The organism is uncultured Desulfovibrio sp. (assembly GCF_944327235.1).
Taxonomy (GTDB): Bacteria; Desulfobacterota; Desulfovibrionia; order Desulfovibrionales; family Desulfovibrionaceae; genus Desulfovibrio.
This window is the reverse complement of record NZ_CALVHE010000006.1, coordinates 1-57,493: the sequence shown is the minus strand read 5'-3', so window position 1 is coordinate 57,493 and position 57,493 is coordinate 1. Positions and strand designations below refer to the sequence as shown.

The 57,493-nt window shown below is 64.2% G+C and carries 48 protein-coding genes and 2 tRNA genes (1 of these 50 cut by a window edge); 24 read left to right on the top strand and 26 right to left on the bottom strand.

Going from position 1 to position 57,493, the window contains the following annotated elements:
- From Q0K00_RS02045 to amrB, 3 genes are all read left to right on the top strand, one after another.
- Nucleotides 1–1,173, top strand: the 3' portion of a protein-coding gene (locus Q0K00_RS02045) for a dihydroorotase (RefSeq protein ID WP_297226982.1). It extends 90 nt beyond the left edge of the window; only the last 1,173 of its 1,263 coding nucleotides appear in the window; its start codon lies off the left edge, out of view; the stop codon is at nt 1,171–1,173.
- A 325-nt stretch (nt 1,174–1,498) separates the two neighbouring features.
- A complete protein-coding gene (locus Q0K00_RS02040) occupies nt 1,499–2,962 on the top strand; it encodes an NAD-dependent succinate-semialdehyde dehydrogenase (protein WP_297226980.1) in 1,464 nt (487 codons plus the stop codon).
- A gap of 402 nt (nt 2,963–3,364) precedes the next feature.
- Entirely contained in the window at nt 3,365–4,243 is an 879-nt protein-coding gene (gene amrB, locus Q0K00_RS02035) for an AmmeMemoRadiSam system protein B (RefSeq protein WP_297226978.1), read from the top strand.
- 89 nt (nt 4,244–4,332) lie between these two features.
- On the opposite strand, the gene rfaD is transcribed toward amrB, so the two are convergent.
- Nucleotides 4,333–5,304 carry an ADP-glyceromanno-heptose 6-epimerase gene (gene rfaD, locus Q0K00_RS02030; protein ID WP_297226976.1) on the bottom strand — a complete coding sequence of 324 codons (972 nt, stop codon included), beginning with the start codon at nt 5,302–5,304 and terminating at the stop codon, nt 4,333–4,335.
- Nucleotides 5,305–5,609: 305 nt separating this feature from the next.
- On the opposite strand from rfaD, the gene Q0K00_RS02025 reads away from it, so the two are divergent.
- From Q0K00_RS02025 to Q0K00_RS02015, 3 genes are all read left to right on the top strand, one after another.
- Entirely contained in the window at nt 5,610–6,404 is a 795-nt protein-coding gene (locus Q0K00_RS02025) for an ABC transporter ATP-binding protein (RefSeq protein WP_297226975.1), read from the top strand.
- Nucleotides 6,401–7,564 carry a SufD family Fe-S cluster assembly protein gene (locus Q0K00_RS02020; RefSeq protein WP_297226974.1) on the top strand — a complete coding sequence of 388 codons (1,164 nt, stop codon included), beginning with the start codon at nt 6,401–6,403 and terminating at the stop codon, nt 7,562–7,564. Before Q0K00_RS02025 ends, Q0K00_RS02020 begins: the two co-directional genes overlap by 4 nt.
- A 54-nt stretch (nt 7,565–7,618) precedes the next feature.
- Nucleotides 7,619–7,694, top strand: a tRNA-Ile gene (locus Q0K00_RS02015).
- Nucleotides 7,695–7,878: 184 nt separating this feature from the next.
- Here Q0K00_RS02015 and Q0K00_RS02010 read toward each other — a convergent pair.
- The 5 genes from Q0K00_RS02010 to Q0K00_RS01990 all read right to left on the bottom strand — a co-directional run bounded on the left by Q0K00_RS02010 (nt 7,879) and on the right by Q0K00_RS01990 (nt 11,283).
- On the bottom strand, nt 7,879–8,175 hold the full coding sequence (locus Q0K00_RS02010; RefSeq protein WP_297226973.1) for a hypothetical protein: 297 nt from the start codon (nt 8,173–8,175) through the stop codon (nt 7,879–7,881).
- Nucleotides 8,176–8,222: 47 nt separating this feature from the next.
- Nucleotides 8,223–8,462 (bottom strand): hypothetical protein, encoded by a 240-nt coding sequence (locus Q0K00_RS02005; protein WP_297226971.1) that lies wholly within the window; start codon nt 8,460–8,462, stop codon nt 8,223–8,225.
- 70 nt (nt 8,463–8,532) lie between these two features.
- Nucleotides 8,533–10,038: a fused MFS/spermidine synthase gene (locus Q0K00_RS02000; RefSeq protein ID WP_297226970.1), complete on the bottom strand. Its 1,506-nt coding sequence runs from the start codon at nt 10,036–10,038 to the stop codon at nt 8,533–8,535.
- Complete coding sequence (gene tadA, locus Q0K00_RS01995) at nt 10,031–10,636, bottom strand: tRNA adenosine(34) deaminase TadA (RefSeq protein ID WP_366937596.1); 606 nt, start codon at nt 10,634–10,636, stop codon at nt 10,031–10,033. Before tadA ends, Q0K00_RS02000 begins: the two co-directional genes overlap by 8 nt.
- The gene (locus tag Q0K00_RS01990) at nt 10,615–11,283 is read right to left on the bottom strand and encodes a TIGR00730 family Rossman fold protein (RefSeq protein ID WP_297226969.1); all 669 of its coding nucleotides are present in this window, start codon (nt 11,281–11,283) and stop codon (nt 10,615–10,617) included. The genes tadA and Q0K00_RS01990 overlap by 22 nt, the downstream gene beginning before the upstream one ends.
- 183 nt (nt 11,284–11,466) lie before the next feature.
- Here Q0K00_RS01990 and Q0K00_RS01985 point away from each other — a divergent pair, with 183 nt between their 5' ends.
- The 9 genes from Q0K00_RS01985 to Q0K00_RS01945 all read left to right on the top strand — a co-directional run bounded on the left by Q0K00_RS01985 (nt 11,467) and on the right by Q0K00_RS01945 (nt 19,427).
- Nucleotides 11,467–13,077, top strand: coding sequence for an MBL fold metallo-hydrolase (locus Q0K00_RS01985; RefSeq protein ID WP_297226968.1), 1,611 nt, complete (start codon nt 11,467–11,469; stop codon nt 13,075–13,077).
- 11 nt (nt 13,078–13,088) lie between these two features.
- Nucleotides 13,089–13,928, top strand: coding sequence for a 16S rRNA (guanine(966)-N(2))-methyltransferase RsmD (gene rsmD / locus Q0K00_RS01980; RefSeq protein WP_366141122.1), 840 nt, complete (start codon nt 13,089–13,091; stop codon nt 13,926–13,928).
- Entirely contained in the window at nt 13,925–14,473 is a 549-nt protein-coding gene (gene coaD, locus Q0K00_RS01975) for a pantetheine-phosphate adenylyltransferase (protein WP_297226965.1), read from the top strand. The genes rsmD and coaD overlap by 4 nt, the downstream gene beginning before the upstream one ends.
- Entirely contained in the window at nt 14,470–15,387 is a 918-nt protein-coding gene (gene miaA / locus Q0K00_RS01970; protein ID WP_297226964.1) for a tRNA (adenosine(37)-N6)-dimethylallyltransferase MiaA, read from the top strand. The genes coaD and miaA overlap by 4 nt, the downstream gene beginning before the upstream one ends.
- 258 nt (nt 15,388–15,645) lie before the next feature.
- Entirely contained in the window at nt 15,646–16,617 is a 972-nt protein-coding gene (locus Q0K00_RS01965) for a cytochrome c3 family protein (protein ID WP_297226962.1), read from the top strand.
- A 12-nt stretch (nt 16,618–16,629) separates the two neighbouring features.
- Nucleotides 16,630–17,745 (top strand): sulfate respiration complex iron-sulfur protein HmcB, encoded by a 1,116-nt coding sequence (hmcB, locus tag Q0K00_RS01960; RefSeq protein ID WP_297226961.1) that lies wholly within the window; start codon nt 16,630–16,632, stop codon nt 17,743–17,745.
- A 41-nt stretch (nt 17,746–17,786) separates the two neighbouring features.
- Complete coding sequence (gene hmcC / locus Q0K00_RS01955) at nt 17,787–18,962, top strand: sulfate respiration complex protein HmcC (protein WP_297226990.1); 1,176 nt, start codon at nt 17,787–17,789, stop codon at nt 18,960–18,962.
- An 8-nt stretch (nt 18,963–18,970) separates the two neighbouring features.
- On the top strand, nt 18,971–19,120 hold the full coding sequence (locus tag Q0K00_RS01950) for a hypothetical protein (protein WP_297226960.1): 150 nt from the start codon (nt 18,971–18,973) through the stop codon (nt 19,118–19,120).
- Between the two features lie 55 nt (nt 19,121–19,175).
- Nucleotides 19,176–19,427 (top strand): HypC/HybG/HupF family hydrogenase formation chaperone, encoded by a 252-nt coding sequence (locus tag Q0K00_RS01945; protein ID WP_297226959.1) that lies wholly within the window; start codon nt 19,176–19,178, stop codon nt 19,425–19,427.
- 620 nt (nt 19,428–20,047) lie between these two features.
- Here Q0K00_RS01945 and Q0K00_RS01940 read toward each other — a convergent pair.
- Nucleotides 20,048–22,183: a small ribosomal subunit Rsm22 family protein gene (locus Q0K00_RS01940; RefSeq protein ID WP_297226958.1), complete on the bottom strand. Its 2,136-nt coding sequence runs from the start codon at nt 22,181–22,183 to the stop codon at nt 20,048–20,050.
- A 1-nt stretch (nt 22,184) separates the two neighbouring features.
- Nucleotides 22,185–23,759 carry an ASKHA domain-containing protein gene (locus Q0K00_RS01935; protein ID WP_297226956.1) on the bottom strand — a complete coding sequence of 525 codons (1,575 nt, stop codon included), beginning with the start codon at nt 23,757–23,759 and terminating at the stop codon, nt 22,185–22,187.
- 152 nt (nt 23,760–23,911) lie between these two features.
- Here Q0K00_RS01935 and fliM point away from each other — a divergent pair, with 152 nt between their 5' ends.
- A complete protein-coding gene (gene fliM, locus Q0K00_RS01930; RefSeq protein ID WP_297226954.1) occupies nt 23,912–24,895 on the top strand; it encodes a flagellar motor switch protein FliM in 984 nt (327 codons plus the stop codon).
- Between the two features lie 569 nt (nt 24,896–25,464).
- On the opposite strand, the gene Q0K00_RS01925 is transcribed toward fliM, so the two are convergent.
- From Q0K00_RS01925 to Q0K00_RS01850, 16 genes are all read right to left on the bottom strand, one after another.
- Nucleotides 25,465–27,531, bottom strand: a complete 2,067-nt coding sequence (locus Q0K00_RS01925; RefSeq protein ID WP_297226953.1) for a methyl-accepting chemotaxis protein — start codon at nt 27,529–27,531, stop codon at nt 25,465–25,467.
- 836 nt (nt 27,532–28,367) lie between these two features.
- The gene (locus tag Q0K00_RS01920; protein ID WP_297226951.1) at nt 28,368–28,847 is read right to left on the bottom strand and encodes a pyridoxamine 5'-phosphate oxidase family protein; all 480 of its coding nucleotides are present in this window, start codon (nt 28,845–28,847) and stop codon (nt 28,368–28,370) included.
- A gap of 23 nt (nt 28,848–28,870) precedes the next feature.
- Nucleotides 28,871–29,641, bottom strand: a complete 771-nt coding sequence (locus Q0K00_RS01915; RefSeq protein WP_297226950.1) for a hypothetical protein — start codon at nt 29,639–29,641, stop codon at nt 28,871–28,873.
- Between the two features lie 274 nt (nt 29,642–29,915).
- Complete coding sequence (locus Q0K00_RS01910) at nt 29,916–31,082, bottom strand: phosphoglycerate kinase (protein WP_297226949.1); 1,167 nt, start codon at nt 31,080–31,082, stop codon at nt 29,916–29,918.
- Between the two features lie 33 nt (nt 31,083–31,115).
- Entirely contained in the window at nt 31,116–33,137 is a 2,022-nt protein-coding gene (gene tkt / locus Q0K00_RS01905) for a transketolase (protein WP_297226948.1), read from the bottom strand.
- Between the two features lie 18 nt (nt 33,138–33,155).
- Nucleotides 33,156–33,875: a ribulose-phosphate 3-epimerase gene (rpe, locus tag Q0K00_RS01900; RefSeq protein ID WP_297226947.1), complete on the bottom strand. Its 720-nt coding sequence runs from the start codon at nt 33,873–33,875 to the stop codon at nt 33,156–33,158.
- Nucleotides 33,876–33,889: 14 nt separating this feature from the next.
- Nucleotides 33,890–34,228 (bottom strand): MerR family transcriptional regulator, encoded by a 339-nt coding sequence (locus Q0K00_RS01895; RefSeq protein WP_297226946.1) that lies wholly within the window; start codon nt 34,226–34,228, stop codon nt 33,890–33,892.
- Nucleotides 34,229–34,289: 61 nt separating this feature from the next.
- The gene (pheT, locus tag Q0K00_RS01890; protein WP_297226945.1) at nt 34,290–36,701 is read right to left on the bottom strand and encodes a phenylalanine--tRNA ligase subunit beta; all 2,412 of its coding nucleotides are present in this window, start codon (nt 36,699–36,701) and stop codon (nt 34,290–34,292) included.
- A gap of 30 nt (nt 36,702–36,731) precedes the next feature.
- On the bottom strand, nt 36,732–37,085 hold the full coding sequence (locus Q0K00_RS01885) for a translation initiation factor IF-2 (protein WP_297226944.1): 354 nt from the start codon (nt 37,083–37,085) through the stop codon (nt 36,732–36,734).
- A 7-nt stretch (nt 37,086–37,092) separates the two neighbouring features.
- Entirely contained in the window at nt 37,093–38,127 is a 1,035-nt protein-coding gene (pheS, locus tag Q0K00_RS01880; protein ID WP_297226943.1) for a phenylalanine--tRNA ligase subunit alpha, read from the bottom strand.
- 280 nt (nt 38,128–38,407) lie between these two features.
- Nucleotides 38,408–38,761: a 50S ribosomal protein L20 gene (rplT, locus tag Q0K00_RS01875; RefSeq protein ID WP_297226941.1), complete on the bottom strand. Its 354-nt coding sequence runs from the start codon at nt 38,759–38,761 to the stop codon at nt 38,408–38,410.
- Nucleotides 38,762–38,960: 199 nt separating this feature from the next.
- Nucleotides 38,961–39,158, bottom strand: coding sequence for a 50S ribosomal protein L35 (rpmI, locus tag Q0K00_RS01870; RefSeq protein WP_296303940.1), 198 nt, complete (start codon nt 39,156–39,158; stop codon nt 38,961–38,963).
- A 102-nt stretch (nt 39,159–39,260) separates the two neighbouring features.
- Entirely contained in the window at nt 39,261–39,791 is a 531-nt protein-coding gene (infC, locus tag Q0K00_RS01865; RefSeq protein WP_297226939.1) for a translation initiation factor IF-3, read from the bottom strand.
- A gap of 1 nt (nt 39,792) precedes the next feature.
- Nucleotides 39,793–41,748, bottom strand: a complete 1,956-nt coding sequence (gene thrS, locus Q0K00_RS01860) for a threonine--tRNA ligase (RefSeq protein WP_297226938.1) — start codon at nt 41,746–41,748, stop codon at nt 39,793–39,795.
- A gap of 158 nt (nt 41,749–41,906) precedes the next feature.
- Nucleotides 41,907–41,983, bottom strand: a tRNA-Val gene (locus tag Q0K00_RS01855).
- A gap of 618 nt (nt 41,984–42,601) precedes the next feature.
- Entirely contained in the window at nt 42,602–43,720 is a 1,119-nt protein-coding gene (locus Q0K00_RS01850) for a transglycosylase SLT domain-containing protein (RefSeq protein WP_297226937.1), read from the bottom strand.
- Between the two features lie 381 nt (nt 43,721–44,101).
- Here Q0K00_RS01850 and Q0K00_RS01845 point away from each other — a divergent pair, with 381 nt between their 5' ends.
- The 4 genes from Q0K00_RS01845 (at nt 44,102) to Q0K00_RS01830 (ending at nt 49,197) form a co-directional block, all read left to right on the top strand.
- Nucleotides 44,102–45,886 (top strand): SulP family inorganic anion transporter, encoded by a 1,785-nt coding sequence (locus Q0K00_RS01845; RefSeq protein ID WP_297226935.1) that lies wholly within the window; start codon nt 44,102–44,104, stop codon nt 45,884–45,886.
- Complete coding sequence (locus Q0K00_RS01840; protein WP_297226933.1) at nt 45,883–46,890, top strand: tRNA-dihydrouridine synthase family protein; 1,008 nt, start codon at nt 45,883–45,885, stop codon at nt 46,888–46,890. Before Q0K00_RS01845 ends, Q0K00_RS01840 begins: the two co-directional genes overlap by 4 nt.
- Nucleotides 46,891–47,145: 255 nt before the next feature.
- Complete coding sequence (ispH, locus tag Q0K00_RS01835; RefSeq protein WP_297226932.1) at nt 47,146–47,994, top strand: 4-hydroxy-3-methylbut-2-enyl diphosphate reductase; 849 nt, start codon at nt 47,146–47,148, stop codon at nt 47,992–47,994.
- Between the two features lie 171 nt (nt 47,995–48,165).
- Nucleotides 48,166–49,197 carry a chemotaxis protein gene (locus tag Q0K00_RS01830; protein WP_297226931.1) on the top strand — a complete coding sequence of 344 codons (1,032 nt, stop codon included), beginning with the start codon at nt 48,166–48,168 and terminating at the stop codon, nt 49,195–49,197.
- Nucleotides 49,198–49,566: 369 nt separating this feature from the next.
- Here the strand turns inward: Q0K00_RS01830 and Q0K00_RS01825 are convergent, their stop codons facing one another.
- Entirely contained in the window at nt 49,567–50,952 is a 1,386-nt protein-coding gene (locus Q0K00_RS01825) for a cytochrome c peroxidase (protein ID WP_297226930.1), read from the bottom strand.
- 440 nt (nt 50,953–51,392) lie between these two features.
- Between Q0K00_RS01825 and Q0K00_RS01820 the strand changes: the two genes are divergently transcribed.
- Together Q0K00_RS01820 and Q0K00_RS01815 are read left to right on the top strand one after the other, a co-directional pair.
- The gene (locus tag Q0K00_RS01820) at nt 51,393–53,144 is read left to right on the top strand and encodes a methyl-accepting chemotaxis protein (protein WP_297226929.1); all 1,752 of its coding nucleotides are present in this window, start codon (nt 51,393–51,395) and stop codon (nt 53,142–53,144) included.
- A gap of 11 nt (nt 53,145–53,155) precedes the next feature.
- On the top strand, nt 53,156–53,848 hold the full coding sequence (locus Q0K00_RS01815; RefSeq protein ID WP_297226928.1) for a carbonic anhydrase: 693 nt from the start codon (nt 53,156–53,158) through the stop codon (nt 53,846–53,848).
- On the opposite strand, the gene Q0K00_RS01810 is transcribed toward Q0K00_RS01815, so the two are convergent.
- Nucleotides 53,845–54,696: a hypothetical protein gene (locus tag Q0K00_RS01810; RefSeq protein WP_297226926.1), complete on the bottom strand. Its 852-nt coding sequence runs from the start codon at nt 54,694–54,696 to the stop codon at nt 53,845–53,847. The genes Q0K00_RS01815 and Q0K00_RS01810 overlap by 4 nt on opposite strands.
- 208 nt (nt 54,697–54,904) lie before the next feature.
- Between Q0K00_RS01810 and Q0K00_RS01805 the strand changes: the two genes are divergently transcribed.
- On the top strand, nt 54,905–55,900 hold the full coding sequence (locus tag Q0K00_RS01805) for an OmpA family protein (protein ID WP_297226924.1): 996 nt from the start codon (nt 54,905–54,907) through the stop codon (nt 55,898–55,900).
- Between the two features lie 74 nt (nt 55,901–55,974).
- A complete protein-coding gene (locus Q0K00_RS01800) occupies nt 55,975–56,505 on the top strand; it encodes a translation initiation factor 2 (RefSeq protein ID WP_297226922.1) in 531 nt (176 codons plus the stop codon).
- Nucleotides 56,506–57,493 lie beyond the last annotated feature (988 nt).

Here is a 57,493-nt window from a genome sequence, read left to right as displayed (position 1 = left end):
GGACACCAGCCCCTGCCGGAAGGTTGTGAGGTCTTCGAGGCCGACGGTCTGCTGCTCATGCCGAGTTTCATCGACGTGCACGCCCATTTCCGGGACCCCGGTTACGAATACAAGGAAGACGTGGTCACCGGCCTTGCCGCCGCCGCTCACGGCGGCTTCGGCGCGGTCATGTGCATGGCCAATACCCGTCCCGTCAACGACACGGCCGCCGTTACCCGCTACATGCTGGAAAAGGCCCGCACCGCCTGGCCCCACGGGCCGCGCCTCTATCCCGTGGCCGCCGCCACCGTGGGGCTTGCCGGGCAGGAGCTGGCTCCGCTCGGAGAACTGAAGGACGCCGGCTGCGTGGCCGTCTCCAATGACGGTTGTCCGGTGAGCAGCGCCGAGATGATGCGCCGCGTCATGGAATACGCCGCCGATCTCGGCATGGTGGTCATGGACCATTGCGAAGACCCGGATCTGGCCCGGGGCTGGGTCATGAACGAAGGCGAACTCAGCGGCGAGCTCGGCGTCAAGGGACAGCCCGCCGCCGGTGAGGCCGTACAAGTGGCCCGTGATGCCATGCTGTCGGAATATCTGGATATCCCCATCCACATCTCTCATGTCTCCTCGGCGCTTTCCGTGGACGTGCTCCGCTGGGCCAGAGCGCGTGGCGTCAAGGTGACGGCCGAGACCTGCCCGCATTATCTCATGCTCGATGAAAGCGCCCTGCGCGGCTACAACGCCAATGCCAAGGTCAGCCCGCCGCTGCGCCGTCCCGAGGACCGGGAGGCCCTGCGCCAGGCCGTACGAGACGGCATCCTCGGCGTGCTCAGCACCGACCACGCCCCTCATGCCCTGCATGAAAAGGAACGCACGCTCGACGAGGCCCCCAAGGGCTTCACCGGCCTCGATCTTGCCCTGCCGCTGACCTGGCGGCTGGTGCGCGAGGGCATCTGGGACGAGGCCCTCCTGCATCAGCGCTGGTGCTACGGCCCGGCCGAAATTTTCGGCCTGCCCTGCAACCGCTTCGAGCCCGGCGATCCGGCGGACTTCTTCCTCTTCGATCCCGAAACGGAATGGACGGTCAGCCCGGAGACCCTGTACTCCAAGAGCGCCAATACGCCCTTCCTCGGAGAGACGATGCGGGGCCGCGTGCGGCACCACTGGTGCGACGGCGTACAGTTGTTTTAGAGCAATCCCACATTGAAAATGTGGATCGCTCTGGTAGTCGCGAGAGCGACTACCCGCAACCGAACACACGGAAAAACCACGCTTTTTCCGTAGTGTGAGGGCAGCGTCAGCATGGAAATTGGACACGATTTCAATGCGAATCCGCTCTAGGGGACTGTTGACGCTCTTCGCTGTTTGTTTGGGGGGAAGGGGAACCCCTCCGCCAAGCCCCCACCCTTCCCAAGCGCGCTTTTATCGGGGAGGACAGCCGCGCGGCCGGAACAGGACTCGGAAGGCCGTACAGAATTTTCGCCGCACAGGCGGCACAACACATAAAGGAGGCCATATGCCCAAACATCTGAAGGACCCCGATCTGTTGCGCCACCAGGCCTACATCAACGGCCAGTGGCAGGATGCCGAAAACGGCGCCACGCTGCCGGTCATCAATCCCGCCACGGGTGAAGATCTGGGCAGCGTGCCGCGCTGTACGGCCAACGACGCCCGCGCCGCCATCGCCGCGGCGGAAGCCGCCTTCGCCGTCTGGCGCAAGGTCCCCCTGCAGGAGCGCGGGGCAAAGCTGCGCCGCTGGGGCGAACTCATCGAGGAACATATCGACGACCTCTGCCGCATCCTGACGCTGGAACAGGGCAAGCCGCTGGCAGAAGCCCGTGGGGAGATCCTGCAGGGCGCCAGCTATTTCCCGTGGTTCGCGGAGGAGATCCGCCGCGCTTACGGCGACGTCGTCCCCGCGCCGCGCGCCGGTGTGCGTCCGCTGACGCAAAAGCAGCCCATCGGCGTGGTGGGCGTCATCACCCCCTGGAACTTCCCCTCCTCCATGCTGCCCCGCAAGGCTGCCCCGGCCATTGCCGCCGGTTGCACACTGGTGGTCAAGCCCGCCAGCGCCACGCCCTACTGCGCGCTGGCTCTGGCCGAACTTTCCCGCCGTGCGGGCATCCCGGCCGGGGTCATCAACGTCCTCACCGGCGACTCCGGCACCATCGGCCGGGAGATCACGCAGAGCCCGGTGGTGCGCAAGCTGAGCTTCACGGGGTCCACCGAAGTGGGCAAGCAGCTCGCCGCGGACTGCGCCCCCACCCTCAAGCGCCTTTCGCTGGAACTGGGCGGCAACGCGCCCTTCATCGTCTTTGACGACGCTCAGCTGGACGCCGCCGTGGCCGGCGCTGTGGGCAGCAAGTTCCGCAATGCGGGCCAGACCTGCATCTGCGCCAATCGCTTTCTGGTGCAACGCGGCATCCATGACGCCTTCGTGCGGGGCCTCAAGGAAAAGGTGGACGCCTTCCGCGTGGGGAACGGTCTGGACGCGGGCGTGACCATCGGTCCCCTGATCAATGAGGAAGCCGTCCGCCGCGTGGACGGACTGGTACAGGACGCCCTGAGCAAGGGGGCCACCCTGCTGGCCGGCGGCAAGCCGCACAGCATGGGCCCGCGCTTCTACGAGCCGACCCTGCTCACCGGTCTGACCCGTGAGATGCGCATCTTCCGGGAAGAGATCTTCGGCCCCGTGGCCGCCATCATGCCCTTCGACACCGAAGAGGAAGCGGTCTCTCTGGCCAACGATACCTGCTTCGGTCTGGCCTCCTACCTCTTCTCGCGCGATCTGGGGCGCATCTGGCGCGTGTCCGAGGCCCTGCAGTACGGCATGGTCGGCATCAACGACGTGACCCTTGCCGCCGCGGAAACGCCCTTCGGCGGCGTGAAATTCAGCGGCATGGGCCGCGAAGGCAGCCGCGAGGGCCTCAACGACTACATGGAGACCCACCTCTTCCTCATGGGCGGCATCGACAACTAGAGCGTTTTGCCCTTGAGGTTGGGAACGGGAAGCGTCCCAAACTGAAAATGCTCTAACGAACAGGATACTTGCGCCCGGACGGGGGAGCACCCCGCGTTCCCCGTCCGGGCGGATCTTCCGGCCAACATCCAGCCCGGCCGCCTGCCCCGGCTCCGTCGCCGCAGTGGAGCATGTTGCCTTTGAAAAAGGCAACATCCGAGGCGGCAGTACAGCGCCGCCCGGCCCAAGCCAAGCGGAATGGCCGCGTTTTTTTTCCACGCAACGACAGGTCGTATGGTTTGGAGCGGGGAGCGTTCCAAGCTGAAGATGCTCGAAAGGGATGCGCCCGCGTCCGCCGCGGGGCGTATCGTTCGTGGACAGCCACGGGCACGACGGCCGTCACTTTTCCCGCAGGGAGGTCTCATGCTTATCCGTCAGCCGGTGGTCGCCGGCCGCTTTTATCCCGATGCTCCGGAGGATCTGCGGCAGGAAGTGCGGCACTTCCTGGACGCCGGGGCACATGCCCTGCCCGCCCCTCGCCACACCGCGCCCGTCGCCCTCATGCTGCCGCACGCCGGACACGTTTTCTGCGGGCATGTCATCGGCGCAACGCTGGCGGGTATGCGGCTGCCGCGTACCCTCATCCTCCTGTGCCCCAACCATACGGGCTTGGGGCGTCCCCTGTCCGTCTGGCCGGACGGCGCCTGGCTCACGCCGCTGGGTCCGGTCACCGTGGATACCGGTCTGGCCGCCGCGCTCTGCGAGGGGCCGACCGTCTTTGAAGCCGATACCCACGCCCATCTGCGCGAACACGCGCTGGAGGTCATCCTGCCCTTCCTGCAGGCGCACCAGCCGGAACCCTTCCGCATCGTGCCGATCTGTGTGGGGATACGGCAGCGGGACGTGCTCCATCAGGCCGGGCGCGATCTGGCCCGCCTGCTTGCCGGGCGTCTGCTGCCGAACGCCTCCGGGAGTGCGGAGGGGGACATGCCGCAGGTCGCCCTTGTGGTGAGTTCGGACATGAACCACTACGAGGATCAGCACCGCACCCTGCAAAAGGACGAGATGGCCCTGCGCCATGCCCTTGCCTGCGACGCCGACGGCCTGCTGCACGTCACGCAGCGGGAGGGGATCAGCATGTGCGGCGCGGCCCCGCTGGCGCTGGCGCTCTATGCCCTGCGCCAGCTGACGGGCAAGACGCCGCCGCTGGCGGAACAGACGCTGCACGATACGTCCGGCAGCATTTCCGGCGACATGGCCCATGTGGTGGGCTATGCCGGGCTGCGTTTCTTCCTGCCCTGAAAAAAAGACGGGGGAAACGTCTACGTCTCCCCCGTCCCGATCCCTTTGCGGCGGCGTGCCTCCGCGCCGTCCGCCGAAAGGAGGCTTCCCTACAGATATGGGTCGGGCTGCGAAAGGTAGTTCTGCACAAAATCCGTCACGCCGTCCTCAAGGCTGGTCATCTTGAGGGGGCAGCCCACCTTGTCCAGCCAGTTCATGTCCGCCTGCGTGAAATTCTGATATTTGCCGTGCAGCATACGCGGCATGTCCACATAGGTGATGCGGCAGGAGCGCTGCATGGCGCTGAAGACCGCCCGGCCCAGATCGTTGAAGCTGCGGGCGCGCCCGGTGCCCACATTGTGGATGCCGTTGACGTTGCGGTTTTCCAGCAGCCAGCTCATGAGCGCCGTACAGTCCTTGACGTAGACGAAGTCCCGTTTCTGTTCGCCGTCGGATATCTCCGGGCTGGTGGAGCGGAAAAGCTCCAGATCGCCGTGCTTGGTGATCTGCTTGTACGCCTTGCAGACGACGCTGCGCATCTCGCCCTTGTGGTATTCGTTGGGGCCGTAGACATTGAAGAACTTGAGGCTCGCCACCTCCTTGTCCAGCCCGTGCCGCACCAGCCAGAGATCGAGGAGGTGCTTGGAATAGGCGTAGAGGTTGAGCGGCCGCAGTTTCGGCAGCAGGTCGGGATCGTCGCTGAAGCCCAGCGAACCGTCGCCGTAGGTGGCGGCGGAACTGGCCTGGATGAAGCGGGCCCCCTTGTCCAGCGCATAACGGCAGATGTCCCGGCTGAACTGGAAGTTGTTCTCCATGAGGAAGTCGCCGTCCGCCTCCGTGGTGTCTGAGCAGGCCCCAAGGTGGATGATGGCCTCCACCTTCCACGGCAGGGCGTCGCGCTGGAGAAGATCGCGGAAGCGCTCCCGGTGGATGTAGTCGGCGTAGGTCAGCTTGACCAGATTGCGCCATTTGTCGTCCGTGCCCAGATGATCCACCAGCACCACGTCGTCGATGCCCTGCTGATTGAGCTGCCACAGCATGGCGCTGCCGATGAAGCCCGCGCCCCCGGTAATGATGTACATGCCAAACCTCCTCATGCGCCGTGGCGCGTTCTCTTGCTGGGGGATACTAGCCGCTTGCCCTGCCCGGCGCAAGCTCCGGACGCTGGAAATCCGTCCGGCGGGCTGGACAGCGCGGAACAAGTCTGCGATTATGCGCGGGCCCGATGGCCGTCTGTGGCGCATCGGCCTCCCTCATGGTCCGGTTTCCGGCGGCAGCCGTCACCGGCCCGGGGCCTTTCGTTTCTCAGGCGCGTCCCGGCTCTGCCGCCGGGTCTGCCGCCAGCCAACAGCGCCTGCGGGCGCTCGTCTCAAGCTTGAGGATGAACATGCTCGAAATACGAGATCTGCATGTTTCGGTGCACGGCACGCCCGTCCTGCGAGGCATCGACCTGACCATCGAATCCGGCGAAACCTTTATCCTGTTCGGCCCCAACGGCTCGGGAAAGACCACTCTGCTCATGACGCTCATGGGCTTTTCCGGCTACGAAGTCACGCGGGGCAGCATCATCTTTGACGGCAAGGACATCACCCATGCGCCCATGCATGAGCGGGCGCGTCTGGGCATCGGCATGTCCTTCCAGCGGCCGCCCACCATCCACGGCCTGCCCACCCGCCGCATGGTGGAGCTTTGCGGTCGCGGACGGGACATGGACATCACGGCCATGGCCAAGCGCGTCCACTTCGATACCTTCCTCGACCGCGACGTCAACGCGGGCTTTTCCGGCGGCGAGATCAAGCGCTCCGAGCTGCTCCAGCTCATGGCCCAGCAGCCGCGCCTCCTGCTCTTCGACGAGCCGGAGTCCGGCGTGGACCTCGAGAACATGGCCCTGGTCGGCCATACCGTCCGGGAGCTGCTGGACGGCGTGCCCGCCTGCTGTAGCGCCACCCTGCGCGAGCGCAGCCGCAACCGCACCACCAGCGGGCTCATCATCACCCACACCGGCCACATCCTGGAGTACGTCAATGCCGACCGGGGGCAGGTCATGTATCACGGCAAGCTCTGCTGTGAGGCCCGGCCGCGCGTCATCCTCGACCACATCGCCAATCACGGCTATCAGGAATGCCTGCGCTGCCTGGCCGGAGACAGCTACGGCAAGATCATGGAGGCCCCGCTGGTATGAGCACAGTCGATCTTTCCCGTTTCAACTTCTCCGGCGGCGAACATGCCGCCCCCATCCAGGATCTGACCGCTCTGCCCGCACAGGACCGCGAGCGCCTCGTCCTCGCGGGCATCGACGTGCAGGACAAGCACGTCAGCGGCACCTTCATGCAGCTCAACCATGCGGACGTGCACTGCGGCACGCGCCATGAGGGCCTCGAACTCATGGACATCCGCGCCGCGCTCGCCAAGTATGACGGTCTGCCCCAGCACTACTGGCGGCTGCTCGATCCCGAGAAGGACGAATTCACCCGCCTCACCCGCGAGCACTGCAACGGCGGCTACTTCATGCGTGTGGCCAAGGGCGTCAAGCTCACCGAGCCTGTGCAGTCCTGCATGTTCATCAAGGGACACGGCGCGGGCCAGAGCATCCACAATATCGTCATCGTGGAAGAAGGCGCGGAGCTGCACGTGCTGGGCGGCTGCGCCACCGCCCATGACGCGGAGCATTCCGCACACCTCGGCATCACGGAGTATTATGTGGAGAAGGGCGGCAAGCTGACCTTCACCATGATCCACAACTGGGGCGAAAGCACCACCGTGCGGCCGCGTTCCGCCGGGCGCGTGGAAGCGGGGGGCGTTTTCCAGAACAATTACATCCTGCTCAAGCCCGTGGGGGACCTGCAGATGTATCCCGGCATCACGCTGGCCGGTGAAGGCGCGGTGGCCCGCTTCGACTCGGTCATCGTGGCCCCGGAAGGCTCCCATGTGGACAGCGGCAACCGCATCGAACTCAATGCGCCCCACACGCGCGGCGAGATCATCTCCCGCGCGGTGACCACGGGCGGCACCATCATCAACCGCGGTTTCATCGGCGCGGGAGCCACGCCCGTCAAGGGGCACCTGGAATGCAAGGGCCTCATCCTCGGCAACGGACGTATGCACGCCATCCCGGAACTGGACAGCAATCAGGACGGCGTGGAGCTCTCCCACGAGGCGGCTGTGGGCAAGATCGCCCAGGAAGAGATCGAGTATCTCATGGCGCGCGGTCTGGATGAGGACGAGGCGGCGGCCACCATCGTGCGCGGCTTCCTCAATGTGAACATCATGGGCCTGCCGGCGCCCCTCAGGAAGGCCATGGATGACCAGATCCGCCTGCTGCAGTGCGGCAACGCCATGTAGCGCGGCATTACGCGCTTGACCCGCGGCCCTGCTTGCGGCTATAGTGCGCGTCTCGGGCCTATAGCTCAGTTGGTAGAGCCTCCGGCTCATAACCGGCAGGTCCCAGGTTCGAAGCCTGGTGGGCCCACCATGCAAGGAAGCGGCAGTCGTCACCTCTGACGGCTGCCGTCTTTTTCATCCCTGTCAGGGGAGCGAGCCTCCCCGATCCGCATACAAGAAAAGGGGGGATTTTCCCCCCTTTCCGAAACCGGCGGTCCCAGACCGCGTCTCGTCATGACCGGCACGTGCTTGGGGCCGGTCACAGGCCGGGAGTCTCAATCGTCCTCCCTTTCCCCCATCCACCTTTCGAGCGCGTCAATGATCTTGCGGGCCTGATCGGCACTGGAGATGGTGAACTTGGACTGCATACGATACTCTCCGCCGACTTTCTTGTAACGGCGGATAGTGTACTTGTCCGGGCCGAAGTCGTCCACCTGCGGCCGCCACTCCTGATAGCGAAAGAGGATGGTCGTCCATGCCCCCTTGCTCAGGATCACCTTATCCAGTTCCTTGAGGACGGTCTTGCCGTCTTCTTCATACTGAACGGTCAATTCATCGATAGATTCGTTCAAAGTCATACTCCCCGTCAGGCGGCATCATCCGCGCGCAGGTTGAGGATTCAGATCCCGGCGTAATTGGCCAGGACGCCCTTGACCGTCTCCGGCAGTTCGGGACGCTCAAGCTGCATCTCGGCCGGAGTGGGACCATAGTCCTGACGCAGCTCCTTGGCCGAAGCCGTCATGGCCATGAAATTCTCAGACATGGTCAGCTCCTGCCCGTTCCCGAGCTTGCGCCCCAAAAAGCTCAGCACGACCTGATTGGCATCCATTACCGGTATGGACAGTTCAGGAATAGCCATAATCCCCTCCTTTTTTTCTCCTCTATAGCCTTTTCGCGAATGGTCTGCAAGCAAGGGAAATCCCGGGGGATCAGTGCCGCCGCTGGGCCTCCAGCAGCATGAGGGCGTACCGTTCCACCGGGGCATAGTCATCCCGCAGGGGCGGGACGCTCGGATCGGGCTCCACTTCCATACGGGCGGACAGCAGGGCCGCCATTTCGGGCGAGGGAGCGGCGTGCGCGTCCCGCCAGTCCGACGAACGCGCCTCCGGGAAAGCCAGCAGCATGAGGTTCTGCAGGATCTCCGGCCGGTAGGGATTGCCCACGCCGAACACATGCACTTCGGCAAAGGCCGTGCGCAGCGCCTTGTAGATGCTCTGGAACAGGGCCGCGTCCCTGCCCTGTGCCGCGCCGATGACGTTCATGATCAATGCCCCTCCCGGCGCCACAGCAGCCCGCATACGGGCCGCCGCTTCGCACGTTCCCATATGGAAGGGGACGGAATAACAGGAATTGAAGACATCCACAAAGACCAGATCGTACTGTTCCCGCTGCCGTTCCAGAAAGGCGCGGGCATCGGCATGGACGATGCGCAGACGCGGGTCGTCCACAGGCAGGGCGAAGTAGTCGCGGGCGACCTGCGTCATGGCCGGATCAAGTTCCACCACCGTACACTGCAGCCCGTCGCCCGTCAGACCCGACCGGCCGGACAGCAGCCACTTGGGCACGGAATAGCCGCCGCCACCCAGCATGAGGACGCGGCGCGCCCGCGGCACGACCAGCGCGCCCAACGCATAGTAGCGAGTATACGGCGCGTACAGCTCGGCCGGATCATCCCGGTACATGCCCGACTGATGGAACCCGGGGTCTGTGGCCACCAGACGCACGGGACGCACGCCGTCCTCGCCGTCCATGACGCGGATGCTGTTGTAAGGGCTTTCCACCAGCCGCCACGGGGCCTGCTGCGCCCGGCCGGTGCTCCAGAGAGCCAGCGCCGCCAGCAGGAGGAGCAGCAACAGACGCTTCCACGGGCGCGTCCAGTCCGCCAACAGGGAGAGCGCCCCCATTCCCAGCGCCACCCCCCAGAGGATCACGCTGCCCGGCCACCAGGAAATGAGGATGAAGCCCCCCAGGAAGGTCCCCGCGATGCTGCCCGCTGTGGACAGCGCATAGAGCCGCCCCACCGTCGCTCCGGCCGTTTCCAGCGTGGCCATGCGCAAGCGGATGATATAGGGGCTCACCATGCCGAGACACAGGCCGGGCAGGGCGAACACCCCCAGCGCGGCGACCACGGCGGCCCACTGGAGACTATGGATACGGCTGCCGGCGACCTCGCCCACCGTCTGATGGAAAAGGGCCGTCAGGGCGCAGCTCACGGCGCAGCAGGCCAGCAGACCGGCCAGCGTCCGCCGGGAGAGACGCCTGTCCGCCAGCCGTCCGCCCAGATAGCCCCCCACGGCCAGACAGGCCAGCACCACGCCGATGAGGCTCGTCCAGACCACGGCCGACGTGCCCACATGGGGCGCCAGCACGCGGGCGCCCACCATCTCCAGCACCATGACCAGCGCGCCGGAACAGAAAATGACGATCTCAAGCATGGCTGCCCTCCTCTTCCCGCCGCGCTCCGGCGCCTTCGCCGCCGCCCGGACGCCGACAGCCGAAAAAGTCGCGTAAGACGGCGGCGCAGTCCGCCGAACAGATGCCGCCCATATGCCATACACGATGGTTGAAGAACGGCGCGTCCAGCAGCTCCGCACAGGAGGACACCGCCCCGGCCAGATGGTCGGCCGCCCCGTAGACCACTCCGGCCAGCCGGGCATGGACCAGCGCGGCGGCGCACATGGCGCAGGGTTCCAGCGTCACCACCAGCACGCAGCCGCCCAGCCGATAGTTGCCCAGCGCGGCCCCTGCCTGCCGCAGGGCCAGCACTTCCGCATGGGCCGTGGGGTCATGCCGCCTGAGAGGCGCATTATGGACTTCGGCCAGCAGTCGCCCGTCGGGCGCGGCCAGCACCGCCCCCACGGGGACCTCTCCCGCGGCCGCCGCCGATCGCGCCTGCCGCAAGGCCCGTTCCATGAGCGACTCCCACGTCCAGCCGGACGGCGGACCGGGCCGGGGACCAAGACAGGGCATGGGCCTCGGATCGAGACCGGAGGCCCATGCCGCATCACGTTCTAGAGGATGACGATCTTGCACAGATGCTCAACGACTTCTTCCGGCGTGTCGCAGACGGTCACCAGTCTGTCCACCTCCTCGGCCTTGATGTAGCCGCCCTCGGTCATGGAGCCGCGCAACCAGTCCAGCAGGCCGCCCCAGTACTTCCCGTCATAGAGGATCATGGGGAAGGGCCGGATGCGCCCGGTCTGGGCCAGCACGAAGGCTTCGGAAAGTTCGTCGATGGTGCCCATGCCGCCGGGCATGACCACATAGGCCATGGCGTACTTCACGAACATGAGCTTGCGGATGAAGAAATAATTGAAATTGCAGCGCGTCTTCACATAGGCGTTGCAGCCCTGCTCGTGCGGCAGTTCGATATGCAGGCCCACGGATTCCCCGCCCGCCTCGCTGGCGCCCTTGTTGGCCGCCTCCATGATGCCCGGCCCGCCGCCGGTGATGATGCCGAAGCCTTTCTTGACCAGCATGGCGGCGATCTGTTCCGCATCCTTGTAGACTTGCATATCCGGCGTGGCGCGAGCCGAACCGAAGATGGAGATGCAGTTCATGGAAAGATGGTTGAGCTTGTCCAGCGCCTCCACCATCTCGGCCATGATGCGGAAGGTCCGCCAGGATTCCGACGTGACGGAGGTCATGTCGTCCAGGATATTCTGTCGCACTTCAGGCATGAGGTTCTCCTTTGTCCGGCGGTATGGACGCGCCGGGTTTGCGGACAGTATACGTCGCAAGCGCCGTTGCGTCAAAGCGGCATTTTTTGCCGAGCCTTGCGCTTGCGGCGGAAGCGGGGCATAGTAAGAAATGACTTCATGCGGCGGCGAGCCGCCGTGTCCATCCTTACCAAGGAGCTCTTCATGAAGGTACAATTTCTGGGGGCGGCGCAGACCGTCACCGGTTCCTGCTATGTCATCGAGGCTTGCGGCAAGCGCTTCTGCGTGGACTGCGGTATGCATCAGGGCAACAAGGCCATCGAGGAACGCAACCGGGACGCTTCGGTCTACCGCCCCGAAGCGCTGGACTTCATCCTCGTGACACATGCCCACATCGACCACTCGGGCCTTTTGCCGCTCATGGTCAAGGAGGGCTACGCAAAACCCATCTATTGCACCCGCGCCACCGGCGAACTGCTGGAACTCATGCTGCAGGACAGCGCCCACATCCAGGAGATGGAAGCCCAGTGGGAAGCCAAGAAATTCAGCCGTCGCGGACTCAGCAATCCGCCGGAGGCCCTCTACACCACCGAGGACGCCCTCAAGACCAACGAGCTCCTGCATACCGTGGAGTATCACAGCGAATTCGAGCCCGCCCCCGGCATCAAGGTCACCTACTATGACGCCGGGCACATCCTCGGCTCCGGCACCCTGCGCATCGAGGCCCACGAGGACGGCAAGACCACGAGTCTCATCTTCTCCGGGGATATCGGCCGCCCGCAGGCGCTCATCGTGCGTGACCCCGAAACGCCGCCCCAGGCCGACTACATCTTCATGGAATCGACCTACGGCGACCGCAACCACAAGAACGAGAGCACCAGCGATGCGGAACTGGCCGACGCCATCGCCTACAGCTACGGCAAGGGCGAAAAGGTCATCATCCCCGCCTTTGCCGTGGAACGGACGCAGGAGATCCTCTATTGCCTGCATGTGCTCCGCACCCAGGGCAAACTGCCCGACGACATGCCGGTCTTCGTGGACAGCCCGCTGGCCATCCGCGCCACCGAGGTCTTCAAACGCAACCGCGATCTTTTCGACGAGGACGCCACCCGCCTGCTGAGCAAGGGCGAGGACCCCTTCGAGCTGCCCAATCTGCGGTATACGCTCAACGTGGCGGAATCCCAGGCCATCAATGATTACAAGGGCCCGGCCGTGGTCATCTCCGCCAGCGGCATGTGCAACGCCGGACGCATCAAGCATCACCTCAAGCACAACATCTGGCGGCCGGGCGCGAGCATCGTTTTCGTGGGCTATCAGGCCGTGGGCACGCCGGGCCGCAAGATCGTGGACAAGGCCAAGACCATCACCCTCTTCGGAGAGGACATGGAAGTGGCGGCCCGCATCTACACCATCGGCGGCTTTTCCGCCCATGCCGGACAGTCCCAGCTGCTGGACTGGCTCAAGCCGCTGGCGGCGCAGGGCAGTCAGGTCGTGCTGGTGCACGGCGAAGAAAAGGCGCAGAGCATCCTTGCCGGTCTCATCAAGGATCAGTTCGGCATCACGCCGCTCATCCCCGCCTACCTCGAAGAGATGATGCTGGAAGGCAGCGAGGTGCGCCAGACCGTGCTGCACGAGGCCAAGGCCCATCCCCGGGTGGACTGGGACTTCCTCACCAGCGAGGTGGAACGCAAGTGGGGCATGTTCAAGGACCGGCTGGCCGATCTGGAACAGCGGCCGTGGGTGGAACAGACCGACCTGCAGGACGCGCTGGAAAAGATGGACTACGCCCTCACGCGCCTTATCTCGCGCATGTAGGCAAACGCCAAATGTACGCGGCCGCGCGGGAGGCGGCCCCGTTCCCCCACGGGACGGACCGCCCTCCCGTCTGCCGTTTGGACCGGTCACTAGAGCATTTTCAGTTTGAAACGCTTTGCGTTTCAAACCATACGGCCTGGCGTTTCGCGGAAAAAACGCGGTTTTTCCGCTCACTTTTGGCCGGGCGGCGCTGTGCCGCCGCCTCGCATTTCGCCTTTTTCAAAGGCAAAATGCTCTATCCATGCCGCCTCCATCGTGCGGCGCACAAACAGCATCCCCTCGGAGCAGGATCCTTCACCATGCGAATCATTGCCGGAACCCTGGGCGGACGCCGCCTGAAAACCGTGGAAGGCGAAGGCTACCGCCCGGCCATGGGCAAGACGCGCGAGGCGCTTTTTTCCATGCTGGAAGCGCGCGGCCTCGTCTGGGACGGTCTGCGCGTGCTGGACCTTTTTGCCGGCAGCGGCAGCCTGGCCTTTGAAAGCCTGAGCCGCGGCGCGCAGGAGGCCCTGCTGGTGGAGCAGTCCGCCGTCGCCGTCCGCTGCCTTGTCCGCAACATCGAAGAGCTCGGCCTTGGCGAACGCGCCCGCCTCGTGAAGGAAGATGTGCGCAAGGCCCTGTTGCGGCCGCCGCGCTTCCCCTTCGGTCTGGTGTTCCTGGACCCTCCCTACCACAAGAACCTGTGCAACATGGCGCTGACCGGCCTGATGGAACGCGGCTGGCTGACGCCCGAGGCCTTCGTTACCGCCGAAGTGGAGCTGGATGCCGAGGTCAGGACGCCTGACGGGCTGGAACTGCTGACGGAACGCCACTTCGGCCAGACCCGTATCCTCATCTGGACAAACGCATGAAGATCGCCCTCTATCCCGGAACCTTCGATCCCCTGACCAACGGTCACATGGGACTCATCCGTCGCGGCCTGGAAGTCTTTGATCAGATCATCGTCGCCGTGGCCGATAATACGCCCAAGAGACCGCTCTTTTCGCAGGAAGAGCGCGTGGAGATGGCCCGTGAGGCCCTTGCCGACGAGGAAAGGGTCCTTGTGGAGCCCTTTTCCGGCCTTACGGTGGAATACGCCTTCCGACGCGGGGCCTGCGCCATCCTGCGGGGCCTGCGGGCGGTCAGCGATTTCGAGTACGAGTTCCAGCTCGCGCTCATGAATCGCCGCCTGCAACGGCACATCCAGACGGTCTTCCTCATGACGGATTACCAGTGGCTGTTCATCAGCTCCACCATCGTCAAGGCCGCCGCCAGCCACGGGGCGGACATCCAGGGGCTCGTACCGGAAAACGTCCGCCTGCGCCTTGAGGAAAAGAGCGCCCGCGGCGAGGTGCGGCAGGGGACGCCCTGCCTTTCCGCCCCCTTTGGCGGTTTCCGCCTGCCGGACAAGGCATGAGCGCGCCCCTGCCCGTCATCTGTCTTGCCGGACCCACGGGCTGCGGCAAGACGGCGGCCGCCATCGAGCTGGCCCACGCTCTGGATGCGGAGATCGTCAACGCCGACTCCCGACAGGTCTATGCCGACTTCCCGTGCATCACCGCCCAGCCCTCGGCGGAGGAGCGCGCGGCCTGTCCGCACCATCTGTACGGCTTCCTTGCCACGGATGCCAGGATCAGCGCCGGACGCTGGGCCGAGATGGCCGCCGAGACCGTACGTCGTCTGCGCGACAGCGGCAAACGCGCCCTGCTGGTGGGCGGCACGGGGCTGTATTTCCAGACCCTGCTGCGCGGCATCGCGGACATCCCGCCCGTCGCGCCGGAGATCAGCGCCCGCTGGACGGAACGCCTTGCCGCGGAAGGGCCAGAGCGCCTGCATGAGGAGCTGGGCCGCCGTGACCCGTCTTACGCGGCCCGCATCCATCCCCATGACCGGCAACGCATCGTGCGGGCCCTCGAGGTGCTGGACGCCACGGGGAGACCATTCAGCTGGTGGCATGAACACGCCATGAGCGCCCCCCTCTGCGCCGGTCCCCTGTTCTATCTGGCTCCCACACTGGATTGGCTGGAGCCGCGCCTTGCCCGCCGCATCGACCAGATGCTGGCCGAAGGCGCACTGGAGGAGGCCCGCGCCGCCCGCCGCCGCAATGACGATCCCGCCGCCCCCGGCTGGTCCGGCATCGGCTGCGCCGAAGTGCTCGCCCATCTGCGCGGCGAGCTGTCGCTTGAGGACTGCCGCGCCCTCTGGCTGCGTCATACGCGCGCCTATGCCAAGCGTCAGCTCACCTGGTTCCGCGGACGGCGGGAGGCCGTCGCCGTGCCTCCCGGCGAGACGGCGACCCTCCTGCGCCGTGTGCGGGACGCCCTTGCCTGACGGACTTGCCGACACAGTTCCGCATGTCGTCCTCTCTCTTGCCTTGACGCCCTCGCTGCCTGCGCGTACCCTAGTCATGCGTTATGCCGTAACACGCGTGACGCAGCGGCCCCGGGCAAAGCATCCGCCCGTCTTTTGCCTCCGATCGCGGCGGCGAAATGGCTTTCCTTCCGCCGATGCGGCAGATCCGGGAGCAACCCATATCGCAAGGTCGTCGTCGAATATGCTGACACCCGGCACGGCCACAAGGAAACGCTTATGAGGCACACCCTTTTCTCCCTGACAGGTCTGCTGCTCCTGCTGAGCTTCACCTGTCTCCCGCCTGCCGGAGCGCAGGCGGCCGCCGTCGATGAGCTGGAAGCGACGGACAGCGGCGCACCAACGGCCATCATGATGCTGCCCAACGGCGACAAGAAGGCCGTAGGCAGCATGAAGCCCGTGGTCTTCAATCACCTGATCCACGAACGCAAGATCGAGGACTGCACCGTCTGTCATCATACGGGCGACCCGCAGAAATGCAGCGACTGCCATACTCTCAAGGGCTCGGAGGCGGGCAAGTACATCACGCTCGAGCGCGCCATGCACGCCACCGATATCGCGCCCCGTACCGACGGTCCCACGCCGCAAAGCTGCGTGAGCTGTCATGAACAGCAGCTCAAGCGGCGGGAATGCGCGGGCTGTCACAGCATCGCCAAGCCCGCCCGCGATGACCGCTGGTGCGGCGTCTGCCACAGCGTGACGCCCTCCATGAGCGCACAGCAGCTGCGACAGGCGGCATCCGGGACCCTGCCGGACGACGAGCGGGACGAACTGGCAGCCCGCACCGTCCTGGAAAAGCGGTACGCCACCCCGCTGCGTCCGGAACTGCTGCCCAGCCGTATCAGCCTCGACAGCCTGTCCGACAAGTTCGGCCCCAACTATTTCAATCACCGGCGGCATGTGGCCTCGCTCATGCGCCGTATCCAGGACGACAAGCTGGCCGCCGCCTTCCACAAGGATCCGGCCTCTCTTTGCACGGCCTGTCATCACAACAGCCCGGCATCGGCCACCCCGCCGTCCTGCGCCAACTGTCACGCCGCGCGCATCGATCCGGCCGATCCCGGTACCCCCACCCTCAAGGCCGCCTATCACCTGCAGTGCATGGGCTGCCATGACGGCATGAAGGTCGCCCGGCCGCTCAAGACATCCTGCGCCAGCTGCCACAAGCCGCGTACCCAAGAAGGGCAATAGGAGGACGTACGCATGAACCGCAGAAAATTCCTTGCCCTGCTGGGAACGGCCGGCGTCGGCGGCGCTCTGGCCGCGCCGGGCATGGCCGCGGCCAAGGCCCATGTCTTTCCGGGCTATGAGAACAGCTACGGCGTCCTGCATGACGTGACGCGCTGCATCGGCTGCCGCCAGTGCGAAGAGGCCTGCAATGCCGTCAACTCGCTGCCCCAGCCCAGGGAGCCCTTTGACGATCTTGACGTGCTGGGCGTCCGTCGGCGGACCTCGGCGTATCAGTGGACGGTCGTCAATCAGTACACCATCGACGACAAGCCCTATTTCCGCAAGCTGCAGTGCTTCCACTGCAACGAACCCGCTTGCGCCTCGGCCTGCTTTGCCAAGTGTTTCACCAAGAATCCCGACGGCAGCGTCACCTATAACGGCGAACAGTGCGTCGGCTGCCGCTATTGCATGATCGCCTGTCCCTTCTACATCCCAGGATTCCAGTACGACGAGCCGTTCGATCCGCTGGTGCAGAAGTGCACCTTCTGCAAGCCTCGCCTTGACAAGGGGCAGCTGCCCGGCTGTGTGGAAGCCTGCCCCATGGACGCCCTGACCTTCGGCCGCCGCAGCGACCTCATCCGTCTGGCACGGAAACGCATCGAGGAGAATCCCGGCCGCTACACGGATTACATCTATGGCGAATGGGATGCCGGGGGCACGGCCTGGATGGTGCTCGCGCCTGCCTCGAAGGAGACCGTCGGCAAGTCCGACGTGGGCCCGGCCGGTGCCACGGAGGTGATGCACGCCATCGGGCTGGATACGCACCTCGGCTCGCAGCCCATGGGCGAGCTGACGTACGGCGCGCTGGGGACGGTGCCGCTCATCGTCGCTTTCTGGCCCATCCTCTTCGGCGGGCTCTACGGCATCAGCAAGAGCCGCGAAGCCCGCAACGAAATGCGCAACAAGATCATGCGTGCCGCCGTGCGGCAGGATATGGCCGCCGCCATGGATGACGCCGTACGCCGCATCGAACGCCAGCAGGGCCCCGAAGCCGCTGAAGTGGCCCGCCAGGCCCTCGAAGACGCCGTGGAAGAACGCCGCCAGGCCGCGCTGGACGCCAGCCGCTTTGCCCGCAAGGAGGATCACTAATGGCCGAACATTACGACATCCCCATGCCCACGCGGGATCAGATGCTCAATCTGACCCCGTTCTTCCGGCTGACTCCGGGGAACATCATCACCTACATCATCCTTGCCGTGGGGCTGGTGGTGACGGTCATGCGCTTCACTCTGGGCATCGGCGCGGTCTCCAACCTTGACGACAACTACCCGTGGGGCATCTGGATCGGTTTCGACCTGCTCTGCGGCGTGGCGCTGGCCGCGGGCGGCTATTTCACCACGGTCGCATGCTATGTGCTCGGACTCAAACGCTTCCACTCGGCCGTGCGTCCGGCGGTCACCACGGCCTTTCTGGGCTATTTCTTCGTGGTGGTGGCCCTGCATTACGACCTTGGCCACCCCCTGCGCCTGCCCTATGCCTTCTTCTATCCCGGCACGACCTCCGTGCTCTTTGAAGTGGGCTTGTGCGTGGCCACCTATGTGACGGTGCTCTTCTGCGAGTTCTCCGTCATGCCCATCGAATGGCTGGCCCACCGCTTCCCCATCCTGCGGATCTTCCACAAGCTCATCACCAAGACCGTCATCCTGCTGACCATCTTCGGGGTGACGCTCTCCACCCTGCACCAGTCCTCGCTGGGCTCGCTCTTCCTCATCGCGCCCGGCAAGCTGCATCCGCTCTGGTACTCGCCCTTCATGCCCATGTTCTTCTTCGTCAGCTCCATGGCTGCCGGGGCGTCCATGGTCATTTTTGAAGGTATGCTGACCCACAAGGGCCTGCAATTCTACATGGACACCAACCATGCCAAGGATTCCAAGCTCGTCACGCTGAGCTTCAGCCGGGCAGCCTCCTTCATCCTCATGGGCTATTTCATGCTCAAGCTCATCGACATGATCGTCCAGAACAACATGGGCTATCTCTTCTCGGGCTACGGCGTGCTCTGGCTGGTGGAGATGTTCGGTTTCGTCCTGCTGCCCGCCCTCATCTATGCCAAGGGCGCCCGCGACGGCAACGAACACATCTGCCAGATCGGCTCCATCATCACGGTGCTGGGCATCATCTTCAACCGTTTCAACGTGAGCATCATCGCCTTCAACTGGCATCTGCCCGCCGCGGAACGCTACTTCCCGAGCTGGCATGAGATCACGGTCTCGGTCTTCATCGTCACTCTGATCATCACGGTCTACCGCTTCATCGTCTACCACATGCCGGTGCTGTACGAACATCCGAACTTCCGGCACCACGGCTAGGGGGCTCTATGGAATATCAGACCTTCTACCAATACTTCCTCCAGACCAAGGAATGGGCCTACCTGCTCATGTTCGTGACCCTGCCCTTGTACGTCCTGTTCTGGAACCTCGTCCTCTACCGCCCCGGCGACGGCGACCGGCGGCGGAGGAAGAAGTAGCACCCATTCCGGAGGGCGCGGCCGTCCGCGCCCTCCTTTGCTGGGAGGACATGCCATGTGCCTTGCCATTCCGGCCCAGATAGTCGAACTGCAGGATGCGGGTATGGCCCGCGTCCGGGTCGGCTCCAGTGAGACCTATCTCACGGCCTCCATGATGCTGCTGCCCGAAGAACCACGGGTGGGAGACTACGTCATCGTCCATGCGGGCTTTGCCCTGCATTCCCTGACGCCCGAAGAGGCGCAAGAGAACCTCCGCGCCCTGCGCGAACTGGTGGAAGCCGACGAGGGCCGCCCAGCTCCGTTCTAGGGTCAGGACTCATTACGCTTTTTTTGAGGGAGAAGAACCCCCTTTGCTTTGCTGTCGATGCCCGTAAGGCTCCTTTGTCGCCTAACAGGCACGGCCTGCGGCCGCCTTTCGGTCGCCGCCTGCGTTGTGGGTGTTGTAGGTGTTCCCCAAGCCCCTCATCCCTTGCCCAGCGCGCTTTTGCAAAGAGAAGATAAGATATATATGAGGCAGCGCCGCCCGACCCAAAGTGTACGGAAACACCTCGTTTTTTTTCGCGAAACGCCAAGCTGTGTGGTCTGAAACGCAACGCGTTTCAAACCGAAAAGGCTCCAGGGCCTGTTAACACAAATTTTTCAAACAATTTCAACAGACAAGCCAAACAGACTGTATACACGCCGCTTGCTTTTGGGGCGAGAGTGTCTCGTGCCTCTGCCTGTTCCCCCGGTAAAAGCGCGCTGGGGAAGGGATGAGGGGCTTGGGGGGAAGGGAAACCCGCTCCCGCGCTGGCGGAGGGGTTTCCCTTCCCCCCAAACAGACAACGAATAGTATTAACAGACCCTAAAAGAGAACGCCCGCCGGGAGCACCGACGGGCGTTTGCTGTTCTTTCCGCGCTGACAGATGGCGGCGCGCCACCGGCAGGTCATGACGGCTTACGGCGTGGCGGGCGGCCTGGGGCGTCACGATCCGTGCGGCGTCCATGCTCCTGCCGCTCATCCCGGGAGGCGTGCGGCGTTTGTCGTGACGGAGGGGAGGGACGGCCTTCGCGCCCTTTGCGCGGTATGGGCTTGTCCGGCTTGTCCTGCGAAAAACGCTTACCCTCCCCCGATCCACGCGGACTCCGCTCCTGTCGTCCGGCAGGCTTTTCGGACGGACGGGGTGCGCGGGCAGACGCATCCTTTGCAAAAGTTTCCCCTTCAGGCAACAAGAGCAACGCGCCGCTGCGCCGGTCAAAGCGTGGCTGTTCCGGGATGTCCGCTTCCACAAGGCCCCCCGAAGGCAGGGATTCCGCATCCCCCAACAAAGCCAGTCCCCCCACGCCGCAGGCATACCGCGCCCTGCCCGGCAGGCCCGGCACCGCAAAGGGAGCCGAGAGCACCCGCAGGGCCGCCCGCGACAACACGCCGTCATCATCGGCCGTCTCGGCCTCGCGCGCATCCAAGCCATCCTGCACCGTCTCCGCAGCCGTGGAAAGAAGGAGCGGGGCAAGGCTGAGGCTGTCCTTGGCCAGCCCGGCCGCGTCGGAAAGCTGGGCAAGCCAGTCAGGTACTCCGGCGCAGTCGAAAGTCATATGACACCAGCCGCGCCCGCTGCGTCCCCGCTCCAACGGGCAGTCCGCTCCATGCGTGCAGGGAGCCAGCGGCACGAGTCCGCGCTCCAGCGCAGCCCCGCGCAAGCGCATGACGGTCGTCCCACCCAGACGGGTCCCCGGTTCCACCACCAGCAACGACGCCGGGAGGGAGGGATCGCCCCCTTCCAGCACCTCCTCGAGACTGTCCAGCACGCTTTCCAGCCGCTGGCCGAAAAGGCTGTCCTCGCGCGACTCGCCCGGCATGGCCGCATCGTCATCTGGCTCCCAGGAAGCCGCGCCGTCACGTCGGCCCGTGCGCCCGGCTCCGCCCCCGGAGAGCATCTCATTCAGCACATTGGCCGCCGAGGCCAGCCAGAGCGCCGGGGCGTCTCCCTCCGCAGCAGTACGGGAACGCGACCCGGAAGCACGGGAAAGCTGCCGTGCCGCCTGACCCAGCGGGGCCCTCACCGTACGCACCTCCCAGGAAGGCTGACGCAGCTCGTCGGCCAGGGCACGCAACAGATCACGCCCCAGCTCCAGCGGCTGCGATGAGGCATCCAGCGCCAGCACGGTAAGCGGCAATCCCCGCCATTGCGGTCTGGCCAGCCAGAGCGCGATAGGCAGACTGAGCGGCCCGGAGCCCATATCCAGCAATAGCGGACGACGCCCCTGCTCCACCCAAATACGGGGATCGGGCAACGGCAGGGCGGACAGCAGTCGCGCCTGCCGCAGCACGTTCCACGGCAAGAAGTAATAGAGATAGGCGCTGGTCAGAGCCGGTGACGCCCAGTAGGGTTGATGCAGATGCGCCCGCTCCACGGTCAGCAGACGGGAAAGCTCCGCCACATCCTGCGGCAGGCTGCGAGCATGGGCCGGGGCCAGGGGACGCACCCGCGCCAATGCCGCCCCGAGCATATCAAGACCGTCGCGCAAGGCGGCGTCCGGTCCCGGCAGCAGAGCGGAGAGCAACGACCAGCGTTCCCGGTCCGGGACGTTGCGCGGGACGGGTCGCCGTCCCTCGCGGCGCGCTCCATCCGCAGGGCGCGTCTCGCTGAACCGATCCTGCCGCCTTGAGGACGCTTCCCTATCATGGGCGGTGTTCCGGCCGTTTTCCTGACGACGTCCGTCGGATCGCGGCCGCTCTTCGCGGGCTTCACCGGCACGGCGCCCCCCCTCATACGGAGGTTTGCCTCGTCCACCCCTGCCTCGCTCAACCCGCTCGCGGAAGGAGCCTGACGAAGATCCGCTCCGCTCGCGAGCCTGAGCCTCACCAGCGGCGGGACGGACGCTCTCCGGCGGTACATCCTCCCGGCCCTGCCGTCTGCCGCGCCGCTGTCTGGCGGGGGCTTCCGGCTCCAGCAGGAGCAGGTCGCCGTCCAGAACGGGGAAATCCTCTTCTTCCAGCCAGTCTTCGCGCTTGCGCGCCTTCTTGTCCGCTCCGCCGCGCGGTTTTCCTCCCGGCGTACGGCGCTCCGCATGTCGTGTCATATCAGGCTACTCCAAAGCTCATATGGCGCAAATACTGCTGATGGAAATCCGGCGCATCGGCCAGCGGGATCAGGCGCGCGCTCGCACAGCAACGCGCCAGCGCCTCGCGTCGCTCAGGCTGACGGGCCAGCAGCACGGCCCCGTCCAGCGAAGCGTTGCCCACGGCGCGTATCCGCGCTCCCAGCCCCTGCGGCACAAAGCCCAGCCGTTCCAGATGCTCTACCGGGACATGTTCCCCCAGCGCGCCTGCCAGACAAAGACAGGCCAGATCGGCGGGCCGCAGGGAGGCGGCCTCCAGCAGGCTGTGCAGGGCAAGGGAAAAGGCCGCCTTGACCTTGAGCAGCTCTTCCACATCCTGAGCCGTCAGGTGCAGGCCGTACGGCAATTGCAGACAGGGGTGGCCATGACGCCGGGTCAGATCCCCGGCCAGCCGCCGGGCCAGCGGCATGGTGACGGAATCCGGCGTGAAATGCCCTTCCGCATCCATGAGGCCCGTCTGCCGGAGCAGAGAAAGCAGCGACAGATATCCCGTGGCGCTGATGCCTTCAAAATCTGTCGTGGGCGTGGAGGCCAGCGAGCTTGCGCCCACAAGGCCCCGCGGTGAGAGACGGAATTCCGTGATGCTCCGTGGCCCGGCCTGCAGGCCGCATTCCGGCCCGATGCCTTCCAGCGCGGGACCTAGCGGCACACTGACCAGATAGAGGCGATCCTCTCCGTCCAGCAAGGCCAGTTCGCCATTGGTGCCCAGATCGGCCAGCGCAAAGGGCCGAGGCGTCCCCGCCGCCATGAGCGCGGCCAGTCCCGCCGAGATATCGCCTCCCACAAAGGGCGCCATGAGCGGCGGGACGTACACGGGCGGCAGATCCGGCAGACGGACCGTGTCATGCCCCGCATAGTCCAGCCGGTAAGGCGCGGCGCATAATCCTTCCACGGAACGCTCCAGCAGGATATCCGTCATGGCCGTATTGCCCGCCACGCACAACGCCTCCACCCGTCCCCCGGCGGCACATGTTGCCGTCAGGCCCTCGCGTATCGCTTCGCGCGCTAGGGCGGCAAGTTTTTCCGCCATGCCTTCCTGCCGGGCCGTCGCCAGCCGGGACATGACATCCGCACCGGCCCCCGCCTGCGGGTTGAGGAAATGCCCCTCGGCCAGCAAAGCGCCGTCATCCTGACGGACGGCGCGGTAATATATGGATGTGGTCCCCAGATCCACCCCAAGAGCCGCCGCCACGCCCGCCGTTCCCCCGGAACGAACGGCCGGCGCCGGGTCGGGGGCCAAGGGGACAGGGACTTCCAGCCGCAGGCAGGCCACGTCAGGGACTTGACGGCGGCAGGCCAGCCGCCAGCCCTTTTCCACGGCCGGGCCGCCGAGTATCTCTTCCTCATCCGGCAGAGACGGCGGACGATCCGCGGCCTCGCAAAAGCGCACCCGGCAACGTCCGCAGCGCCCCAGCCCGGAACACATGGCCTGTGCGGGCAGTAGCCCGGACAGCCAGAGCGCGCGGGACAGCGGCGTCCCGGGCACGGCCTCCAGACTGCGGGCCGCGGAGCCGCCATCCGCAAGACTTGTGAGCATGATCTTCATGCGGGCAGAGTGCCGCAAGACGGGCGGCAAGGCAAGCGCGGCCGTATGCGTCCAGACGTGCCCAAAAGGGGGCTTGCTTTTTGGCCCCGATTTTGCAACATTTGAGCCGCATTTCGTCAAGATTCTGCCGTTACGGGGGAGACATGAACAAGGTACTGGCACAAGATGAAGTGGATGCCCTGCTGCGCGGCCTTTCCGGCGGCGACATCGAAAGCGAAATGGACATGCCCGACGAGGACGCTGACGGCGTCGTCGCCTTTGACCTCGCCAATCAGGACCGCATCATCCGCGGGCGTATGCCCGTTCTGGAAATCGTCAACGACCGCTTTGCCCGCCTGTGCACCAACGGCTTGTCCAATGCCGTGCGCAAGCGCGTGGAGCTGAACCCCATCTCCATCGACATGACCAAGTTCGGGGAATTCATGCGTTCCCTGCCCGTGCCGACTTCCATCAACATCTTCAAGATGGATCCTCTGCGCGGCAACGCCATCATGGTGGTGGACTCCCGTCTGGTCTTCGCGCTGGTGGAGAACATCTTTGGCGGGGCCGGTTCCCAGCCCAAGATCGAAGGGCGCGAATTCACCCGCATCGAGCAGGCGGTGGTGGACCGCATCGTCAAGATCGCGCTGGAAAACATGGAAGAGTCCTGGCGACCGGTGCATGACGTGAAGCTGGAGCTGGTCCGTAGCGAGATCAATCCCCAGTTCGCGGCCATCGTGCCGCCCAGCGACGTGGTGGTGGTCATCACCTTTGAAGTGGAACTGGACACGGCGCTCGGTTCCATGATCATCTGTCTGCCGTATGCCACCATCGAACCCATCCGCTCCAAGCTGCACGCCAGCTTCCAGACGGAACGTCTGGAGATCGACCACGCCTGGGTGGCGCGCCTCAAGGAACGGCTCATGGAGACGCCGGTGGATCTCAAGATCCATTTCGGCAGTACCACCATCACCGGCAACCAGCTCCTGCGTATGCAGGTGGGCGACGTGCTCGTACTGGACACGGACGTGGAGGACCTGCTCCCCTGTACCGTGGCCGGAGTCAAGAAGTACGAAGGCATCGCCGGTACGGTCAAGGCCATGAAGGGCTTCCAGATCATCAAGGAGATCGAGCCGCAGTATACCTAGCGGTCTCCGATACCTGCGTGTCCGCGCCTGCACAGGGGCGGGAAGCGGACATGCGTGCCCGGCACACAGGAAACCGTCATTTCCTTGTGCCGGGCTGCTTTTTTGTCCGCGCTGCGTCTGGCTGCGAGAGCGTTTGCCGTCGAAAGAGGCAAAACGCGAGGCGGCGGCACAGCGCCGCACGCCCCAAATCAGGCGGAACGACCGCGTTTTTTTCCGCGAAATATCAGGCCGTATGGTTTGGAACGCAAAACGTTTCAAACTGAAAATATCTTAGAGCGGATTCGCATTGAAAGCGTGTCCAATTTCCATGCTGACGCTGCCCTCACACTACGGAAAAAGCGTGGTTTTTCCGTGTGTTCGGTTGCGGGTAGTCGCTCTCGCGACTACCAGAGCGATCCACATTTTCAATGTGGAATTGCTCTATGGACTTGAGCGCGCTTGCCGACGGTCTTGCCCGCGCGCCTGTTCAGACGTTTAGCCTTGTCCGTGGATGCTGTCCGCCATGAAAAACGGGCCCCTTTCTCAGAGGAAAAGGGCCCGTTCTCGGTCATCAACGTCGTCGAAAGGACCTATGCCTGCTTCATCTGCTCGATGAGCGCGGAAAGCTCCTGCGCCTGCCGGGCAAGATCGGCCACCGCCTGCGCCGCCTCGCTCATGGCCTGCGCTGACTGGGAAGACATGTCGTTGACCTCGAGGATGGAGCGGTTGATCTCCTCGCTGGCCGCGGACTGCTCTTCGCTGGCCGCGGCGATGGCGCTGACCTGATCCGCCGTCTTGTCCGCATCCTGCACGATGCCTTCCAGAGCGCTGCCCGACTCATTGGCGAATTCCGTGGCCTGTTCCACTTCCTTCACGGCACGCTCCACAGCATCGGAACTCTTGCTCGTGCTCTCCTGGATGGCGCGGATGGCATTGCCTACGTCCGCAGTGGAGGACATGGTCTTTTCCGCCAGCTTGCGGACTTCGTCGGCCACCACGGCAAAGCCGCGTCCGGCTTCCCCGGCGCGCGCCGCCTCGATGGCCGCATTGAGCGCCAGCAGGTTGGTCTGATCGGCTATATCGGAGATGACGCCCATGATCTGGTCGATGGCCTGGGCGTGCGTGTTGAGCTGGGACATGTCCGTCTTGAGCGCCAGAGAGACCTCATGCACCCGCTGGATGCTCTCCAGCGCATTGCGCACGATATCCGCTCCCGCGCTGGCCTTGTGGCGCGTCTCGCCGGACATCTGCGAAGCGCTGCCGGCGTTCTTGGCCACTTCCTGCACGGTGGCGTTCATCTCGTTCATGGCTGTCGCGGCTTCAGAAAGTCGCGTGGAGGATTCCGTGGCCGAATGGTTGGACTGTTCGATCTGCGTCGAAAGCTGCGTGGCCGCGGAGGAGATGACGTTGACGATATGTTCCAGCTGATCGGCAGCGGCAAGCATACCTTCACGCTTGGCGTTGCGGGCCTCTTCAGCGGCGGCCTCGGCCCGCTGCATGGCCTCCTGTGAGACTTTGGAGGCCGCTTCGGCTTCCTCGGTGCGCTTGCGCACATCGTCGAACATCTTCTTGAGGTTCGCCACGGTTTCCGTGATGCCCTTGGCCAGCATCGAGACCTCATCGCCCCGACCGGCAATGTGCCGCATGTAGTTCTGCTCTTCCGCAGAAAACTCCAGACAGCCCTCGCCCACCTTGGCCACATGCAGGGCGGCCTTGCGCACCGGCACAGCCACGCTGCGCGCCATGAAACAGATGATGCCGCCGATGATCAGGATGGCCACTATGGCAGCCACGACATTGCTCAGCAGCAACGTGCGTCCGCCGCCGAGGATATCCTGCTTTTCCACCGAAGCCAGCACATACCAGTCAAGATCCGGCAGATGGCGGAAGGCGGTGATCTTCTCCACGCCGTTCCATGTATAATCCAACATGCCGTTCTTGCGTGCGAGCACTTCCTGCACCCACGAGAGCTTGCCGTCCTCGTCGCCCACGTAATCACGGTTGGGGTGCATGTGCAAGAGGCCCGTCCCGTCATAGATCATGCTGATGCCGGTGCTGGAAAGCGTGATCTTGTCCGTGCACTGCCGGCCGATGGCTTCCATGTTGAGCGTGGCGACAAGCACGCCGATGCGCTTTCCCTGTGCGCCCTCAACGGCCACGGCCATGAGCGTCTGCGGCTTTCCGTCGCTATCCTTGCCGTTTTCCGCTCCGAAGCCGTCCTGCATGGCCTTGCGGAAAAAGGCGCTCCCGGCGAGCGACTTCCCCACATGTTCCGTATCGCTCCCGGAACGGATCACCCCGCGGGAATCCAGCAGCTCCACGTCAGTCACATAACCGTAGACTGTGACGAATTCTTTCAGCTCTTTCTGGATCTCTCCCACGGCGGCCTGGTCCGCTTTGCTGCCGTCGATGTCCGCCGAAAGGAAATTGACGATGCTGGCAAAGCCGCTCTCATTGCGCAGACCGGCACGCAGCAGGCTGATCATGGTGGTCAGCTCGCGCTGCTGCGAATCCACGGCAAGATACATTTCCTCATCGACACGCTGTCGCAAAAAATGATCGGCCAGCGTGGAACTTATGCCCGTAAGGCACAGCAGGCCCAGCATAGCCGGAGCCAGTATGCCCAGGAGCATTTTAGGAAACAAACCCAGTTTCATGTCGCCTCCCTGTCGATATAGCTATGCATCTGCTGGGGAACGGGCGTTCCCGTCCCGCCATGTTACTCTCGTCCAGCCCAATCTATGATACGTCTCCAGAAGCATGTCACTGAGCGGCATACATCAGTCCTTGGAGACTTATCGACTGATCTTCCGATTTTTCAAGGCATGAAGCAAAGTTTTTTCACACAGACGGCAAAAAAAACCGCCATACAGGCGATTTTCCGGGACAGTAAAAGATCGTCCCCATATTTTTTGCACGGGCAGGATGCATCATCAGACAGCCTATCCCGAGGATTTATTTTCCATAACTTTCTGTAAAATAAAGCACTCTTGCCCGCAAAAGAATCTTTCGCATCCCACTTCCCCCACACAAAAGGAGGTTTGGGGAAAAATGGGGAAGTGTGAGAGGGAAGGAAGTCCATTTTGTCGCGAGCACTGCCCAGGGCGGACGGTCCCGCAGGGCCGCTGTCAGACGACGCAAACGCCTTACGGGCATCGACAGCAGGGCAACGTGAGCTTTCCCCTTCCAAAAAACGTGAAGCTTGCGTCTAGAGCGTTTCACCTTTGAAAAAGGTGAAACGCGAGGCGGCGGCACCGCGCCGCCCGGCCAAAAGTGAGCGGAAAAACCGCGCTTTTTCCGCGAAACGACAGGCCGTATGGTTTGAAGCGCAACGCGTTTCAAACCGAAATTGCTCTAGGCTCAGGACTCATTACGTTTTCTGAGGGGGAAGCCCCCCTTTTGCTCGCGGCAAAAAGGGTTTCTTCCCCCTCAAGCTCCCCCATCTTCCCCAAAACCCGCTATTTGCGTAGCGGTCTGATAATGAGTCCTGACCCTAGGCATCCTCCCGCAGTCGCTTGCCGCTCATGCTCTCCACATCCAGGCGGAGGACGCGCGTCGCCTTTCCGGCGGCGTCGGCATAGCCCGGCCCATCGTAAGCGGCGGCATACTTGTGGGCGATGCACACCAGACCGCGACGCTTTTCCGCCTCGTCGGTCACTTCGGCCAGTCGCCCTTCCAGCATGACGCTCTCATACTCGATGGTGAATTTCTGCGGCACCACGCGCGTCGCGCCGACCACCACGAAGTGGGCCGCCACGCTGTCGCCGTGCAGGCATCCCAGCTTGCGTCCCTCTCGCGCACAATGGATATAGAGCGAAAGCCCCTGGCCGTTCTCCACGGCGTAGGTCAGGGGGATGCCGTAGGGCGTCCCCTCCGGCGTCACCAGCGACAATACGCCGAAAACCCCTTCCCGCAGCACTCGCAGCGTATCTTCTTCAGACAGCTGCCTCTCCTTGCGACGCATGGGATGCATAGCCATTCTCCCTTCGGCAGCCACTATCTGCCGCGTATCCAATAGGTCTCGAAACCGTCATCCAGCCAGCCGTCAGCTATCCCGGCAAAACCCGCCGCCGTGAAAAGCTGCTGGTACTCCCGGCGCGTCCTGCGCCAGCCCCAGAACTGCTGCCGCCGGATACCGAGAAAATGCAATGCGCCGCGAATGACGATCTTGAGCGCGTTGACGAAGCCGCCCACTGCGGAGTCTTCTTCCAGCAAAGATGCGGAAAGGCAGATGAGTTCGCCACCCGGCGCGAGCTGGGCGCGCAATTCTTCCAGCAGATGCTCCAGTTCCCGCTGCGGTATGCCGTAATCCACCGTGGACAGATAGATCATGTCGTACTGCACGTCGGCAGGCAGGCAGGCGGGCGGCAGGCCGATATAGATGCGTTCGCCGGGGATGATGCGGCGCAGCCAGCGCAAGCTGACGGTACTGGGCTCGTTGACGTGCAGCTCCAGTTCCGGCATCTCCTCGAGCAGGATCTTTTCCATGAAGCCGACACCGCTGCCGATGGAAAGCACACGCATGGGCCCCGTCCGCTCCACCGGCCAGGCAGCCATCTGGGCACGCAACTCGCCCATAAGCCAGCTGGCATCCTTGCGTTTGTTCTCGCACCAGGCGGCGGGCAGATCGTCCCAACTCTGGTAGCGGCGGAACAGCTCTTCGTAGAACGTGGCGTAGAACTTGGGTTCCGCCAGATGAAAAAAGGAAATGTGGGAAAAGGACGTAAAGGGTATCCCCTGCCAGCTTTCCTGATAAAATCGCCGCACGTTGCCTCCGGGAGCCGGGCTTGACCGGCGCTGCATATTCCCTTTCAGTGTACTCCATCTCCCCGGCAGGCGCAACGTCTTGCGGCACGCTGCGCCGCGCATCGACACCGGATCGTGACGAGGGATCCCCTTTCTTCTTCGCGGGGACGGTCTGGGACCAGGCGATCCGCTGCCGTAGCGGGAAAGCTGCCCTTTTCCCACAGCTCGAGGCGCGGAAAAGGGCAGCTTTCGCGAATGGAGTTATAATTGTCGTGTCGGAGAGGGGCAGCCAGAGCTAGCGGCTTTCCAGCGCCGCCACCGAAGGCAGCTTGATGCCTTCCAGCAGCTCCAGCGATGCGCCGCCGCCGGTGGAGATATAGCCCATCCGGTCGGCAAGACCGTAACTCTCCACAGCGGCGACGGTATCCCCGCCGCCCACCACCACAAAAGCCTTGTCGGAGGCCAGCGCCTCGGCCAGCGCCCGCGTCCCCTTGTGGAAGGGCTCGAATTCAAAAGCGCCCACGGGGCCGTTCCAGACCACCGTCGCCGCATCGGCCAGCAGCTTTTCATAGGCGGCTTCGGTCTTGGGGCCGATGTCCAGGATCATGGCATCCGCCGGTACGGCGTCCACGTCGCTGATCGTCGCCTGCTGTCCGGCAGCCAGTTCGGGCGCGGTGGCCACGTCCACGGGCAGGGGCAGCATCTTGCCGAGATCCTCGGCCTTCTTCATGATGCGGCGCGCATCGTCGAGCAGTTCCGGCTCATAGAGCGATTTCTGCACGTTGTGTCCGTTGGCCGCAAGGAAAGTATTGGCGATGCCGCCGCCCACGATGAGGCAGTCCACCTTGTCCAGCAGGTTCTCCAGCAGGGAGAGCTTGGTGGACACCTTGGAACCGCCGATGACCGCCACCAGCGGACGGGAAGGATGATCCAGCACTTTGGCAAAGGCATTGAGCTCGGCCATCATGAGCGGCCCGGCGCAGGCGACTTTCGCCTTGCGGATGGCGCCCTCGGTGGACGAATGGGCGCGGTGCGCCGCCCCGAAGGCGTCCATCACATAGATGTCGCCCAGAGCGGCCAGCCGGGCGGCAAGATCGGGATCGTTCTTCTTTTCGCCCTTGAAAAAGCGGACGTTCTCCAGCAGCACCACCTCACCGGGGGCCACCTTGACGCTCTCGATGTCGGCCGCCAGCGGCACCGCCCTGCCCAGCAGCGCGGAAAGGTGCTCGGCCACAGGGGCCAGCGAGAATTTGGGGTCGAATTCCCCTTCGGTGGGACGGCCCAGATGGGAGAGCAGGACGACGCCCGCGCCCTTTTCCAGCGCCAGCCGGATGCCGGGCAGCGCGGCACGGATGCGCTTGTCGTTGGTGATGTGTCCGTCCTTCATGGGCACGTTGAGATCCTGACGGATGACAACGATCTTGCCCGCACAGTCCATATCCTTGAGTTCCTTGATGGCCATGCTCGATCTCCTTGTGGAATGGCGTCCTGTCCGTTACTTCGCGGCGGTGCCGCGCAAAACTTCTTCCGCCAGCGCAACGAGATGCTCGACCGTGAAGCCGAACTGCTGCGCCAGCACCTTGCCCGGTGCGGAAGCGCCGAAGCCGTCCATGCCCAGCACCGCCCCGTCGAGGCCCACATATTTGCGCCAGTAATCCGCCGACGCCGCTTCAACGGCCACACGGGCGCGCACCGACGACGGGAGCACCGCTTCGCGGTAGGCGGCTTCCTGGGCGTCGAAACGCTCGCAGCAGGGCAGGGACACCACACGGACACGCCGCCCCGCGGCGTTGAGCCGGGCAGCCGCCTCCAGCGCAAGGCCCACCTCGGACCCCGTGGCCAGCAGGATGACGTCCGGCGTCCCGCCGTCATCGTGCAGCACATAGCCGCCGCGGGCAATGGCCGCAAGGCGGGCGGCATCGCGCGCCACGAAAGGCACGTTCTGGCGGGAAAGGGAAAGCACGCTGGGCGTCTGCGCGTTTTCGAGCGCGCACTGCCAAGCCACCGCGGTCTCCACGGTGTCGCAAGGACGCCAGACCTCCACGTTGGGCGTCAGCCGCAGACCGGGGATCTGTTCGATGGGCTGATGCGTGGGGCCGTCTTCTCCCACGCCGATGGAGTCGTGCGTGAACACCCAGACGGCGCGGATCTTCATGAGGGCCGCCAGACGGACGGCATTCTTGGCGTAATCGGAGAACACCATGAACGTGCCCGCATACGGGATGAAACCGCCGTGCAGGGCCAGACCGTTCATGATGGCGCTCATGCCGAATTCCCGCACGCCGTAGGAAAGATAATTGGCCTCGGCCCAGTTGCCCGCGGCGACATCCAGCCGTACGGACGCGGCGGTCTTGGTCCCCACGGAGCCGGTCAGGTCGGCGGAGCCGCCCAGCAGTTCCGGCAGACGGGGCACGAGGCTCTCCAGAGCACGCTGCCCGGCCACGCGGGTGGCGATGCTCTCACCTGCCTCCACGGCGCCCCGCACGGTCGCGGCGGCGATCTCCGTCCAGTCGGCCGGGAGTTCGCCCCGCATACGGCGGGAAAACTCGGCGGCCAGGTCGGGATAGGCTTCGGTATAGGCGGCAAACTTCTCTTCCCAGACTTTCTGGGCGGCCGCGCCTTTTTCCCGGCAATCCCAGGCGGCAGCGATGTCGGCCGGGATCTCGAAGGGAGCGGCGGTCCACTCCAGCGCCGCACGGGTGGCGGCGGCCTCTTCCGGCCCGAGGGGCGCACCGTGGCAGGAAGCCGAATCGACCTTGTGCGGCGAACCGAAGCCGATATGCGTACGGCAGATGATGAGACTGGGATGCGCGGCATCGGCCCTGGCCTCGGCAAGGGCGGCATCCAGCGCCGCGGCGTCGTGCCCGTCCACAGGGCCGACGACCTGCCAGCCATACGCGCGGAAGCGCGCCGCCACATCCTCGGTGAACCAACCGGAGACCTTGCCGTCGATGGAGATGCCGTTATCGTCGTACAGGGCGATGAGCTTGCCCAGTCCCCAGACGCCCGCCAGCGAACAGGCTTCATGGGAAATGCCTTCCATCAGGCAGCCGTCCCCCAGAAAGACGTACGTGTGGTGATCGACGATCTCGTGTCCGGGACGGTTGAAGCGCGCCGCCAGCAGCTTTTCGGCCAGCGCCATGCCCACGGCCGAGGAGATCCCCTGCCCCAGCGGCCCGGTCGTCATCTCCACGCCCGGCGTGTGCCGGTATTCAGGATGGCCGGGCGTCAGCGAGCCCCATTGCCGGAACTGACGGATGGCCTCCATGTCCAGCGCGTAGCCGGACAGGTGCAGCAAGCCGTACAGCAGCATGGAAGCGTGCCCGTTGGAGAGCACGAAGCGGTCCCTGTCCGGCCAGTGCGGATCGGCGGGATTATGGCGGAGCTGATGACGCCAGAGAGCTTCGGCCATATCGGCCATGCCCATCGGCGCGCCGGGATGGCCGGAACGGGATTGTTCGATGGCGTCTATGGCCAGAGCACGGAGGGCATTGGCGCATTGCCTGCGGGTCGGCATGGAGAGTTCCTTCTCTGATTAGCGGTTACAGGGTTGCCACTGCGCGGCGCTGGCGCAGCGGGATCCTCCGGCGGCGGTCCCGGCGTGACGCACGGCCTCCTGGAAGGCCTCGTGACGCGCCGCATAGGGCGGACAGGCGAAAAAGGCCGAGCCGGACACCAGCACATCGGCCCCCGCGTCCACCAGCGCGGCGGCATTTTCCGGGCAGGCCCCGCCATCCACCTGCAGGAGCACATGCTCGCCCCCGGAAGCGTCCAGCAGTTCCCGCACCGCGCGGATCTTGGCAAAACTTTGCGGAATGAATTTCTGCCCGGAGAAGCCGGGATTGACGCTCATGACCAGCACCATGTCGCAGTCCGGCGCAAGCCAGCGCAAGGCCCCGATGTCCGTCCCCGGATTGAGGGCCACGCCCGCCCGGCAGCCCAGACGCCGGATCTCGCTCAACGTCCGCTGCGGATGACGGTCGGCTTCCAGATGGATGACCAGCATGTCCGCCCCGGCCTCGCGGAAGGCCGCCAGATGACGCGCGGGCTGCTCGATCATGAGGTGCACGTCGAAGAACAGACGGCTGCGGGACCGCAGGCTGCGGAGGAGCGGCGGTCCGAAGGTGATGTTGGGCACGAAGCACCCGTCCATCACGTCGAGGTGCAGCCAGGGGATACCGGCCTGTTCGAGGGCCGTCAGTTCCTCGCCCAGACGAGCAAAATCAGCGGAAAGCAGGGACGGGGAGAGAATCATGCGGCTCCTCCGTATTACCGGTCAAGAAGATGACGAATGGCCAGCAGTTCGCTGTGCAGCTGCCGCAGAAAGGCCGGGTCGGTTGCGGGAGCTGTGCGCTCCGGCGCGCTCTCTTCGACGGCAGCGCCGCCCTCCAGCAGGCGACGCGCCCCTTCGATGGTCATGCCCTGCTCGTGCAGCAGCTGCTTGATGCGCCGCAACAGGGCAACATGCTCCTCCGTGTAGAGGCGCTGTCCCTTTTCCGTCCGAAGGGGGGCAAGCTGGGGGAATTCCGTTTCCCAAAAGCGCAATACATGCGTCTTGAGCTGCAGCAGTTCAGCCGCTTCTCCGATGCGATAGGTATGTGCGCTCATGGCCGCCCGTCACAGGATTTGCAACGGCCGCGCCCCGGCGGCGCGGCCGTCAGGATTGTTGCTATACGCGCACGCCGAGGTGCTTCACGAGGGATTGTGCCACCTTTTCCCGTTCCTTGTCCACTTCCGCATCCTTGAGCGTGCGCTCCGCATGACGGAAGGTGAGGCGGAAGGTCAGATTGCGTTCGTCGCTTCCCTCAGGCTCGAAGCAGTCCTGCAGCACGACGTCCTCCAGCAGCGGCAGACGCAGGCCCCGCACATGCTCCATGATCTGCGCCACCTGCACCTGCGGCGCGGCCATGACCGTGATGTCGCGACGCACCGGCGGATAGACCGGCAGCGGACGGAAGCGCACGCGCGCCGCGTCATGCAGACGGCGCAGCACCTCCAGATCCAGTTCCGCCAGCCAGATGGCCTTGCGGGCATGGAAGGCGTCGGCCATGTCCGGACGCACCCGGCCCAGCACGCCCGCCCGGACCTCGCCCGTGCCGTCAGGGAGGATCAGCTCCACGCAGGGCAGCAGGAACGGATGCTCTTCCGTCTGGCGGTATTGCCCGGCGGGCAGATGCAGGAAAGCCAGCAGATGCTCCACCACACCCTTGAGATCGGTATAGTCCATGTCTCCTTCGGGCTGCGGCCAGGCGCTGTCATAGCGCGCCCCGTAAAGCAGGATGCCGATCTTGCCGGTCTCGGTGGCCCCCGTATCGTGCGCGTCCGTCAGCGGGCGCGCATGGAAGACGTGGGCCAGCTCAAAGAGCCGCAGGCCCGCCGCCCCCTGCGCCAAGTTGTTGCGCAGACTGTTGAGCAGGCCGGGCGCGAGCCAGGTACGCAAGGCGTCCTGCTCGGCGGAGAGCGGATTCATGATGGCGATGCGCCCTTCCTGCGGCAGCCCCAGATGGTCGAGGTCCTTGTGCCCCACAAAGCTGTAGTTGATGGCTTCGTTGAGTCCGAGCCCGGCGCCCCAGCGCTTGATGCGGGACCAGAAGGCAAAGCGCGATTCCGGCTCGCCCGCGCGCGCCAGATCCCGCGCGATGGGCGGCAGGACCGGAGCGATGGTATCCAGACCGTGCACACGGCCCACTTCCTCGATGAGGTCGGCCTCGCGGGTCAGGTCGGGCCGCCAGCTCGGCTGGGCCACCTGCCAGCTCTCGCCCTTCTGGCGGATCTCGCAGCCAAGCCCGCTCAGCACGCGCTCGCAGAAGTCCGCGCCCAGCTCCACGCCCAGCAGGGCATTGGCGCGGGCGGGACGGAAGTCCATGAGCACCGGCGCGAAGGGACGCGGCTCGGCCACGGCCACGCCGGGGCAGACCTTGCCGCCGGACAGCTCGGCCATCATGGCGCAAGCGCGGTCCAGCGCCCAGCGGGTGCGCTGCTGGTCTATGCCGCGCTCGAAACGGTAGGACGCCTCGGACGAGAGGCCCAGACGGCGGGAGGTCTTGCGGATGGTGCCGGGACGGAACACCGCGCTTTCCAGAAAGACATTGCGGCTGTTCTCGTCGATCTCCGTATTGAGGCCGCCCATGACCCCGGCCAGGCCCACGGCGCGCCCGGCATCACGGATGCAGAGATCGCGGGCATCCAGCGTGCGTTCCTGGCCGTCCAGGGTCACGAACTTCTCGCCTTCCTCGGCGCGGGAGACGACGATGCGCCCGCCCTGGAGCTTGTCGAGATCGAAGGAATGCAGGGGCTGTCCGCACTCCATGAGGATATAGTTGGTCACGTCCACGATGTTGGAGATGGGACGCACGCCCACGGCGTGCAGCCGGTGCCGGATACGCATGGGCGACGGGGCGATCTTGCTGCCCGTGATGACGCGGCCCGTGTAGAGCCAGCAGAGGTCGGGATCCCGGATGTCGATGGGCGGCAGCTCCACGGCAGGCCCGTCCTCAACGCATTCCCGCTCGGGGATGTGGAACGGCAGCCCGAAGGCCTGCGCCGTCTCGCGGGCGAGACCGATGACCGAAAGGCAGTCGGCGCGGTTGGGCGTGATGGAGATGTCCAGCACTTCGCGGTCCAGCTCCAGCGTGTCCACCAGCAGCGCACCGGGGACGGCCGACTCCGGCAGCACCATGATGCCGGAATGGTCTTCCGTGAGGCCCAGCTCACGCTCGGAGCAGATCATGCCGCAGCTCGGCGCGCCGCGCAGCTTGGCCTTCTTGATGACCAGCCCGCCCGGCATGGTGGTGCCCACCAGCGCCACGGGCACCTTCTGCCCGGCAGCCACGTTGGGGGCCCCGCAGACGATGTCCAGCAGCTCGCCCTGTCCGGCATCCACCTTGCAGATATGCAGATGATCGGATTCGGGATGATCGACGCATTCCACCACATGCCCCACCACGATGGAGGCAATGCCGTCGTAGGGGCGGACGATCTCTTCCAGTTCCAGCCCCAACATGGTCAGGCGGTCGCCAAGTTCCTGCGCCGTACCTTCGTAGGGGACAAATTCACGCAACCAAGACAGGGAAAGCAGCATACGTCATCTCACTGGCCGCAAGGCCGATTATCAGTTGAAATTCCAGGCGGGTTTCGGTTTTTCCACCTCAGGCAGGGGGCGCACGGCCTCTTCCTGTCGGCCATAGCCGCCGTACGCGCCCGGACTGGGCCGATTGCGGACCTTGCGCTCCGGCGGCTTGTTCTCCAGCCGGCGGCCGTAAGCGTCCGTATAGCCCATGCCGCCGTCATCCGTCCTTCCGGCGGAACGCCCGCCCGGCAAGGATTCGAGGGAACGCGGCCCTCCCGGCGGCTCCAGTCCGGAATGCCGGGGGCTGTAGACGGAACCGGCCAGCGCGGCGTCGGCCGAAAAAAGGCTGACGGCAAGCAGAGCGCAGGGCAGGATGCGGCGCAAGCGGCGAAGCATGGGCCACCTAGGCGAACTGGCCCAGAAAACGGACGTCGTTCTCGAAGAACATGCGCAGATCGCCGATGCCGTACTTGAGCATGGCGACCCGCTCCACCCCCAGTCCGAAGGCGAAGCCGCTCACTTCGGGCGAGTAGCCCACCGCCTCGAAGACGGCCGGATCGACCATACCGCAGCCGAGGATCTCCACCCAGCCGGTGGTCTTGCAGACGCGGCAGGGCTCGCCGTCCACATGCCCGGCGCCGCCGCACATGCAGCAGGAGATGTCCACTTCCGCCGAAGGCTCGGTGAAGGGGAAGAAGCTGGGGCGGAAGCGGACCTGCGTCGAACCGCCGAAGATCTCGCGCACGAAAGCGGTGAGGATGCCGCGCAGATGGGCCATGCTGATGCCGTCGCCCACCATGAGGCCCTCGATCTGGTGGAACATGGGCGTGTGCGTGAGGTCGGAATCCCGGCGATAGACCTTGCCGGGGCAGATGACGGCCAGCGGAGGCTTGCGCGCCAGCATGGTACGGACCTGGACCGGCGAGGTGTGCGTCCGCATGACCACCTTGTCGCTGACGTAGAGGGTGTCCTGCATGTCGCGGGCCGGATGTTCGGGCGGCATGTTCAGGGACTCGAAGTTATAGAAGTCGTTCTCCACTTCGGGGCCGGAGGCCACGTCGAAGCCCAGAGCGCGCAGCACGTCGCAGATCTCCTGCGTCACCAGCGTGATGGGATGCAGGGAGCCGCGCCAGGGCAGGCGGCCCGGCAGGGAGGCGTCGAAGCGGCGCAGCGCCTCAGCTTCAAGCGCCTTTTCCAGCGCGCTCTTGCGGGCCTCCAGCAAAGCGGTCAGGCTTTCCTTTACGGCATTGGCCTTTTGGCCCACCGCCGGACGCTGGGCAGGCTCCAACTGCGGCAGAGCGCTCATGATATGGGCCAGCCGCCCCTTGCGTCCCAGAAAATCGACGCGCAGACTTTCCAATGCTTCCAGGGTATGGGCCTCGGCCAGACCTTTTTCCAGCTCCGGGGCCAGACCTTCCAATGCGCTAATCAGATCCATGCACTTCTTTCCCGTGCCGCCATGCGGCCTTGGGCGCTCTAGAGCATTTTCAGTTTGAAACGCTTTGCGTTCCAGACCATACGACCTGGCGTTTCGCGGGAAAAACGAGGTTTTCCCGTTCACTTTCGGCCGGGCGGCGCTGTGCTGCCGCCTCGCATTTTGCCTTGTTCAAAGACAAAATGCTCTAGAGTGCCGCAAAAAAACATACGCGGCACGCCGATCACAGGCCGGGCCTGTTGCCGGAGCGTGCCGCGTCACACAGCAATCCGTACGACGTCGCCTAGTTCAGCGCGCCCTTGGCCAGCTCCACCACCTTGGCGAAATCGTCCTTGTGGTAGACGGCGAGGTCAGCGAGAACCTTGCGGTTCAGGGTGATGCCGGCCTTGTCGAGGCCGTGCATCAGACGGCTGTAAGACAGCCCGTTGAGGCGCGCGCCCGCATTGATGCGCAGGATCCAGAGGGTACGGAAATCGCGCTTGCGGTGCTTGCGGCCGATGAAGGAATATTGGAGCGCGCGTTCCACAGCCTCACGGGCGGTGCGATACAGACGGCTGCGGCCGCCGCGAAAGCCCTTGGCAGCGCTCAGGTATTTCTTGTGCCGACGATGGGCGGCAAGACCTCTCTTCACACGCATGGGTGGTTCCTCCTTTCACCCGGACAAGGCGGAGGTGATGCCCGCCGGGGAGATAAAAAAATCCGTTGTCGTCGTGCCACTGCACGCACAGGATTGGACGCCCTTGCGTCGCGGCTCCTGCCTGCCGCCGGCCTTCGGCCTTCCCGCACGCCGGGCATCGCCCCATCAGAAGCGATATGCCCCGCGCATCCCCACGGCATTAGCCGTTGGGCAGCATACGGCGCACGGCCTTTTCGTTGGTCTTGTCCACGATGGCGGACTGGCCCAGACGCATCTTGCGGCCGGGAGCCTTCTTGGTCAGGATATGACGCAGATTCTGGCGACGGCGCTTGAACTTGCCGCTGCCGGTCAGCTGGAAACGCTTGGCGGCGGCGCGCCGGGTCTTGATCTTAGGCATGATGTACTCCTTGCACAATAATCGTACGGCCCGTCCTCAAAGCGGATGGACGGGAAAGCATAGTGCCCTAAAAAGCGGCCGTATGCAAGCGCATTTTCTGCGCTACTTCTTGGGCACCAGCAGCATCTGCAGCGTGCGTCCCTCGGCGCGGGGCTCCTGATCCACCTTGGCCACATCGGCCAGGTCCTGCACCACGCGCTCAAGGATGCTCAGGCCGCGGTCCTTGTGGACGATCTCGCGGCCGCGGAAAAATACCGTCACCTTGCAGCGGGCGCCCTCTTCGAGGAAGCGGCGGATGTGGCGCACCTTGGTCTCGTAATCATGGTCATCCGTCTTGGGGCGGACCTTGATCTCCTTGATCTGCACCACGGTCTGCCGCTTCTTGGCTTCCTGCTTCTTTTTCTGCTGTTCGTACTTGAACTTGCCATAGTCCATTATACGACAGACAGGCGGCTCCGACGTGGAGGCCACTTCCACAAGATCGAGGCCCGCTTCCTTGGCAAGGTTTATGGCCTCGTTACGTTGCAGGATCCCCAGCTGTTCCCCGTCGGCTCCGATGACTCGCACCTCTCTCGCACGGATCATCTCATTGCGGCGCACGCCGTCCTGTGCGACGTCGCGCCGCGGTCTCATGTTAGGCGAAGCTATAACGCATCCCTCCTCGCTTGAAGGGCTCTTCTCCATCCGCGCGGATCATGGCGGCGACCTCCTGCACGGACTTGAGCCCCACGTTTTCCCCATTGCGCAGGCGCACGTTGACGCCGCCGGCCTGCGCCTCCTTCTCACCAATGACAAGAATATACGGAACCTTGGCCACCTGCGCCTCACGCACCTTGAAGCCAAGCTTTTCGTTTCGCAGATCGGCCGTGACGCGGATGCCCTGCGCCTTGAGTTCCTCCAGCGCCTTGCGGGCGGCCTCGTCCCCGGCCTCGGTCACCGTGAGGATACGGGCCTGCTCCGGCGCGAGCCAGGTGGGCATGGCTCCGGCGTACTGTTCGATGAGCACGCCGATGAAGCGTTCCAGCGAGCCCATGATGGCGCGGTGCACCATGACCGGGCGATGCCGCTCGCCGTCCTGCCCCACATAGGTGAGGTCGAAACGCTCCGGCAGGGTAAAGTCCACCTGGATGGTGGAGCACTGCCATTCGCGACCGATGCAGTCCAGCAGGCGCACGTCGATCTTCGGCCCGTAGAAAGCTCCGTCCCCCTCGTTGATCTCATACGGCATATCGGCTTTCTGCACGGCCTGGATTAGGGCATTGGTGGCAAGTTCCCACGCCTCGTCGGTGCCGATGCTGTCTTCCGGCCGGGTGGAGATGGCCACCTTGAACTGGAAGTTGAACAGGTTCATGAGGTCGCGGATGAGGTGGATGACCTCAAGGATCTCCCCTTCCAGCTGTTCCGGGGTGCAGAGGATGTGCGCGTCGTCCTGCGTGAACTGACGCACGCGCAAAAGACCGTGCAGCACGCCGCTCTTTTCGTGACGGTGCACCACGCCCAGCTCGAAATAGCGCTGCGGCATGTCACGGTAGCTGCGCAGCTCATTCTTGAAGATGAGCATATGCGAGATGCAGTTCATGGGCTTGATGCCGTAGGCGTCATCCTCGATCTGCGTGAAGTACATGTTCTGGCGGTAGTGGTCATAATGCCCGGACCGCTGCCAGGTCTCCACGCGCAGCAGCTGCGGCCCCTGCACCATGTCGTAGCCGCGCTTGAGGTGCTCGCGCCGCCAGAAGTCTTCCAGGATGGTGCGCAGCAGCATCCCCTTGGGCAGCCAGAACACCATGCCGGGAGCCACATCCTCGTGGAAGGTGAAGAAGCCCAGTTCCCGGCCCAGCTTGCGGTGGTCGCGGCGCTTGGCCTCCTCCAGCTGCTGGAGGTACGCCTTGAGGGCCTTTTCGTCAGCAAAGGCCGTGCCGTACAGGCGAGAGAGCATGGGGTTCTTCTCATCCCCGCGCCAGTAGGCCCCGGCCACGGAAAGCAGCTTGGAGGCCGCGGCAAAACCGGTGTGCGGCACATGCGGGCCGCGGCAGAGGTCGCAGAAATCGCCGCAGGTGTAGAGCGTCACCGTGTCGGCGTCGATGTCCTCGATGATCTCCACCTTGAAGTTCTCGCCCATGCCGCGGAAGAGCTCCACGGCCTCGGCCTTGCTCACGCGGCGGCAGGTGAAGGGCAGGCGGGCGGCCGCCAGCTTCTGCATCTCCGCTTCGATGGCCTCGAAATCGTCGCTGGAAAAGGGTTTTTCCACGCTGAAATCATAATAGAAGCCGTTGTCGATGGCCGGGCCGATGGTCACCTTGGCCGAGGGGAACAGCTTCTTCACCGCCGCGGCCATGACGTGCGCCGTGGAATGCCGCACGATGGCCAGCCCTTCCGGGGAATCGGCGGGCACGGGCACGAGTTCGGTGCAGCCCGCGGGCACGGAGGCGCTCAGGTCCACAAGATGCGCTCCGCCCTGCTCTTCAGGGCAGACAGCGCGGGCAGCCACCAGCGACTTGAACTTCTTGCCGCTCAGGGCCTGCTGCAACACATCGGAAACGACTGCACCGGCGGCGGCCTCCACGGCCTGCCCATCCACGAGGATGCTCATGAAAAAACTCCTTATCGCTTCGCCGCTGGGCGGCGTATAACGCAAAAAAGCAATGGGGAGGCGAAAACCTCCCCATCACTCTCAAAAATACCGCATGGCGGCTATAGTGGCGGGCACTCAGCCCTTCGCCGTTAAGGGGACATTCCCCGGATCATCACTGGTAGGAACGAGCAGACTTGAACTGCTGACCTCTTCCGTGTCAAGGAAGCGCTCTAGCCACCTGAGCTACGCTCCTACATGAGGCAAGAGCTGTTCTATACGCGCTCCGCTCAAAGGTCAAGCATTTTTTTCTCTCTCGGCAAAAAAATATCGTTCCCCTTCTGGAACGGGCGGCGGGCGCATCCTAGAGCATTTTCAGTTTGAAACGCTTTGCGTTTCAAACCATACGGCCTGGCGTTTCGCGGAAAAAGCGCGGTTTTTCCGCTCACTTTGGGCCGGGCGACGCTGTGCTGCCGCCTCGCATTTTGCCTTTTTCAAAGGCAAAATGCTCTAGCCTGCCCTCATCGACACCCATTTCCAGTCGATGCGTCGCACCGTCACCAGCCTGAGGAAACCGACGAGCCCAGACGTGGGGAGTCGGGCAACCTCCCGGGGCTGCCGTCCCTGCCCGACGGAGGAGCGGCGCAGCCTGAACAGTGACGAGCCTTACGGAACTTCCCCGCTGCCGGGGTCAGCGGCACCTGTCGTCGGAGGGGACGCTTTGGCGCGCCCTGTCGCATACAGGGGCGGACATTCTCCCGACGTCGCACGGCAACGCCGGTCATCCATCAGCCGGTGGAACAGGCCAAACAAAAAGGCTGTCCGTGCCGGAGGAGGACCGGCGGGACAGCCCCGACTTTTTCCGGCATCTGCCCTAGGGCAGCACGCCGGCAAACTGCGTCTTGAGATGCTGCACCTTGGCCACATAGAAGCGCGTTTCCCGCACGGGCAATTCCACAGTCAGCTTGTGGTAGAAATCCGCGGCGTCCAAACTGTTGATGCGGGCCACGGCCTCGGCATTGGTGGGGCCCCATAAGCGGAGGAAACGGTTGGGGCCCATGTTGTAAGCGGCCACGGTGCAATATTCGCGGGTCACGGGGTCCCGCACGTCCTGAAAATACTTGGTCATAAGGATGTGCAGATACGCCGTGCCGTAGCGGATGTTGATCTCCGGGACGGCCAGCTCGTCAAACCCCACGTTGCCCCGTGTCCCGTAGAGGAAGCGGTGTACCTCGTCACTGGCGGTGCTGGGCAAAAGCTGCATGAGCCCCATGGCCGAACTGCGGCTGACCAGTGTGGGGCGGAAGGTGCTCTCGCTGTGGATGATGGCGTAGACGAGGGCGGCATTCAGGCCGTATCGGCGGGAAAAGCTCTCCACCAGTTCCTTGTAGGAACCGGCGTGGGCCTGGAGCGTACCGGCGTCATAGCGGGGCAGCGGCAACACGGGCGCGACAGGAGCGGGTTGCCGGTGCTGCTCGGCCAGTTCCTGCAGATTGACCGGCTGATATCCGTTCATGAAGGCCCCGGAGGCCAGCCAGCGCAGGGGACGCCCCTGACTGTCCAGCAGATCGCCGTAATAATCCGGCTGCACGCCGTACAAAACAGGCATACTGGAACCGTCCAGCGCCAGCAGGGGCGCCAGCGCCGTGGCGGCATTGCCGTCATAGAAAAAGGCCCTGTCGGTGATGGCCAGCCGTACGCCGTCCGCATCGAAACGCACGATGTCCGCCTGCCGGGATGTCGGCAAGTTCTCCAGAGCGACGACGAGCGTATCGTCCACAGGTCGGCGCACGGCCCAGACGCGACCGTTCGCCCCCTGCTCCTCAATGGGCCGGGGCCTGTCCTCGGGACGCAGGCTGACGACCTGCGGGTTGATGAGTCCGCGCATCTCCGCCCCCCAGTACTGGGGGACAAAGCCGGCCAGCAGCGGCACCAGCCCCAGAAGACCCAGGAGCATACAGGTTGCCAGAAGGAGGGTGATTCGGCGGGTCATAGGCAAATCCTTGCCGGGGTCTGCGATCCCGGCGTAAACAGAGTATGCAATGTTTTTGCCATAAACACAATAGCCTGTGATTCCGGGCCATTGAATTTTTTACGCCTTCCCTTGCCCGCATGGCGTCAAAAATCTGTTGCCGCTTCCGCGCACCTCCCATTGACCCGCAGCTGCAGGCCGGGTATGGTTGTAGGCATTACAGCCTCTTTTCGGCCCCGCCCTTGAGATTCGCGCGGCTTTTGCGTATGTCCCTTTCGGCACAAGCACGCCGTCCGGCGGACGGGCCGCCGTTCCGGCTGCCGCGTGCACGGGGACAGTTACCGGGCCAACCGCCCTCTTCTTTCTTTTTTTCGGGAGCATGGCGCTCCGGGCATGACCCTCATGAAATATCTCGACACCCTACTGCCCTTCTGGAAAGAGCTGAAAAACTACCAGTCCGCCGACTTTCGCGCCGATCTGGTGGCGGCCCTGACGGTCACGCCTGTGGCCGTACCGCAGGCCATGGCTTACGCGCTCATGGCCGGCGTACATCCACAGTACGGCATCTACGCCTGTATGCTGCCGGTGGTGGTGGCGGCGCTCTGGGGCTCCTGCCGCTTCCTTGCCGCCGGGCCCACCAACGCCACGTCCATCGTCCTGCTCTCCACCATCGGCTCGGCCACAGTGGGCGGCGTCGCCATCGCGGGCCTGCCGCCGTCTTATCAGATGACCTGCGTCTTCACCATCACTCTGCTCTGCGGCATGATCCAGGTGGCCATGGGGCTGGCTCGACTGGGCGACCTGGCCAACTTCATCTCCCAATCCGTCATGCAGGCCTTCGCCACGGGCACGGCCCTGCTCATCGCCTCCAGCCAGATCGAGACCGTGCTCGGCCTGCCGGACAGCCATTCCAGCGGATTCTTTCTGCCGGTCTGGTCAGCCATCCGGCATATCGACCAGATAAACGTCTGGTGCGTGGGCATCGCCGCCCTGAGCATCGTGCTCGTGGAGGTCTGCCGCCGCATCTCCCGTCGCCTGCCCGCCACCTTGCTGGCGCTGGTGGGAGCGGGCGTCTTTTCCTGGCTCATCGACGCTTCCGGCAAGGGCGTCCCGCTGGTAGGGGCCATCCCTACGGTCATCCCGCCCATCTCCCGCCTGCCGCTGGACGTCACCGTCTACCGAGATCTGTTCATGCCGGCGCTGGCGCTGGCGCTCATGGGCGCGGTCACGTCCCTTTCCACAGGCAAACAGCTTGCCGGACTCAAGGGCGATCGTTTCGACGGCAGCCAGGAGCTCATCGGTCAGGGGCTCGGCAACATGGCCGCGGCCTGCACGTCGAGTATCGTGGGCTGCGGATCCTTCAGCCGCAGCGCGCTGGTGGTCACCTCCGGCGCGCGTACGCGCATGGCCACGGTACTTTCCGGTCTGCTGGCCCTGCCCATGCTCTGGCTCATCGCGCCCTTCATGAGCTGGCTGCCGCTTTCCGCCCTGGGCGGCGTGCTGCTGACCGTCTGCGTGCGGATGGTGGACATGCCCGGCCTGCGGCTCTGCTTCAAGGCCACGCGCATCGACCGCACCGTCCTGCTCGTCACCTTTGCCGCCACCCTGCTGCTGGCACTGGAACAGGCCATCCTGCTGGGCGTGCTGCTCTCCCTTATTCTTTTCATCTTCAAGCTGGCGCATCCGCGCGTCTTCCGGCTCAATCGCCATGACCCCATGATGCAGCACGCGCCGGAACCGCTGCCGGACGAGCTCGCCGTCTATATCATCGAGGGGACGCTCTTTTTCGGCGCCATCAACGAGCTGGAACGCCGCATCTATGAAGAAACGGAAACGCCGGTGCGGGTCATCGTCCTGCATCTGGCCCGCGTCTTCTGGCTGGACGCAGCGGGCACGCACTCGCTGGAACAGTTCGTGGAACGCTGCCACCAGCGACATATCCCGGTCATCCTCGTGGTCGGCAGCCGCAGCGTCCATGACATCCTCAAACGGACAGGCATGTTGAGTTATCTGGGCAAGGGCTTTGTGGCCCCCACCTTTGCCGACGGGCTCAAGCTCGGTTTCCATACCTACCACCGGCTGCAAAGCGACGAACGCCTGCATCTGCCCAAGCTGCCGCCGTCCAAACGCAAGCAGAGCCGCCACGTCCATCACCCGCACCAGCATCACAAGAGCAAGAACAAATGAGCCGACACCCCGCCCGTCCCTTGCCCCCCTGTCCCGCCGCAGCCGCGGAACATCCGCCCGTATTCGGCCCTGACGCCCCGTGGCTCGCGCCGCTGGCGGGCTACAGCGATCTGCCTTTCCGGCTGCTCTGCCGCGAATACGGGGCAGCTGTCTGCGTCACGGAGATGGTCAGCGCCAAGGGACTCGTCTACCACAGTCCCGGCACCGCCGAGCTGCTTGCGAGCCTGCCGGAGGATCAGCCGCTGGTGGTGCAGCTCTTCGGGGCGGAAGCCGATTTCCTGGGACAGGCCGTCGGTCTGCTGCGCGAGGCGGGGTACGGCTGGTTCGACCTGAACATGGGCTGTTCCGTGCCCAAGGTGCTCAAGCAGAAGGCCGGAGCGGCCATGCTCGGTGATGTGGAAGATGCCCTTGCCGTGGCCCGCGCCATGATCGCCGCCGCGGAGCCGGGCCATGTGGGCTTCAAGTTGCGGCTGGGGCTGGATGACGGCCGTCAGGTCTGGCAGGAGCTGGCCCTGCGGCTCCAGGAGGCCGGGGCCGGCTGGCTGACCCTGCATCCGCGCACCGCCCGACAGGGCTTCGGCGGCGAGGCACGGCACGAGGCGCTTGCCCGTCTGGCACCGCAACTCTCCATCCCCCTGCTGGCCAGCGGCGACCTCTTCAGCGCCGAGGACGGCGTGCGCGTCCAGACGACCACAGGGGTGAGCGGCGTCATGTACGCGCGCGGCGCCCTGCATGATCCCACCATCTTTGCCGCCCACCGCGCCCTCCAGCGCGGCGAGAGCCCGCCCCCCGTCACGCCGCAACGGCTACGCGCCGTCATCGACAGACACATCAGTCTGGCCCGTCGTCATTGCTCCGATGACGCCGTCCTCTGGAAGATGCGCAGCGTCGTGCCCCGCTATGTGAAGCATCTGCCCGGTGCGCGCGCCCTGCGCCATGCCCTTTGTCAGTGCACGGACTGGACCGCGCTGCAGGGCATCCTGGAAGAGCTCCTGCCGCGCTAGTCGTCACGCAGGCGTGTCGCGGCCTGAGCGCGGTTGAACTCTTCCGCCATGCGGACTATAAAGGGCGAGTCGCGTCCGGCGCGCCGTATCCGCCTGCCGGAGCCGCGCGGCGCAAGCTCCGGCCGACAAGACGCTGGTCTCCGGCAGCCTGTCCTGACCGGGCCGGACCGCTGTTGCGGCATCCTCCGCGCAGCTTTCGCTTTCACCTTCTTTCCGGCCGGCGGTATGCCGCACAGATTCCGCCAAGGAGATGTCATGGAAATTCTACGCGCCAAAACGGCCGGATTCTGCATGGGCGTGAGCCTTGCCCTGCAAAAGCTGGACTCAGCCATCGAGCAAGCCGACAGCAGACGTATCTGCACCCTCGGCCCCATCATCCATAACCCGCAGGTCCTGGCGGACTACGAAGCGCGCGGGGTATTCTGCGCCACCTCCCCCGCGGAACTCGGTCCGAACGACTGTGTGCTCATCCGTGCGCACGGCATCACCCGTCAGGTGGAAGAGGCCGTACGGACTTCAGGGGCGCATGTGCAGGACGCCACCTGCCCCAAGGTGAAAAAGGCGCAGCTCGCCATCCGCCGCGCCACGGAAAACGGCGCCGTCCTCCTGCTGTTCGGTGAGGCGGAGCATCCCGAGGTGAAGGGCCTGCTGTCCTATGCGCATGGCGTGGCCCATGTCTTCGGCAGTCAGGAAGAGCTGGACGGGCTGGCTCTTGCCCCTGACGGCGACTATGTGCTGGCCTCCCAGACCACCCAGGACCGAGGCGTCTTTGCCGCCATCGAGCAGGACCTCCGCCGTCGGCTCGCCCGGCTTGAGGTGCTCTCCACCATTTGCGACGCCACTCGCGAACGCCAGGAAGAAGCGCTTGAGATCGCCCGCACGGTGGACGTGATGGTCGTGGTCGGCGGCAAGCAGAGCGGCAATACGCGCCGTCTGGCCGATCTTGCCGCCCAGTGCGGCAAGACCACCTATCATATAGAAGAAGCGTCGGAGCTCCTTCCCGAGAATTTCTCAAAAAAAACGCGCGTGGGCCTAACGGCAGGCGCATCTACGCCGAAAAAGCTTATTGACGCGGCCCAAGCGTGGCTGGAGGCGCTGCCCTAGGCGAAGCGTCCGGTTGTCCCGCGCCATCCGTATACGGCGGAGACCGCGCGAGGGGCCGGAACAGGGCATCCGTCTCCTGACGGCTCCCCGCCCGAGCGGTCTTCGTGCCGGGCGGACGGCGGCCGGGGAGATCTCCCCGCGATGGGCGCAGGCGTATCTTATGGAGGCAGCATGGCTCAGACCAATATTCTGCTTGAGGCGGGAACCAACGAACTTGAAGTCGTCGAGTTCTACCTTGATGAACTGGCGCCGCCCAACGGCGATCCCGCTGAAGGACAGGCTACGACGGAAAACCCCGACGGTACCTGCACCTATCGGGGCTATTACGGCGTCAATGTGGCCAAGGTGCTGGAGATCATCCGTATGCCCAAGGTCACGGAACTGCCCGAAGTCCAGCACCCCAGCGTGCTGGGAGCATTCAACCTGCGCTCCCGCATCATCCCTCTCGTGGATCTGGCCATGTGGCTGGAAAAACAGCACGCCCAGACGACCGAGGAACCCAAGACCATCGTGACGGAATTCAACAACGTCACCACGGCCTTCATGGTCTCCGGGGTCAATCGCATCCACCGCATCAGCTGGGAAGAGGTCGAGCCGCCGAACAAGTATGTGGCCGCTGTCTCCAGCAATACCATCATCGGCGTGGTCAAGCTGGAGGGGCGCATCGTCTTCCTCCTGGACCTGGAAAAGGTCGTGGCCAATCTCAATCCCCGGCTCGGCCTGCGGCTGGATGACCTGGGAGCCAACTGGGACGCCTCGCGCGGTTATCGTGCCCTCGTGGCCGACGACTCGGCCCTTGTGCGTGAGATGCAGCGCGATCTGCTGGAAAAGGCCGGTTTCACCGTGGAGGTGACCACCAACGGACGCGAGGCCTGGGAACGGCTCATGAATTTCAAGCGCCTTTCCGAAGAGGAGAACCGGCCCATCACCGACTTCGTGCAGGTGGTCGTCTCGGATATCGAGATGCCGGTCATGGACGGACTCAACCTGACCTTGCGCATCAAGGAAGATCCCATGCTCAAGGAGCTGCCGGTCCTGCTCTTTTCCTCCCTCATCACCGACAAGCTGCGCCACAAGGGCGAAAGCGTCGGTGCGGACGGGCAGATATCCAAGCCGGAAGTGACTCAGCTTGCCAAGCGGGCCGCCGCGCTCATCCAGGCGCGAGAGGCTGCGCGGGCCGAAAAACTGGCCAGCGGGGCCTAACCTTCCGCCATCTGCGGACTGAACGCCTCTCCCGCCTGCCTGCGGGAGAGGCTTTTTTATGCTTCGCCGGGCAGCGCACGGAGACCAGACGCAGGCACGGCTCCCGACCGCCATACGCCCCGCCCGCAGGAGGCTGGACCGCCCTGCTCCCGCGACCACGCGGCAGACGCAGGCTCAGTGCGACCCCCTGGAACGTTTTGCTCTTGAATACGGCAAAACGCGAGGCGGCGGCCCTGCTCCCCCGGCCCGGCGGGAGCGAGAAAACCGTTTTTTTCCGTGGAACGACAGGCCGTATGGGCTGGCTCAAAAAAAGACGGGAGGGGCGTTGACCGCCCCTCCCGTCAAAAGGATCGTTCCGGGATCGCCGGACTAGCGTTCCACCGGCTTGCCGGTCAGCGGCTTGCCCTGATACTCGCCGGTCAGCGTCCGCAGGAAGGACACGATGAGCTTCCTGTCGGCGTCGGAGACCGGGATGCCGGAGAGGTACTTGCCCATGATGGCCACGCTTTCGTCAAGCGTCGTCACCGTACCGTCGTGCATGTAAGGATGCGTCAGCTCCACATTGCGGAGGTTCGGCACCTTGAAGCGGTGCAGGTCCTCTTCCTTGTTGGTGGCGCCGATGCGGCCCTTGTCCGAACCCAGCGGGTTGCCGCGGTCGGCAAAGTAGTCCGCCTTGAGGTCCATATATTCGAAGGACTGGCCGCCCAGGCCCTTGCCCACATGGCAGCTCGCGCAGCGATAGAGCTTGAAGAGCTCGTAGCCCTTCACCTCATCCTTGCTCAGGGCGCTTTCATCGCCCATGAGCCACTTGTCGAAGCGGCTGTTGGGCGTCAGCAGGGTCTTTTCGTATTCCGCGATGGCGTCGGTGATGTTCTTGCCGTTCCAGCCATCGGCATAGACGGCGCGGAATTCGGCACTGAGAGCTTCATCCTTTTCCAGCTTGGCGATGATCTCTTCCCAGTTCTTGGAGCCCATCTCGATGGGGTTCATGGGCGGGCCACCGGCCTGCTCCTGCAGATCAGCGGCGCGGCCGTCCCAGAACTGCCAGCGGTTGAAGGCGGCATTGAACACGGTCGGCGCATTGATGTCACCGAACTGCTTGCGGATACCTTCAGAGAAACGGGAATTGTCCGTACCGGCCTTGTCGTAGACGTGGCAGCCGGAGCAGGCCAGCGTATCGTCGGCCGAAAGGCGCTTGTCATTGAACAGCTTTTCGCCCAGAGCCACCTTGGCGGCATTGACGGGCAGGGACTGCGGGATGGGCTGCACGGGCTCATTGGCATGGCGCGGAGCGGCCGTACCGGTGGCGTAGAACTCGGCGCGGGTGGTACGCACCCAGTCACGGATCAGCTTCTTTTCCTCTTCGGACAGACGGCTGCTCCAGTGCACGACGGTGAACTTGGCCGGCGGCATGGTGTTATTGTTGATGACCCACTCCATTTTCGCCAGGGTCGTCTCGCCCACGGGCTTGTTGGCATCAGCTTCCACAAGCTCGGCATTCAGGTCCATGGCCCGCAGACCGTCGCGGTAATCCTGCTCGATGATCTGACGGATACCCGGAATCTTGGCGTAAAACGGCAGATCGTAGTTCCGGCTATGACAGGCCATACATTTTTCCATGACCACGTCAGACACCATGCTGAACTTGGCCATGGGCGGCTTGATGTCCGCAGCGGACGCCTGTTGCGCGACAACGGCAGTCAATGCCGCGGCCGCCGTCACGGAGCACAGGAACATGCGCTTCCAATCCTTCATCCCAACCTCCATTTTTGAACACGCGGGTGCGTTCTCCCGTCGGCCCTCTACCGTTTTGCCGGGCAAAGCCTTTCTGCCGGCATGAACGCGAACGGTTTATTTGCCTCACATGGGCATCGCATCAGCTGTGCCCGGCTCTTTTTAGTAAGAAAGCATATCATTAGCAAGCAGTTTGTGAACAAAAAAACAAATTTTCCCAGCAACAAGGTACATTACGCAGATCCCAAAGGGTAACCCTTCCCCCCCCAGGCCCAGCTGCCTGCGCGGAGGCAGCCCCAAACGCCCGCCCGGAATAAAAAAAATTTTAATTACGATATATTATAAAAACGATCCCTGCCGGGAGCGCGTCAGGGCCCCCGCGACGCATGGCTGGTGACTACTTGCCTCGCGGACATGTTTTGGAGTAGAGAGAGTATCGAACCAGACAAGGGGAGGGACGGATGTTCTGGGCAAATCTTTCCATCAACAAGAAGCTGGCGCTGGGCTTTACCGGTTCGCTGGCCGCCATGCTCCTTTTTTCCGCGATAGCGTGGTACTCGTCCGAAAATATCATGCATCTGGCCGATGCGGCCATAGATAAACAACGATTCGCGCTGACCCTGACGCTGCGGGAAGTCGATCATCTCAAATGGACGGAACGCCTGCACAAGCTCGTGCTGGACGGCCCCAATGCCGACATGTCCTCCATCCAGACCGATGGACGCAAGTGCGTTTTCGGCCAGTGGTTCTATTCTTCAGAACGCAAGATGCTGGAAAAGCTGCTGCCTGAAACGACGCAGCACTTTCTGGAACTGGAAAAGCCCCATCTTGCGCTGCATGAAAGCGCCGTACACATACAGGAATTGGTACGCGCAGGCAAGCTGAAGGAAGCCGAAGCGTATTTCCTTGAGGTCACGGAGCGTTCCTCGGCGGAAGTGCTCGACCACCTTGAGACCATCCGCAATCTCGTGCTGGCGGCTTCGCGCCAGGATGCGCAAAAGTATCTGGATGTGGGCCATTCCACGCAGTGGCTGTTCGTGGTCATGCAGTGTGTCGCCATGCTGATGCTGGCCGTGGCGAGCATCCTCTTTGCCCGCTCGATCAGCGGGCCGCTGGGGCAGCTCGTCGCCCGCTCGCGTGAAGCGGTGAACGGTAACCTTGATGTGGACCTGCGCCTGCCGCGCAAGGATGAGGCGGGGCAGCTCTCGCAGGCCCTCGGTTCGCTGCTGGACAGCCTCAAGCAGAAACTGGCCGAGAATGAAAAGACCTCGCGTGAGGCCCTTGCCCATGCGGACCGCGCCGAACAGGCCCTGCGCGCGGCCGAGGACAAGGAAGGGCGCATCAGCGGTCTGCTCAAGGAAATGACCGCCATTGCGGCCAAGGCCGACGACATCGCGGCGGATCTGGCCAGAAGCACGCAGAGTCTTGCCGAGCAGGTGGAGGCCGTCAACACCGGCAGTATCGATCAGAACCGGCAGATGAAGTGCAATATGGACAATGTGGAGCAGCTGGCCGTCGCTGCCGGCAACATCGTCCAGAATGCCGCTCTTACCGCCGAAGATGCCGGAAAGTCCCGTCAGAGCGCCACCAGGGGTATGGATGTGGTGCGTGGCTGCGAGGAATCCATGAACCGTCTGCTGGTCATGGCGGAAAAGCAGGACAAGGATCTCCGCCAGCTGGACGAGACCGCCGGCAGCATCGGGGACATCATGAGCGTCATCGTGGATATCGCCGACCAGACCAACCTGCTCGCGCTCAATGCGGCCATCGAGGCGGCCAGGGCCGGCGAGGCCGGACGCGGCTTTGCCGTGGTGGCGGATGAAGTGCGCAAACTGGCTGAAAAGACCGTCGTCGCCACCTCTTCCGTCGGGGGCAAGATCGGGGAGGTCCAGACGGCCATCCATTCCTGCGTGAGCTTCATGCAGGATGCGCGCTCGGCCGTGGAAGAGGCGGACGATCTTGCGCGCCGTTCGGGGACCGTGCTGCAGGAGATCGTGGAGGCCGCCAGCCACAACGAGGGCAATGCCTCCCAGATCTCGGCCGCTGCCCAGCAACAGCACGGTATCGTGGTGACGGTATCCGAAGGTATGCGACAGGTCCGCGAGATCGCTGACAGGAACTTTGCCGCCATGGAAACGGCGGGCGAACAGGTCCGGGCCCTTGTGGGCATGGCCGCTTCGCTCAAGGAACTCATCGACCGCCTCAAGCGATAGATCGCGGGACCATGCAGGACTTCCACAAATTCATCGACGGCTTCAAGAACTTCCGTCGCTATTATTACGACGCCGAAGTGGACTACTATGCCGCTCTGCGCGACGGCCAGCACCCCAAGGCGCTGGTCATCGCCTGCAGCGACTCGCGGGCGGACCCGGCCCTGCTCATGGGCTGCGACCCCGGCGACATCTTCGTGGTGCGCAACGTGGCCAATCTGGTGCCCCATGCCGCGGAGGCGGGACGGGGCGACGCGGTGCTCGCCGTGCTGGAGTACGGCGTGCTCCACCTCAAGGTGGAACACGTCATCGTGCTGGGGCATTCCTGCTGCGGCGGCATCCATGCGCTCCTGCATCCCGAGACCACGCCGCCCGACAGCCATGTGGCCCACTGGGTCTCCATTGCCCGTCCCGCACTGGACAGGATGGATGACGTGACGGAACAGGATCCCGTCGCCAACCGACGCAACTGCGAAGAGGCCGCCGTCCTGCTCTCCGTGGAGAACCTGCTCTCCTATCCCTGGATACAGCGGCGCGTCGCGGAGCACAGACTTTCCCTCCATGCCTGGTACTTTGACATGGAGGTCGGTGACCTGTTGGCCTATTTCCCCGATGCGGAACGCTTCGAGTCCCTGCACGAACACGGCCTGCACCGGGATCTTTCCGGCCTCGGCCCCCATCTGCGCCGCCTGGTGGAAGGCGGTTAAGCGCGGTCCGTCGCACCTTCCGGCAGCCAGAGCCTGCCCTCGGCCACCAGCCGGACAGGTCCATCCACCGTCGCCCGCACGGCCCCGCCCTGCCGGTCCACCGTCACCTCCAGAGGCTCGCCGCCGGGCTGCAAGATGGTGAACACCCGGCGCGCCCCGGCCGGACAGAGCCGCAGCCCCAACGCCAGCGCCCCGGAACCGCAGGCATTCTCCAGACAAGTCGTGCCCGCATCCCGCACATGCACCACCGGGAACATCTCCAGCTGATGCTGCACCTGTCGCCACCAGACGACCCCCGAAGCGGGCAGGGCCGCAAGCTCGTATTCGCGCCGCAAAAGCGCCGATGCCGCCAGGAAATCTTCGGGGAATACATGACGTTCGTCGAGCAGGAGATGGGCGATGCCGGGCAGCCGTACCAGCGTCACACCCGGCGCGGGCTGCTGCATCGGGCAGGCAGGCAGCTCCAGATCCGCCGCTACCCGCCATTCCGGCAGGCTCCCGCGCACACGGACCCCGACCGGCCCCTGCCAACCGGAGACCTGCACTTCAAAAGCGTGCTCCCGCACCTCTTCGTGATGCGGCGTGCCGGCCTGACGAGCGGTCCGTTCCTCCTCCAGCGCCAGCAGCGCCCCAAAGGCGCGGGTGGCGTTCACGCAGAACTCCCCACCCGCCATGCGCAGACGCCGCTCCCGCAGATGGCAGAACCCGGCCTGCTCGCCTCCCAGCAGATGAGGCATCAGGGCCTGCGAGGCCGTGGCCGCCTGCTGCGCGCCAGTGACGGATTCGGCGGGGAAAAGCAGCGTGGTGTTGCCGCTGGGGCTCCATTTGGTAAAAGGCAGTGCTCTCATTGCTGTACCCTCTGTTATGCATCCAGTAGTAGCCAGCCCGAGGGAACTTGTCCAGACGCCCGCTGAGGCCGCAGCATCAACCGATATTCGCTTGCGAATCCTTTCTAGAAAGTGTATAGCAAAAAAAGCCATTCCCCTAACGGTGTGCGGGAGGGCGTTATGGCGGGCAAAATTTCCTGGATCCAGGAGAAAACTTATGGGAGGCTTTATGAAGTCCATTCGTCTGCTGGTGCTGGCTGCTGCCCTCGTGCTCAGCTATGCCGTTGCCGCCGCGGCGGCCCCTGTGTGCAACAAGAAGGTCGAGAGCTTTGACTTCGTCGTGGACTATTCCGGTTCCATGATGATGAACAACAAGGATCTCAAGCAGCCCAAGATGGAAGCGGCCAAGACCGCCCTCAAGCGCGTCAACGCCGCCATCCCGGCGCTGGATTACTACGGTGGTCTGCACACCATCAGCCCCAACGGCGCCATCATCGAGCAGGGCCCGTGGAACCGTGCCGCCATGGACTCCGGCATCAACCAGCTGAAGTCCGATTTCACCATCTTCGGCCGCATGACCAGCATGGGTGACGGCCTGCAGGTCTACACCCCCGCCTTCAACGCCATGAAGAAGCCCGGCGCCATCATCCTCGTGACCGACGGCGACAACAACCGCGGCGTGGACTTCGTGGAGATCGCCCGTCAGCTGTATGCCAGCCAGCGCGGCGTGACCCTGCACATCATCTCCTTTGCCGATACCCCCAACGGTGAAGCCAACATCAAGGCCATCGCCGCTCTGAATCCCTCCACCGTGGTGGTGCGCGGCGAAGAACTCGTGACCAGCGACGCCGCTGTGGAACGCTTCGTGCTGGCCGTCTTCTGCCAGGAAGAGACCGTCATCGTCCTGCGTGGCGTGAACTTCGCCTTTGACTCCTATGCTCTCGACAGCAAGGCCATGGGCATCCTCAACGAAGCCGCCGAACTCATCAAGTCCTCGCCCAACAAGCGCGTGGTGCTGACCGGCTGGACCGACTACATGGGCACCGACGCTTACAACGCCAAGCTCTCGCAGAACCGCGCCAACTCCGTGAAGAGCTACCTGGCCAAGCAGGGCATCCCCGCCAGCCGCATGACCGCCATCGGCAAGGGCAAGTCCTACAAGTACGACAACAAGACCGAAGAAGGTCGCTACATGAACCGCCGCACCGAACTTTCGTTCGAATAAAGCGGATCGCGTAGCCCATCAGTAAAATCGAGGACCCGGCGAGTTTCGCCGGGTCCTCCCATTCAGGAGTACCCATGAAAAACATTCTGCCCCCTCTTGCCCTCGTCCTCTGTCTTGCCATGAGCGGTTGCGGCCTGTTCGGCGGCGACAGCGGCTCCACGGATCCCGTCATGGAAGCGGATCAGAGCGCCGAAACGCCTCAGGCAGAACCCGCCGCGGCCGAACCTGCCGCCAAGACGGACAAGAAAGCTTCCTCCAATCTCAAGGGCGAGGCGCGCATCCGTGCCGATCTGCAGGTGACCGGCGAGCAGCTGGTGGGCCGCGCCGCCCGCACGGTCATGCCTTCCAAGGCCAGCCGTTCCGTGCGCAAGGTCGGCAAGGAATACGTCGCCAACTACATCGAAGTGGACCAGAGCAACGTTTCCACGGACATGCGCCCCGGCAGCAAGGGCCAGTATGTCGGCTTCATCCGTTACAGCGAGTACGAATACGAATGCCGCGCCGCTACCCGCAAGGAAGCCCTTTCCACCAATCAGTGCGAACGCATCCGTACCCGCAACCTCAACGAACTTATCCGTTACGACGGCAAGAAGTGGCTCTTCTAGAGCGTTTTGCCTCTGGTAAAGGCTGAACGCGAGGCGCAGCTCAGCGCCGCCCGCCCAAAGTGAACAGAAAAGCCGCGTCTTTTCCGCGAAACGCCAGGCCGTATGACTTGGAACGCGAAGCGCTTCAACCTAAAAATGCTCTAAAGGATATGCACGGCGTGTCCGCGTCCGGGCGATGTGACGACAGGGCCTGACACGTCGGGCTGTCTGGACCGGCATGATCGCCCTCCCCCACCACTTCGGTCAGGGTTGGACGGCAAGGCAGAAAAAGCGGCGGAGAGGAGACCTCTCCGCCGCTTTTGGTTTACTGTCAGGCTCGAAAAAGGAAGGACTGCCGAAGCACGCCTTCCTCTCGTTCTGCTCATCTCTCGCTCGGGAAGCCTTTTCCCCACCCATCTCCGCAGCCCCACTCTCAGAGTATTTTCCAATCGAAACGTTTATCGCTTCAAACCATACGACCTGCCGTTTCGCGGAAAAGACGCGGCTTTTCCGCTTGGTTTGGGCCGGGCGGCGCTGTACTGCCTCCTCGCGTTTTGCCTTTTCAATGGCAAAACGCTCTACACGCGTAACGCCCCCTGTCATACGCCGTGCGGCACATACTTTACGCCCGGAAGGGGGTTGAAGGTCGCCCCGAGACGGTAAGGCGCATTTTCGATCTACTTTAAACGGATAGCGACGGATAACGAGCGTAGAATGATGTCTTTTGATGAACGCTCGCCCCTATCCAAGGAAGGCGGCAGGGGAAGAGATGGGGGGCTCTTGGGGGGAAGGGGAACTCCTCCAGGGCAGACTGCGACCCGACGGGCGGCCCTTGGGGCCGTGTCCTTGAGGCGACGTAGGAGCCTTACAGACATCGACAGCAGAGCGAGGGGGCCCCTTCCCCCCAGCAAACAGCAAATAGTGGTAACAGGCCCTAGTTGTAGAGTGTCAATACGTTGTTCACCCTCTGCTCAGACATGAAGCTGGAGGTTTTCTGCCAAGAGCCGAA

Bases quoted from the DNA above. Each gene is read 5' to 3' on its own strand.
- Q0K00_RS01925 (WP_297226953.1), bottom strand. From the start codon at position 27,531: ATGAAACTGGGTTTGTTTCCTAAAATGCTCCTGGGCATACTGGCTCCG.
- rpmI (WP_296303940.1), bottom strand. From the start codon at position 39,158: ATGCCTAAGATCAAGACCCGGCGCGCCGCCGCCAAGCGTTTCCAGCTG.
- Q0K00_RS01945 (WP_297226959.1), top strand. From the start codon at position 19,176: ATGTGCCTTGCCATTCCGGCCCAGATAGTCGAACTGCAGGATGCGGGT.
- Q0K00_RS01935 (WP_297226956.1), bottom strand. From the start codon at position 23,759: ATGCTCACAAGTCTTGCGGATGGCGGCTCCGCGGCCCGCAGTCTGGAG.
- Q0K00_RS01840 (WP_297226933.1), top strand. From the start codon at position 45,883: ATGAGCCGACACCCCGCCCGTCCCTTGCCCCCCTGTCCCGCCGCAGCC.
- Q0K00_RS01985 (WP_297226968.1), top strand. From the start codon at position 11,467: ATGAAGGTACAATTTCTGGGGGCGGCGCAGACCGTCACCGGTTCCTGC.
- Q0K00_RS02040 (WP_297226980.1), top strand. From the start codon at position 1,499: ATGCCCAAACATCTGAAGGACCCCGATCTGTTGCGCCACCAGGCCTAC.
- fliM (WP_297226954.1), top strand. From the start codon at position 23,912: ATGAACAAGGTACTGGCACAAGATGAAGTGGATGCCCTGCTGCGCGGC.
- Q0K00_RS01885 (WP_297226944.1), bottom strand. From the start codon at position 37,085: ATGCTTCGCCGCTTGCGCCGCATCCTGCCCTGCGCTCTGCTTGCCGTC.
- rsmD (WP_366141122.1), top strand. From the start codon at position 13,089: ATGTACGCGGCCGCGCGGGAGGCGGCCCCGTTCCCCCACGGGACGGAC.
- Q0K00_RS01910 (WP_297226949.1), bottom strand. From the start codon at position 31,082: ATGGCCATCAAGGAACTCAAGGATATGGACTGTGCGGGCAAGATCGTT.
- pheS (WP_297226943.1), bottom strand. From the start codon at position 38,127: ATGGATCTGATTAGCGCATTGGAAGGTCTGGCCCCGGAGCTGGAAAAA.
- thrS (WP_297226938.1), bottom strand. From the start codon at position 41,748: ATGAGCATCCTCGTGGATGGGCAGGCCGTGGAGGCCGCCGCCGGTGCA.
- Q0K00_RS01950 (WP_297226960.1), top strand. From the start codon at position 18,971: ATGGAATATCAGACCTTCTACCAATACTTCCTCCAGACCAAGGAATGG.
- rpe (WP_297226947.1), bottom strand. From the start codon at position 33,875: ATGATTCTCTCCCCGTCCCTGCTTTCCGCTGATTTTGCTCGTCTGGGC.
- Q0K00_RS01845 (WP_297226935.1), top strand. From the start codon at position 44,102: ATGAAATATCTCGACACCCTACTGCCCTTCTGGAAAGAGCTGAAAAAC.
- Q0K00_RS01820 (WP_297226929.1), top strand. From the start codon at position 51,393: ATGTTCTGGGCAAATCTTTCCATCAACAAGAAGCTGGCGCTGGGCTTT.
- Q0K00_RS01895 (WP_297226946.1), bottom strand. From the start codon at position 34,228: ATGAGCGCACATACCTATCGCATCGGAGAAGCGGCTGAACTGCTGCAG.
- hmcC (WP_297226990.1), top strand. From the start codon at position 17,787: ATGCTCAATCTGACCCCGTTCTTCCGGCTGACTCCGGGGAACATCATC.
- Q0K00_RS01850 (WP_297226937.1), bottom strand. From the start codon at position 43,720: ATGACCCGCCGAATCACCCTCCTTCTGGCAACCTGTATGCTCCTGGGT.
- Q0K00_RS01810 (WP_297226926.1), bottom strand. From the start codon at position 54,696: ATGAGAGCACTGCCTTTTACCAAATGGAGCCCCAGCGGCAACACCACG.
- rfaD (WP_297226976.1), bottom strand. From the start codon at position 5,304: ATGTACATCATTACCGGGGGCGCGGGCTTCATCGGCAGCGCCATGCTG.
- Q0K00_RS01940 (WP_297226958.1), bottom strand. From the start codon at position 22,183: ATGACACGACATGCGGAGCGCCGTACGCCGGGAGGAAAACCGCGCGGC.
- Q0K00_RS01825 (WP_297226930.1), bottom strand. From the start codon at position 50,952: ATGAAGGATTGGAAGCGCATGTTCCTGTGCTCCGTGACGGCGGCCGCG.
- pheT (WP_297226945.1), bottom strand. From the start codon at position 36,701: ATGCTGCTTTCCCTGTCTTGGTTGCGTGAATTTGTCCCCTACGAAGGT.
- Q0K00_RS01965 (WP_297226962.1), top strand. From the start codon at position 15,646: ATGAGGCACACCCTTTTCTCCCTGACAGGTCTGCTGCTCCTGCTGAGC.
- coaD (WP_297226965.1), top strand. From the start codon at position 13,925: ATGAAGATCGCCCTCTATCCCGGAACCTTCGATCCCCTGACCAACGGT.
- Q0K00_RS02005 (WP_297226971.1), bottom strand. From the start codon at position 8,462: ATGGCTATTCCTGAACTGTCCATACCGGTAATGGATGCCAATCAGGTC.
- Q0K00_RS01920 (WP_297226951.1), bottom strand. From the start codon at position 28,847: ATGCATCCCATGCGTCGCAAGGAGAGGCAGCTGTCTGAAGAAGATACG.
- Q0K00_RS01800 (WP_297226922.1), top strand. From the start codon at position 55,975: ATGAAAAACATTCTGCCCCCTCTTGCCCTCGTCCTCTGTCTTGCCATG.
- tkt (WP_297226948.1), bottom strand. From the start codon at position 33,137: ATGCCGACCCGCAGGCAATGCGCCAATGCCCTCCGTGCTCTGGCCATA.
- Q0K00_RS02000 (WP_297226970.1), bottom strand. From the start codon at position 10,038: ATGCTTGAGATCGTCATTTTCTGTTCCGGCGCGCTGGTCATGGTGCTG.
- Q0K00_RS02020 (WP_297226974.1), top strand. From the start codon at position 6,401: ATGAGCACAGTCGATCTTTCCCGTTTCAACTTCTCCGGCGGCGAACAT.
- infC (WP_297226939.1), bottom strand. From the start codon at position 39,791: ATGAGACCGCGGCGCGACGTCGCACAGGACGGCGTGCGCCGCAATGAG.
- ispH (WP_297226932.1), top strand. From the start codon at position 47,146: ATGGAAATTCTACGCGCCAAAACGGCCGGATTCTGCATGGGCGTGAGC.
- miaA (WP_297226964.1), top strand. From the start codon at position 14,470: ATGAGCGCGCCCCTGCCCGTCATCTGTCTTGCCGGACCCACGGGCTGC.
- hmcB (WP_297226961.1), top strand. From the start codon at position 16,630: ATGAACCGCAGAAAATTCCTTGCCCTGCTGGGAACGGCCGGCGTCGGC.
- Q0K00_RS01815 (WP_297226928.1), top strand. From the start codon at position 53,156: ATGCAGGACTTCCACAAATTCATCGACGGCTTCAAGAACTTCCGTCGC.
- Q0K00_RS01805 (WP_297226924.1), top strand. From the start codon at position 54,905: ATGAAGTCCATTCGTCTGCTGGTGCTGGCTGCTGCCCTCGTGCTCAGC.
- Q0K00_RS02025 (WP_297226975.1), top strand. From the start codon at position 5,610: ATGCTCGAAATACGAGATCTGCATGTTTCGGTGCACGGCACGCCCGTC.
- Q0K00_RS01830 (WP_297226931.1), top strand. From the start codon at position 48,166: ATGGCTCAGACCAATATTCTGCTTGAGGCGGGAACCAACGAACTTGAA.
- amrB (WP_297226978.1), top strand. From the start codon at position 3,365: ATGCTTATCCGTCAGCCGGTGGTCGCCGGCCGCTTTTATCCCGATGCT.
- Q0K00_RS01990 (WP_297226969.1), bottom strand. From the start codon at position 11,283: ATGCCTGAAGTGCGACAGAATATCCTGGACGACATGACCTCCGTCACG.
- rplT (WP_297226941.1), bottom strand. From the start codon at position 38,761: ATGCGTGTGAAGAGAGGTCTTGCCGCCCATCGTCGGCACAAGAAATAC.